47 protein-coding genes and 2 pseudogenes (2 of these 49 only partly in view) are annotated in these 57,671 nt (G+C 52.2%); 15 read left to right on the top strand and 34 right to left on the bottom strand.

The window, feature by feature from the left end:
* The 7 genes from LK536_RS37905 to LK536_RS37875 all read right to left on the bottom strand — a co-directional run.
* Nucleotides 1-1,121: the start of a SpaA isopeptide-forming pilin-related protein gene (locus tag LK536_RS37905; protein WP_227795341.1), read on the bottom strand. It extends 11,857 nt beyond the left edge of the window; 1,121 of the gene's 12,978 nt are visible here — the first part of the coding sequence; it begins with the start codon at nucleotides 1,119-1,121; its stop codon lies beyond the left edge, outside the window.
* Nucleotides 1,122-1,214: 93 nt separating this feature from the next.
* Nucleotides 1,215-2,045: a CAP domain-containing protein gene (locus LK536_RS37900; RefSeq protein WP_227795340.1), complete on the bottom strand. Its 831-nt coding sequence runs from the start codon at nucleotides 2,043-2,045 to the stop codon at nucleotides 1,215-1,217.
* 962 nt (nucleotides 2,046-3,007) lie between these two features.
* Nucleotides 3,008-4,396, bottom strand: a complete 1,389-nt coding sequence (gene gltA, locus LK536_RS37895) for an NADPH-dependent glutamate synthase (RefSeq protein WP_227795339.1) — start codon at nucleotides 4,394-4,396, stop codon at nucleotides 3,008-3,010.
* Nucleotides 4,396-5,286, bottom strand: a complete 891-nt coding sequence (locus LK536_RS37890) for a sulfide/dihydroorotate dehydrogenase-like FAD/NAD-binding protein (RefSeq protein WP_025483124.1) — start codon at nucleotides 5,284-5,286, stop codon at nucleotides 4,396-4,398. Before LK536_RS37890 ends, gltA begins: the two co-directional genes overlap by 1 nt.
* Before the next feature lie 35 nt (nucleotides 5,287-5,321).
* A complete protein-coding gene (locus LK536_RS37885) occupies nucleotides 5,322-6,236 on the bottom strand; it encodes an aldose 1-epimerase family protein (protein ID WP_227795338.1) in 915 nt (304 codons plus the stop codon).
* 139 nt (nucleotides 6,237-6,375) lie between these two features.
* Nucleotides 6,376-6,867 (bottom strand): dihydrofolate reductase, encoded by a 492-nt coding sequence (locus LK536_RS37880; RefSeq protein ID WP_008721873.1) that lies wholly within the window; start codon nucleotides 6,865-6,867, stop codon nucleotides 6,376-6,378.
* A complete protein-coding gene (locus LK536_RS37875) occupies nucleotides 6,864-7,361 on the bottom strand; it encodes a dihydrofolate reductase (RefSeq protein ID WP_008721872.1) in 498 nt (165 codons plus the stop codon). Before LK536_RS37875 ends, LK536_RS37880 begins: the two co-directional genes overlap by 4 nt.
* A gap of 196 nt (nucleotides 7,362-7,557) precedes the next feature.
* Between LK536_RS37875 and thyA the strand changes: the two genes are divergently transcribed.
* Nucleotides 7,558-8,388, top strand: a complete 831-nt coding sequence (gene thyA, locus LK536_RS37870) for a thymidylate synthase (protein ID WP_040381343.1) — start codon at nucleotides 7,558-7,560, stop codon at nucleotides 8,386-8,388.
* 165 nt (nucleotides 8,389-8,553) lie between these two features.
* Here the strand turns inward: thyA and LK536_RS37865 are convergent, their stop codons facing one another.
* From LK536_RS37865 to LK536_RS37855, 3 genes are read right to left on the bottom strand one after another with little or no spacing between them, the layout of a single operon-like run.
* Nucleotides 8,554-9,498, bottom strand: a complete 945-nt coding sequence (locus LK536_RS37865) for a ketopantoate reductase family protein (protein ID WP_008721868.1) — start codon at nucleotides 9,496-9,498, stop codon at nucleotides 8,554-8,556.
* An 18-nt stretch (nucleotides 9,499-9,516) separates the two neighbouring features.
* The gene (addA, locus tag LK536_RS37860) at nucleotides 9,517-13,461 is read right to left on the bottom strand and encodes a helicase-exonuclease AddAB subunit AddA (protein ID WP_227795337.1); all 3,945 of its coding nucleotides are present in this window, start codon (nucleotides 13,459-13,461) and stop codon (nucleotides 9,517-9,519) included.
* Nucleotides 13,442-17,140, bottom strand: coding sequence for a PD-(D/E)XK nuclease family protein (locus LK536_RS37855; protein WP_331472111.1), 3,699 nt, complete (start codon nucleotides 17,138-17,140; stop codon nucleotides 13,442-13,444). Before LK536_RS37855 ends, addA begins: the two co-directional genes overlap by 20 nt.
* Nucleotides 17,141-17,238: 98 nt before the next feature.
* Here LK536_RS37855 and LK536_RS37850 point away from each other — a divergent pair, with 98 nt between their 5' ends.
* Nucleotides 17,239-17,676: an FMN-binding protein gene (locus LK536_RS37850; protein WP_025483130.1), complete on the top strand. Its 438-nt coding sequence runs from the start codon at nucleotides 17,239-17,241 to the stop codon at nucleotides 17,674-17,676.
* 87 nt (nucleotides 17,677-17,763) lie between these two features.
* Here the strand turns inward: LK536_RS37850 and LK536_RS37845 are convergent, their stop codons facing one another.
* From LK536_RS37845 to LK536_RS37825, 5 genes are all read right to left on the bottom strand, one after another.
* Entirely contained in the window at nucleotides 17,764-18,057 is a 294-nt protein-coding gene (locus tag LK536_RS37845) for a hypothetical protein (RefSeq protein ID WP_130789471.1), read from the bottom strand.
* Between the two features lie 9 nt (nucleotides 18,058-18,066).
* Complete coding sequence (locus tag LK536_RS37840) at nucleotides 18,067-20,481, bottom strand: ribonucleoside triphosphate reductase (protein WP_130789470.1); 2,415 nt, start codon at nucleotides 20,479-20,481, stop codon at nucleotides 18,067-18,069.
* Between the two features lie 227 nt (nucleotides 20,482-20,708).
* The gene (hflX, locus tag LK536_RS37835) at nucleotides 20,709-21,992 is read right to left on the bottom strand and encodes a GTPase HflX (protein ID WP_227795335.1); all 1,284 of its coding nucleotides are present in this window, start codon (nucleotides 21,990-21,992) and stop codon (nucleotides 20,709-20,711) included.
* Between the two features lies 1 nt (nucleotide 21,993).
* Nucleotides 21,994-22,983 carry a tetratricopeptide repeat protein gene (locus LK536_RS37830; RefSeq protein WP_227795334.1) on the bottom strand — a complete coding sequence of 330 codons (990 nt, stop codon included), beginning with the start codon at nucleotides 22,981-22,983 and terminating at the stop codon, nucleotides 21,994-21,996.
* A gap of 7 nt (nucleotides 22,984-22,990) precedes the next feature.
* Entirely contained in the window at nucleotides 22,991-23,506 is a 516-nt protein-coding gene (locus LK536_RS37825; protein ID WP_008721852.1) for a dCTP deaminase/dUTPase family protein, read from the bottom strand.
* Between the two features lie 223 nt (nucleotides 23,507-23,729).
* Between LK536_RS37825 and LK536_RS37820 the strand changes: the two genes are divergently transcribed.
* Together LK536_RS37820 and LK536_RS37815 are read left to right on the top strand one after the other, a co-directional pair.
* Nucleotides 23,730-24,008, top strand: a complete 279-nt coding sequence (locus LK536_RS37820; protein ID WP_008721851.1) for a helix-turn-helix domain-containing protein — start codon at nucleotides 23,730-23,732, stop codon at nucleotides 24,006-24,008.
* A gap of 183 nt (nucleotides 24,009-24,191) precedes the next feature.
* Entirely contained in the window at nucleotides 24,192-24,518 is a 327-nt protein-coding gene (locus tag LK536_RS37815) for a helix-turn-helix domain-containing protein (RefSeq protein WP_008721845.1), read from the top strand.
* A gap of 232 nt (nucleotides 24,519-24,750) precedes the next feature.
* Here LK536_RS37815 and LK536_RS37810 read toward each other — a convergent pair whose 3' ends face one another.
* From LK536_RS37810 to rbr, 6 genes are all read right to left on the bottom strand, one after another.
* The gene (locus tag LK536_RS37810; RefSeq protein WP_008721841.1) at nucleotides 24,751-25,377 is read right to left on the bottom strand and encodes a manganese efflux pump; all 627 of its coding nucleotides are present in this window, start codon (nucleotides 25,375-25,377) and stop codon (nucleotides 24,751-24,753) included.
* Between the two features lie 102 nt (nucleotides 25,378-25,479).
* Nucleotides 25,480-26,271, bottom strand: coding sequence for an SMC-Scp complex subunit ScpB (gene scpB, locus LK536_RS37805; protein WP_025483137.1), 792 nt, complete (start codon nucleotides 26,269-26,271; stop codon nucleotides 25,480-25,482).
* A gap of 15 nt (nucleotides 26,272-26,286) precedes the next feature.
* Nucleotides 26,287-27,087, bottom strand: coding sequence for a segregation and condensation protein A (locus LK536_RS37800; protein ID WP_008721837.1), 801 nt, complete (start codon nucleotides 27,085-27,087; stop codon nucleotides 26,287-26,289).
* A 47-nt stretch (nucleotides 27,088-27,134) separates the two neighbouring features.
* On the bottom strand, nucleotides 27,135-28,034 hold the full coding sequence (locus LK536_RS37795) for a metallophosphoesterase (RefSeq protein ID WP_130789467.1): 900 nt from the start codon (nucleotides 28,032-28,034) through the stop codon (nucleotides 27,135-27,137).
* A gap of 42 nt (nucleotides 28,035-28,076) precedes the next feature.
* On the bottom strand, nucleotides 28,077-28,892 hold the full coding sequence (locus LK536_RS37790) for an HAD-IA family hydrolase (protein WP_506092105.1): 816 nt from the start codon (nucleotides 28,890-28,892) through the stop codon (nucleotides 28,077-28,079).
* 110 nt (nucleotides 28,893-29,002) lie between these two features.
* Nucleotides 29,003-29,602: a rubrerythrin gene (rbr, locus tag LK536_RS37785; protein WP_120057177.1), complete on the bottom strand. Its 600-nt coding sequence runs from the start codon at nucleotides 29,600-29,602 to the stop codon at nucleotides 29,003-29,005.
* A 156-nt stretch (nucleotides 29,603-29,758) separates the two neighbouring features.
* Between rbr and LK536_RS37780 the strand changes: the two genes are divergently transcribed.
* The 6 genes from LK536_RS37780 to LK536_RS37755 all read left to right on the top strand — a co-directional run bounded on the left by LK536_RS37780 (nucleotide 29,759) and on the right by LK536_RS37755 (nucleotide 37,260).
* Nucleotides 29,759-30,325 (top strand): helix-turn-helix domain-containing protein, encoded by a 567-nt coding sequence (locus LK536_RS37780; protein WP_227795333.1) that lies wholly within the window; start codon nucleotides 29,759-29,761, stop codon nucleotides 30,323-30,325.
* Between the two features lie 201 nt (nucleotides 30,326-30,526).
* Nucleotides 30,527-31,654 carry an ABC transporter substrate-binding protein gene (locus LK536_RS37775; RefSeq protein WP_227795332.1) on the top strand — a complete coding sequence of 376 codons (1,128 nt, stop codon included), beginning with the start codon at nucleotides 30,527-30,529 and terminating at the stop codon, nucleotides 31,652-31,654.
* Between the two features lie 219 nt (nucleotides 31,655-31,873).
* On the top strand, nucleotides 31,874-32,974 hold the full coding sequence (locus LK536_RS37770) for an ABC transporter ATP-binding protein (protein WP_008721825.1): 1,101 nt from the start codon (nucleotides 31,874-31,876) through the stop codon (nucleotides 32,972-32,974).
* Complete coding sequence (locus tag LK536_RS37765; RefSeq protein WP_008721823.1) at nucleotides 32,971-34,635, top strand: ABC transporter permease; 1,665 nt, start codon at nucleotides 32,971-32,973, stop codon at nucleotides 34,633-34,635. Before LK536_RS37770 ends, LK536_RS37765 begins: the two co-directional genes overlap by 4 nt.
* Before the next feature lie 112 nt (nucleotides 34,636-34,747).
* Nucleotides 34,748-36,469 (top strand): sensor histidine kinase, encoded by a 1,722-nt coding sequence (locus tag LK536_RS37760; RefSeq protein ID WP_025483142.1) that lies wholly within the window; start codon nucleotides 34,748-34,750, stop codon nucleotides 36,467-36,469.
* Nucleotides 36,466-37,260 carry a response regulator transcription factor gene (locus tag LK536_RS37755; RefSeq protein ID WP_330507574.1) on the top strand — a complete coding sequence of 265 codons (795 nt, stop codon included), beginning with the start codon at nucleotides 36,466-36,468 and terminating at the stop codon, nucleotides 37,258-37,260. Before LK536_RS37760 ends, LK536_RS37755 begins: the two co-directional genes overlap by 4 nt.
* 11 nt (nucleotides 37,261-37,271) lie before the next feature.
* Here the strand turns inward: LK536_RS37755 and LK536_RS37750 are convergent, their stop codons facing one another.
* From LK536_RS37750 to LK536_RS37740, 3 genes are all read right to left on the bottom strand, one after another.
* Complete coding sequence (locus LK536_RS37750; protein ID WP_227795331.1) at nucleotides 37,272-37,439, bottom strand: suppressor of fused domain protein; 168 nt, start codon at nucleotides 37,437-37,439, stop codon at nucleotides 37,272-37,274.
* A complete protein-coding gene (locus LK536_RS37745) occupies nucleotides 37,426-38,595 on the bottom strand; it encodes a GGDEF domain-containing protein (RefSeq protein WP_040381335.1) in 1,170 nt (389 codons plus the stop codon). The genes LK536_RS37750 and LK536_RS37745 overlap by 14 nt, the downstream gene beginning before the upstream one ends.
* 150 nt (nucleotides 38,596-38,745) lie before the next feature.
* Nucleotides 38,746-39,570: a MerR family transcriptional regulator gene (locus LK536_RS37740; protein WP_130789462.1), complete on the bottom strand. Its 825-nt coding sequence runs from the start codon at nucleotides 39,568-39,570 to the stop codon at nucleotides 38,746-38,748.
* Nucleotides 39,571-39,611: 41 nt separating this feature from the next.
* On the opposite strand from LK536_RS37740, the pseudogene LK536_RS37735 reads away from it, so the two are divergent.
* Nucleotides 39,612-40,835: pseudogene (locus LK536_RS37735) on the top strand (MATE family efflux transporter); the annotation flags it as partial.
* 43 nt (nucleotides 40,836-40,878) lie between these two features.
* Here the strand turns inward: LK536_RS37735 and LK536_RS37730 are convergent.
* Nucleotides 40,879-41,079, bottom strand: a pseudogene (locus LK536_RS37730) (DUF6783 domain-containing protein); the annotation flags it as partial.
* Between LK536_RS37730 and LK536_RS37725 the strand changes: the two are divergent.
* On the top strand, nucleotides 40,996-41,169 hold the full coding sequence (locus LK536_RS37725; RefSeq protein WP_329602200.1) for a DUF6783 domain-containing protein: 174 nt from the start codon (nucleotides 40,996-40,998) through the stop codon (nucleotides 41,167-41,169). The pseudogene LK536_RS37730 and the gene LK536_RS37725 overlap by 84 nt on opposite strands.
* Here LK536_RS37725 and LK536_RS37720 read toward each other — a convergent pair.
* The 6 genes from LK536_RS37720 to LK536_RS37695 all read right to left on the bottom strand — a co-directional run bounded on the left by LK536_RS37720 (nucleotide 41,153) and on the right by LK536_RS37695 (nucleotide 48,951).
* The gene (locus LK536_RS37720; protein WP_506092104.1) at nucleotides 41,153-41,971 is read right to left on the bottom strand and encodes a response regulator; all 819 of its coding nucleotides are present in this window, start codon (nucleotides 41,969-41,971) and stop codon (nucleotides 41,153-41,155) included. The genes LK536_RS37725 and LK536_RS37720 overlap by 17 nt on opposite strands.
* The gene (locus LK536_RS37715) at nucleotides 41,968-43,662 is read right to left on the bottom strand and encodes a sensor histidine kinase (protein WP_227795330.1); all 1,695 of its coding nucleotides are present in this window, start codon (nucleotides 43,660-43,662) and stop codon (nucleotides 41,968-41,970) included. The genes LK536_RS37720 and LK536_RS37715 overlap by 4 nt, the downstream gene beginning before the upstream one ends.
* Nucleotides 43,659-44,699 (bottom strand): extracellular solute-binding protein, encoded by a 1,041-nt coding sequence (locus tag LK536_RS37710; RefSeq protein WP_025483148.1) that lies wholly within the window; start codon nucleotides 44,697-44,699, stop codon nucleotides 43,659-43,661. The genes LK536_RS37715 and LK536_RS37710 overlap by 4 nt, the downstream gene beginning before the upstream one ends.
* 58 nt (nucleotides 44,700-44,757) lie before the next feature.
* A complete protein-coding gene (locus tag LK536_RS37705) occupies nucleotides 44,758-45,843 on the bottom strand; it encodes an ABC transporter ATP-binding protein (RefSeq protein ID WP_008721803.1) in 1,086 nt (361 codons plus the stop codon).
* Nucleotides 45,844-45,855: 12 nt separating this feature from the next.
* On the bottom strand, nucleotides 45,856-47,568 hold the full coding sequence (locus LK536_RS37700) for an ABC transporter permease (RefSeq protein WP_120057161.1): 1,713 nt from the start codon (nucleotides 47,566-47,568) through the stop codon (nucleotides 45,856-45,858).
* Nucleotides 47,569-47,745: 177 nt separating this feature from the next.
* The gene (locus LK536_RS37695) at nucleotides 47,746-48,951 is read right to left on the bottom strand and encodes an ABC transporter substrate-binding protein (protein WP_227795329.1); all 1,206 of its coding nucleotides are present in this window, start codon (nucleotides 48,949-48,951) and stop codon (nucleotides 47,746-47,748) included.
* Between the two features lie 439 nt (nucleotides 48,952-49,390).
* On the opposite strand from LK536_RS37695, the gene LK536_RS37690 reads away from it, so the two are divergent.
* On the top strand, nucleotides 49,391-51,118 hold the full coding sequence (locus LK536_RS37690) for an ABC transporter ATP-binding protein (protein WP_227795328.1): 1,728 nt from the start codon (nucleotides 49,391-49,393) through the stop codon (nucleotides 51,116-51,118).
* A complete protein-coding gene (locus tag LK536_RS37685; RefSeq protein ID WP_227795327.1) occupies nucleotides 51,115-52,869 on the top strand; it encodes an ABC transporter ATP-binding protein in 1,755 nt (584 codons plus the stop codon). Before LK536_RS37690 ends, LK536_RS37685 begins: the two co-directional genes overlap by 4 nt.
* Before the next feature lie 247 nt (nucleotides 52,870-53,116).
* Here LK536_RS37685 and LK536_RS37680 read toward each other — a convergent pair whose 3' ends face one another.
* From LK536_RS37680 to LK536_RS37670, 3 genes are all read right to left on the bottom strand, one after another.
* Nucleotides 53,117-54,493: a uracil-xanthine permease family protein gene (locus LK536_RS37680; protein ID WP_227795326.1), complete on the bottom strand. Its 1,377-nt coding sequence runs from the start codon at nucleotides 54,491-54,493 to the stop codon at nucleotides 53,117-53,119.
* Nucleotides 54,494-54,564: 71 nt separating this feature from the next.
* On the bottom strand, nucleotides 54,565-55,923 hold the full coding sequence (locus LK536_RS37675) for an 8-oxoguanine deaminase (RefSeq protein WP_025483156.1): 1,359 nt from the start codon (nucleotides 55,921-55,923) through the stop codon (nucleotides 54,565-54,567).
* A 367-nt stretch (nucleotides 55,924-56,290) separates the two neighbouring features.
* On the bottom strand, nucleotides 56,291-56,863 hold the full coding sequence (locus LK536_RS37670; RefSeq protein ID WP_506092103.1) for a helix-turn-helix domain-containing protein: 573 nt from the start codon (nucleotides 56,861-56,863) through the stop codon (nucleotides 56,291-56,293).
* 202 nt (nucleotides 56,864-57,065) lie between these two features.
* Between LK536_RS37670 and LK536_RS37665 the strand changes: the two genes are divergently transcribed.
* A protein-coding gene (locus LK536_RS37665) for a mandelate racemase/muconate lactonizing enzyme family protein (protein ID WP_227795324.1) crosses the window boundary here: on the top strand, nucleotides 57,066-57,671 show its 5' portion. It continues 465 nt past the right edge of the window; 606 of the gene's 1,071 nt are visible here — the first part of the coding sequence; its start codon is at nucleotides 57,066-57,068; the stop codon falls past the right edge of the window.

Genomic DNA, 57,671 nt, shown 5'->3' with positions numbered 1-57,671 from the left:
TCAGGCTCTCCCTCCATATATCCGTCTGTATTTATCTGAGAAAAATCAATATCTTCCCAGATATAGAAAGCCGTTCCTTCCAATGGTTGGTTGGTCTCAGCACAATACTTTTCAAGGTCTATGTTATAGTTGCTCTCAAATGTTTCAGAATGGCGGTATAATTCAAGTTGCAGTCCACCATTAGCGCTACCCGGTGCATCCGGTTCCACCTCAAAGGATGCACTGGATGGGCTATGGCCTAAATCCAATCTACCCATCTGTACCTGCAGTCCTGACGGCGGGTTAAAAATATAGGCGAAATATTTGTTATCTATACCTGGTACATCAGCTGAGGTTATGGTTCCTTTCGGTTCCTGTGAACCTCCATACTGGAACGTGATGCTGTTTCCGTCTTCTGACAATCGGTAAGTCCAATAGGTATCAGGAAATGTCCAGGTGGTATTTCCCAGCTGACGGCATGTACTTATATCCAAGGTCAGTTCATAATGTCCTTCTTTCAGGGACATTCCCTGCCTGGAACCATTCCATGACGGAAGGGTCCCATTGCCTGCATCATAATCATCCATACCCTGAATAATGGAATCCTTCATACTCTGGTAATATGTCATGACCCCAGGATTGCCCATGACAGCGGAAAACTTTTCCATGGCCTGTTCCTGAGCATCCCAGTCATCCTCGTATCCAGCAAGACACCCCCAATAATATACCTGCACCACACCATAACGGGATGCATCCGGGAAAGGCCCTTCCCACAATAGCCATTCATATGCCAGCACCATGGATAAATACCGTTCAAATGAGCCGATATACGGAACCGTCTGGCCTGGCTGGACCTCATACCGCGTATATGCGCAAGCGGTTCCATCCCACAACTTTTTTCCTGGTTCCAGGCAGAATGTGGCGCCGCCGTATGCCGAACCGACCTGATAAAAACTCATGGAATTATGCGTTTTTCCAAATACATTCAGTGGTTTTCCCTGAAAAACATAATATCTGGGAATGATATTGGCTACATCCATATCAGCAGCTTTGACTGATAATGAAACCATGATGGATGACAGCAGGAATACCACTGTCAGCCATAAGGATAAGGGACGCTTTAAACTCTTAATCCATTTCATTTTATACTCTTCCTCCTAAATAAAAGAACCATGGACTGTCCATTAAAAACAGCGCCATAGTTCTTTCAATCATCATTTATCATCTAGTAAATATTATTTTATATATAACTGGGACACATCATATCCATACTCCGTTATATATACGCCTACTCCTGTCTCCTTCCATTTGGGATTCAGCATGTTCTTCTTATGCTTAGGAGAATTCAACCAGCCATCCACTACTTTCTTTGCAAAATCATGGACCGTATGTGCATTCAAATAACCGCGTCCGGCTAAGTTTTCCCCTGACGAGGAATGTGTTACCGTTATCGCTGTATCATAATATCTTCCATCGGGCCTGGTATGGGAGAAGGTCCCGTTTACCTCCTCAGCCCTCATCCTTGCATTTTCCATCAATTCATCATTCATGTCCAATGCATTCCTGCCCCTGGACTCCCTTTCTTCATTTACTAATTCCACAATCCCATATGCCAGTTCATAAGGGTCTATGGCTTCCAAAGGATTGGCTTGGCTGGATAGGGCCGTCCTGGTTTCCGCTATTTGGCTTTCTAAATCATTGATTGGAACCGAATCAGATGCCCAATCAGCCCGCTCCCCATTGATTGCCATGCCCGGATAATAATCTTTGCCGTCAGGTAATACGGTTATGCATATCTCGCCATCATACAGCGCTGCTCCATCCCCATTAACCGTTATCCCCTGGTCAACCGGGTTTAATGACAGATAACCGTTTTCATCAAAACAATAATTCTCCGCAATCCCATCGTGGTTCCCATCAACCCAGGCCCATGTCAAAAATGGATAACCCCCATCATCATTCTGCCACCAGCAGCCATTGCCGTCCTTCATCCACTGCCCCGCATAGACCGGCGCTGCCATTATCATTGCTGCCATCACGGTTAATACCGCCAGACGTTTTACCATAATCCTATCCTCCCTTCATTTTCAAAAGATGAATCAACTTCATACCGCACATTATCATCTCACAACAAATACCCTTATATATCGTTTTATGAATAAACTAACCAACTGCGCATCTATGGCATCTTTTATTCATTTTCAATCCAAGAAAACGGAATGCGCCTAATAAAGAAAAAAGTAAACAGCCACAGCCGCCATTCCATACACACGATTGAAAACATCTATTGTCAAGGTTCTGTTCTCTTTGCAATTCCCTATATACCTGCCCTGTTCATTTACATACATGGAAATACTATTCAGAAAAAATATGAAATCTATAGATTTTAATACTATATCGAAAGATAGATTAGATTCATCGAATATAAGCCAGGCAACACATAATACCGTAACGCAAATTGCCATAGCCTCAAATTGTCCCTACATAGGTTGCCACTACAAAAACCTGCCACTGCATAAACCTGCCACTACATAAACCTGACGCTGCATAAACCTGGCGCTGCATAAACCTGACGCTGCATAAACCTGACGCTGCATAAACCTGCCACATCATAAACCTACCGCTGTACAAGCCTGCCGCCATACATACCATTACACAAATCTGTCACCGCACAGACCTGCCAATTCACAGACCTTCTCCTCCCTTCATCCCCCTATTCTTTTATCATAACAATGCGAATAACAGCCGAACCGGCCAGCCAAATGAAACAATCCCTTGTTCCAAAGAAACTTCCACAGAGAACTCTGTGTGAATGAATATAGAATAGCACATCTGCAATCCCCAAGTCAAGACCGACTTTAATTTTTCTCCCGCTCTAATCCACCTCTAATTCGCCTCCCATTCCCTGTCTTAATTTTCACTATTCATATCCCACCTCATACTCCCCACCACAAAAAAACCGGCACCCAGATGCCTTCACAGCACCCGGATACCGGTTTAAAACCATGTTTATCCCATGGTATATTTCCTATTTATTTCCCTGAAGGAACTCATCAATACCCCTTGCTCCTGCGCGTCCTGCCTCCATGGCAAGGATTACGGTTGCAGCGCCTGTAACGGCGTCACCGCCTGCATACACGCCTTCCTTGGTGGTCTTTCCGTTGGCTTCGTCTGCAATGATGCATTTCCAGCGGTTAGTCTCAAGACCTTCCGTGGTGGAGCTTATAAGCGGGTTGGGGGATGTTCCCAGGGACATGATGACTGCATCCACGTCAATGGTGTAGTCAGAGCCTGGTATCTCCACTGGCCTGCGGCGCCCGGATGCGTCCGGCTCACCCAGTTCCATTTTCCTTACAACCATGCCCTTTACCCATCCATTATCATCGGTGAGGATTTCCACGGGGTTGGTCAGAAGGTTGAAGATGATTCCCTCTTCCTTTGCATGGTGCACTTCCTCCACGCGGGCAGGAAGCTCTGCCTCACTTCTTCTGTATACAACATGCACTTCCGCACCAAGACGGAGGGCTGTCCTGGCAGCATCCATGGCCACGTTTCCGCCGCCCACGACCGCTACCTTCTTACCCAGGTAAATGGGGGTATCGTAGTCATCCCTGAAGGCCTTCATCAGGTTGCTTCTGGTCAGGTACTCATTGGCTGAGAATACGCCGCTGGCATTCTCGCCCGGGATTCCCATGAACTTGGGAAGTCCTGCGCCGGAGCCGATGAACACGGCCTTAAAGCCCTCTTCATCCATAAGCTCGTCAATGGTCACTGACTTTCCGATGATGACATTCGTCTCAATCTCAACGCCCAGCTTCTTCACGTTCTCAATCTCAGGACGCACGACCCCTGACTTTGGAAGACGGAATTCCGGGATACCGTATGTAAGGACGCCGCCCGGCTCATGGAGCGCCTCAAATATGGTTACTTCATAGCCCATCTTGGCAAGGTCGCCTGCGCAGGTAAGTCCTGCCGGGCCGGAACCGATGACAGCTACCTTTAAGCCGTTGGTCTTCTCAGGCTTTGCAGGCACGAATCCATTTTCCCTGGACCAGTCCGCCACAAAACGCTCCAGCTTTCCGATGGAGATTGGCTCGCCCTTGATGCCGCGGATACATTTTCCTTCACACTGGCTCTCCTGAGGGCATACGCGGCCGCAGACAGCCGGCAGTGCGCTGGACTCTGCGATGGTGTTGGCGGCGTCCTCAAACTTACCGTCCTTTACTTCTGCAATGAACTTTGGTATATTGATGGAAACCGGACATCCCTGGATGCACTTTGCATTCTTACAATTGATGCAGCGCTGTGCCTCTGCCTGGGCTTCCTCCTGGTTGTATCCAAGACATACTTCCTCAAAATTAGTTGCCCTTACCTTCGGGTCCTGTTCCCTTACCGGTATCTTCTTTAATACGTCCATTATTCCTCACCTCCGCAATTTCCGCATCCGCCGTGGTGTGTTGCGCCCTCGCGCTGCCTGAGAATAGCCCTGCCTTCTTCTGTCTTATACATCAGCTGGCGCTTCATGGCCTGGTCGAAATCCACCAGGTGTCCGTCAAACTCAGGTCCGTCCACACATGCGAACTTCACTTCCCCGCCAACGCTCACACGGCAGGCGCCGCACATACCGGTTCCGTCCACCATGATTGGGTTAAGGCTGACAATGGTAGGGATGCCCAGTTCCTTGGTGAGCCTGCACACAAATTTCATCATGATCATGGGTCCGATGGCAACACAGACATCATACTTCTTGCCTTCATTTTCAACCAGGTCCTTGATGACCTCGGTAACCATGCCCTTGCGCTCATAAGAACCATCATCTGTTGTTATGTAAAGATTGCCTGCAACTGCCTTCAGCTCATCTTCCAGGATTAACAGGTCCTTGGTCTTGGAACCCTCGATGACATCCACATCAATGCCATGTTCCTTCATCCATTTAACCTGTGGGTATACAGGAGCAGAACCAACGCCGCCAGCCACAAAAAGGTAGCGTCTCTTCTTTACTTCTTCCAGGTCTTCCTTGACGAATTCGGAAGGCTGGCCCAGAGGTCCCACGAAATCCTGGAAATAATCCCCGGCCTTGAAGCCTGCCATACGCTCGGTGGAAGCGCCCACTGTCTGGAATACAATGGTAACAAGCCCTTTCTCCCTGTCGAAATCACAGATGGTCAGCGGAATCCTCTCTCCTGCTTCATCCATCTTAACGATTACAAATTCACCTGGCTGGCAGGCTCTGGCTACACGCGGTGCTTCCACGTCCATCAGATAAATCTTGTCTGCCAGGCATTCTGCCTTAACAATCTTGTACATGGTTCTCCTCCTGATTTGTTAAAATGTTATATTCCTTAACCCACCTCAATGGTATAGCTCCTACTCCAGCTATCCCATCCAGGCAGGGAAATGATACCTTTCCTGTCCTTTAATTCACCCTTATAACCTTCTGACGCACAGAGTCCGTACCACGGCTCCAGACAGACGAACGGGTGGGTCTTCTCCATGGTCCACACACCCAGATATGGGAAATCACTGCATTCCATGGTTACATATGGTTTACCGTCCAGAAGCAGGATTACGCTGCTGACCTGGGCATCGTCAAACATATAGGTAAGGGCGGTGTCAAAGAACCCCTTTGTCAGCGGCACCCTTCCTTCCTGAAGCCCAAGCGTGCCCTGCAGCTCCCCTGACTCATAGCCTTCCGGCGTGGGCGCAAGATAATGAAGGCTGTCCTGATACTGCCCTTTCCTGCATCCCTGGCGGTTAAATTCAAAGGTGTAATCGTAAATGCTCCGTCCCTCCGGTACCTGGAACGCGGGATGTCCTCCCATCATGAACAGCATTTCCCCGGAATCCTGGTTGGTCACCTTCCACATCACTGTAATGGTGCGGCCTTCCAGCCTGTGTCCAATCTCCAGCTCGAAGTGGAATGGATATTTGGCAAATGTCTCAGGCGTGTCCTTTAACCTAAACCAGCACTCATCCATGTCGCACAGCATCGGTTCAAACTCCATGTCCCTGGCAAATCCATGCTGGGTGGGCATGGCGTATTCTTTTTCTTCATGGATGTAACCGCCCTCGTAGCATTTCCCCACAAAGGGAAAGAGGACAGGTGCATGACGGTCCCAGACAGCCGGGTCCGCGCCCCAGAGGATTTCCCTGCCGGCCTTCTTATCGTAAATCCTGGTCAGTTCCGCCCCGTGCCTTGCCACTGTAACTAAAAGGTCATCATTTTCCAATGTAAATAATGTTCCGTCCTGTTTCATATGGATTCCCCCATTCTGCTTGTGAGAATTTACTCCTGCATAAGCTTTATATTATCATTTTCTGATTCATGTTACAACTGGTTTTTCAAATATTTCTAAAAATTTTTTAGATTTTCGTCGTTATATACAATTTTTTTGGTTATTTCTTCCTTTGAAACTTCTGGAACGTGTAGCACAGGTCAAAATACGTCTGCTCATCGCTCTCCTGGACCATCTCCCACGCCTCATCTTTTTCCAGATTATTGAAAAATGTATCTGCGTCATAGGTATAGTCGATGCGGGTCACATGGACCGTGTCCGCATGGGGCAGGAACTGCTCATATATGCTCAGCCCGCCGATGATATAAATATCATCCGTGTCATATGCAGAGAGCGTTTCTAATGCCTTAGCCATGCTGCCGCATACCTGTGCCCCTTTCACCTTATAATCCTCATTCCTGGACAGCACCACGTTCACACGGCTGCCCAGAGGCTGGCCCCCCGGCAGGCCTTCCAGGGTCTTCCTGCCCATGACCACCACCTTGCCCGCTGTTTCCCGCATCAGCATCTGCTGGTCAGCAGGGATGGTCACCAGGCCCCGTCCGTCTTTCCCAATGGCCCAATGCCTGTCGGCTGCTACAATGATGTTCATAGGGCCTGCCTCCTTGAATAGACTTTAAATTCATAGGTAAGTCCATTGTATTCCTGCATCTGGCTGCAGCTTGTGACTTCCCATTCCCCGGTCCTGTCCAGGTCCACAAAGTCCGTATCCGCCTCAAACACGTGGTGAATGCAGGTGACATATGCCTTACTGCAGTATGGAAGGAATTCCCTGTAAATCATCCCTCCCCCTATAATGAATATATCCTCCCCGGGATACTGTTTCAGGGTCTCAAGTACCTGGTCCGCATCATGGCAGACCGTCACGCCTTCAGGGCTGTACTCCCGGTTCTTTGTCAGGACAATATTGACCCGGTTCTTTAAAGGTTTCCCATCCGGAAAGCTTTCCAATGTCTTTCTTCCCATGACAACCACTTTTCCTCTGGTTGTCTCCCGGAAATACTTCATATCCCCCGGAAGATGGGTCAGAAGACCGCCGTTCTTGCCGATTCCCCATTTCTCATCCACTGCTACAATCAGATTCATCTATAGCCTCCTGTCCTCGGTTAGGTTTGAAACACGCCTCAGTCCGTCCCTTAAATGTCCGGCATGTTCCAGATTCAAACAAAAAGATTATAGCACGAAATGCAATGGAAAGAAAGATTTTCTACTTTTAATCATTGTATATCAGGGGCAACCTCTGCTATAATAGGCTCATTATTTGACTTAAGGAGAGATGTGCATGAGTTATTCAGATCAGATATTTATACAGAATTGCAGGGATATTTTAGATAACGGTGTGTGGGATACGGATTACGATGTACGCCCGGTCTGGGAAGACGGCACGCCCGCCCATACCATCAAACGCTTCGGCATTGTGAACCGCTATGACTTATCAAAGGAATTCCCGGTCATTACCCTTAGACGGACCGCCTTTAAGTCAGCCGTGGACGAGCTGCTGTGGATATGGCAGAAAAAGTCCAACAACATCCATGATCTGAACAGCCACATCTGGGATTCCTGGGCAGATGAGGACGGCTCCATCGGCAAGGCTTACGGCTACCAGCTGGGCGTGAAGCACCATTATAAGGAGGGTGATTTTGACCAGGTGGACCGGATCCTCCATGACCTGAAACACAACCCCTTAAGCAGGCGCATCATGTCCAATATCTATAACCACCACGACTTACATGAGATGAACCTGTACCCATGCGCCTACAGCATGACCTTCAATGTTTCCGGCAACACCCTGAACGGCATCCTGAACCAGCGCTCCCAGGACATGCTCACCGCCAACAGCTGGAATGTATGCCAGTATGCCATACTCCTCCACATGTTTGCCCAGGTCAGCGGCCTGGTGGCAGGGGAACTGGTCCATGTGATTGCAGATGCCCATATCTATGACCGGCATATCCCGATGGTGGAGGAGTTGCTGAAAAAGGAACCTTATCCAGGCCCCACCCTGGCCATGGACACCTCAATAACGGACTTCTACCAGTTTACCACATCCAGCTTCCGCCTGGAAAATTACCAGTATCATGCATTTGAACATAAGATTCCTGTTGCAATCTGATTTTTAAGATAGTAAGGGCGCTGTGCAGCCGGCAAAGGCGGAAATCCCACCGAAGGGCACAGCGCCTTTTTATTATATAACCACCTCTGTGCTGACAGCATATCCCTTCCCCCGCCAAAGGAGGGGCACTGCACATATTTGCCGTACTCCCCATCCCGTCTTCTCTCAGAAAAGCCCTTCATTCTTCTGTTCCAGCACCTTGATTGCATGATAGAACATCTCATTATACGGGGTAGGCACCCCAAGCTCCCGGCCCATACGGACCATTGTCCCCCCAAACATCTCCACTTCCGTCCTGCGTCCGGCCTCGATATCCTGAAGGGTGGATGGTTTATTCCCCGGCGGCACCGCCTCAAGGACCCTGACCTGTTTTGCCATGTCCTCCTCGGTCAGGCTGATACCCTTTTTCCCTGCAACGGCAATCACCTCACGCATCAGGGCTTCCCGGATGAAGTTGGCATCCTCGCTGACGCACCATGCCCCATAGGAAATACCCAGCACGGCCGCGCTCTGGTTTTCACTGACATTACACATATATTTGAACCAGATGGCGCGCTCCATGTCCTCCGGGATGACGCAGCGGATGCCTGCTGATTCAAACAGTTCCCTGACAGCCCGTACCCGGGGCGTGATGACCGTATTCCTCTTTTCCCCAAATTCAATCCTGGCAGCGTCCGGTTTAAAGGAAGCCTGTCCGTCCTTCATGACCACGCTGACCTTGGCCAGGGAATACAGGATGTTATCCCAGCCATAATGGGACGCCACCATATCCTCTGCCTCCACCCCGTTAAGCGGCGCCATGATGAGGGTATCCGGTCCAATCTGATTCTTAATATCCTGTATTGCCTGGGAAAGGACCGGGAATTTTGTAATGATAATGGCCAGATCCGGATAATCCCCACCACAGTCCTGGTCCGGAGGAACGATATGGAAATGATAATTCACCCCATTGACCGTGACCCCGTCCCTTTTAAGCCTCTCCTTTCTTTCCCCTCCTGCAATGATGCGCAGCCTGTCCCCCAGAACCTTCTGCAGCTGGAAGGCAAAAAAACTTCCGATTGCCCCCAGCCCTATGATGGAAACTGTTTTAATTGGTTTATGATCAGTCATAACCGCAACCCCTTTCTATTACACTTCAATGCCCTGCTGAAGGGCCAGCGAATAAATCACCCGCTCCTTCACCTTCTTTCCTGTGAGCTGGGTCAGGGCCCGCTCATAATAATCCAGCTGGACCCGGTAACGCGCGGCCAGCATGGCCGCGCCCTGCTCCCTGTTTTCCTTTGGCACATGGTCCGTCTTATAGTCAATCAATACCAGGCCGTCCGGCTCTTCCAGATAAGCGTCAATGATTCCCTGGATCAGCACCAGTTCATCGGAATCCCCGCGCCCCATATCCCTGGCCGGTATGCCGATGATAAACTGCTGTTCTTTGTGGATGCGTCCCTCTGCCTGGGCCTGGGCCATGCGTCTGCCAAGAGGGCTTTCAAGAAACGCCCATATATCCCCGGCGCGGATGAATCCTCTTGTCTCCTGGTTCAGATATCCCTGTTCCACCAGTGTCTCAAGGGCTGCTTCTGTTTCCTCCAGGCTTTTTATATCCTGGAAGGATATGTGCTCCAGCGCAGCATGATAGGCAGTTCCCCTTAATGCGCCGCGGCTGGGTGTTCCAGGCTGGATCCGGCCGGAATCCGGGACTGCCCGGACTTCCGGTGCGGGCCTTTTTTGCGGCTGTGTGAGCGCGTCCGGCTGCTTTAATTGCTCCGGCCCAGTACCTCCGGCTGGCTGCTCCAGATGCTCCTGTCCAGCCCCTCCGGCTGGCTTCCCCGGATACTCCGGCCCAGCACCTCCAGCCAACTTCCCCAGGTACTCCAGCCCCACGCCCTCCGTCTCCACATTTCCAGTTCCAATCGTGTCCTCAGACCGCCCGATCTGGCTCTGTTTCTTAAGTTCGGATACGGATACCATGGCATACAGCCCTGTATCATCCATATGGGGATACCTGTAATTCACTGCCGCTTCCAGCCGCTCCCCAAATTCCCTGTCATAGACCTGATTCCTGTCCACTGCCAGCAGATCCTCCCTGGTCATCTGCCTAACAATCTGACGGCCCACTTCCTCGCCCACCAGCTCCCTGACCTGGATACATTGCAACTGCATGTGGTCATCCGGGATGGCTGGTTTAGCCATCAGAAGCCAGTCCAGGCAGGAGCCTGCCGATGACAGGATTGTATAAGGAATCTGGCCGTCCACTGCCAGGCTGTCCTGCCATTTGGCCAGCTTGGCCTCCAGGGAGCGGTCCGTGGCAGTCATGATAAGCTTCTCCTTGGCCCGTGTCATGGCAACATACAGCACCCGCAGTTCCTCACCCATGGTCTCCAGCTCCATACGCCGCTTCAGTGCCTGCTTCTTAAGCGTGGGCGCCTTTACCCTCAGGTCCAGGTCCAGGTAATCAGCCGCCACCCCCAGGTCCGCATCCAGCAGTATCCGGCCATAGGCGTCCTGCTTATTAAAGCGTTTCCCCATTCCGGACAGGAATACCACTGGGAACTCCAGGCCCTTGCTCTTATGGATGCTCATGATACGGACCGTGTTATCCTGCTCCCCTGCCGTAGCCGCCTCCCCGAAATCCGTATCAAACTTCTTCAGCCTTTCAATATAACGCACAAAATGAAACAGCCCCTTATAGCTGGTGGCCTCATAGGCAGCCGCCTTTTCCACCAGCATATCAAGGTTGCCCCTTCTGGTCTCCCCGGCAGGCATGGCAGATACATAATCATAATACCCGCTGTCCCTGTATACACGGTACAGCAGCTCGTGAATCGGCAGGTACCTTGCTTCCCGGCGCAGCCCATTTAAAAGGCCGGACAGATGGGAAAGCTTTTTCCGGATGGACGCCGCCGCTTCCCCCGGCACCTTATGGAATGTTCCAGCTTCAGCCTCCATCCACATGGACCAGGCCCCGTACACACCCCTGTCCTGTCCTTTTTTACTGTTTTTCTTAAAGGCAGCCACCATCCAGGCCATTTCCTCATCGCTCATGCCCACAATAGGCGAGCGCATCACGGCTGCCAGCGGAATGTCCTGCATGGGGTTGTCAATCACTGACAGCAGGCTCAATATGGTCTCCACCTCCACGGTGTTAAAGTACCCGGTCCTGGTCTGGGCGCTGGCAGGAATCCCTTCATTCATAAGCACATTGACAAAGACCTCCGACCATCCGGTCATGCTGCGCAGGAGGATTACGATATCCCCCAGCCTGGCCCTGCGGTAAGCTTCCTTTTCCTTATCCCAGACCATAAGGCCCTTATCACCGCTGACCAGCTCCCGGATGCGCCTGGCCGCCATCCTGGCTTCCAGTTCCCTTGCCGTGTAATCCAGGGCATCCTCATCCAGCTGTTTTAATGACTCAGACCCGGTATCCACTAACAGCAGCTCCGTGGGCGTACCTGCGGACAGGGCACCGCCTTCCTTTTCCCAGTCCATTCCGGTAACTGTATCCGGCCCGACGTCCTTGAATACGGCCCCAGGATATAGGGCCGTATCCCTGGTGTACGTGATCCCGCCCAGATTCTTTGTCATTATCTGGTAAAATACGTCATTGACACTGGTAAGCACCGACTCCCTGCTGCGGAAATTCTGCTGCAGCTCAATCATCTGGTACTGACCGTCCACGGATGCATAGGATTCATATTTTTCCATAAATAATTCAGGACGGGCCAGACGGAACCGGTAGATGCTCTGCTTCACATCGCCTACCATGAACACATTGGGATGTCCGTACCGTTCCCTGGAAATGCTGGTAATCAGGGCTTCCTGGACATAGTTGCTGTCCTGGTACTCGTCCACCAGGATTTCTTCATACTGGCGGCTCAGCTCATCCGCCACAGGAGACGGGCGGCGGGCAGCCCCTTCGTCCTCCCCTTCCTCCCAATCCGGATCCTTCTCTAAAAGCACTTCCAGTGCCAGGTGCTCCAGATCATTGAAATCCAGCACGTTCCGTTCCTTTTTGGCTGCCCGGTATTCATTGTCAAACCGTTCTGTCAGCTCCAGCAGCTTCTGTATCACTACCTTTGTCCCCCGGATGCTTTCCACCACCTCATCGGGACTCTGGGTACCGTAAAGCTCCCTGCATTTGCCCACGGCCTTCTTGACCCGGTCGCGGCAGGCCGTGACAAAGGATTTCTTATCCCCGTCAATCTCCTTGCTGCGGATGGAGGCCAGGCGGTCAAAGCTCATATTTAAAAGGCGCTGGTAGAGCTGTTCATACCGCCCTTCACAGGCAGCTGTCCCGATGGCCTGGATTTTTGCCCTGTCACTCATAAGCATGGGCTCGTAGGCCAGGGGACCGTTTTCCTCCCTGCACACCTCAAGGGCAGTGTCCAGCTGTCCTCCAAGTTCCTCCATCTGACGGGCCGTATCCTGAAACAGGAACCTCATCCAGGGACTTTTCTCCATCTCCTTAAGATTCTCCTCATCCAGTTCCCGCCTGCACGCCTTAAGCCAAAGGGAGGGCCATGGATGGCTCTGGGAGAACTGCCATGCCTGGAGGATTACATCCTCAATGCCCTTATCGGACTTCCCGCGGCCAAAATGCTCCACGAAACCGGCAAATGCCTCATCGCCCTCCTCATAACAGGCTTCCAGCATTTCCCCCATCACATCCCCCCTTAGGAGGGACAACTCCCCTTCATCCCCGATACGGAAGGAAGGATCTATGTCCAGGCTGTTAAAATGATTCCGGATGATATTCAGGCAGAAGCTGTCAATGGTGGTAATCATGGCCTGGGGTATGAGGGCTGCCTGAAGCCACAGATGCTCATCCTCAGGATGCTCCTTAAGCTTCTTCTCCACCGCGGCCCCAATCCTCTCCCGCATCTCAGCCGCAGCCGCATTGGTAAATGTCATTACCAGCAGCTGGTCAATATCCAAAGGATGGTCACCCCCGCTTATCATCTGGATGATACGCTCCACCAGGACCGCTGTCTTGCCGCTGCCGGCTGCCGCGGACACCAGAAGGTTGCGGTTCCTGCTGTCAATTACCTGCTGTTGTTTTTCAGTCCATTTTACTGCCATCGTTCTCCTCTTCCTCCACCGGCGATATTTGCGCCCAGATATCCTCAGGCTTAAGCCCGGCCAGCCTGCGGTAGCCATAGCCCGCCGTCTTGGTGTCAAAACCGCATACAGCGTGGTACGGACAGTAGTCACAGGCTGTCCTGGACGCCTGCTTATAAGGCTTCAGGCTGATACTTCCCTTCAGTATATCCTTTCCCGCTTCCTGAAGCTTATGATTCACAAACCTGCGCAGGTCCTCAAACCGCCTGGTACTGGCAACACTGGAGCGGCTCTCCTGGACATATCCGTCCTTGATGGCCACGGGTATCACATCTGACTCTTTCTGGATATCCCTGTCCAGATGGTTGATAATATCCAGTTCGCTGTTCACCAGCCCGTTCATCCTCAGCTGGCGCAGGATCTGCTTCTCAATCTCCTCCACGGTCATCCCCTCCTGCTTATCAGCCAGAGGGTCATTGATATGATAATAGAAAATGCCGGCCGGAACCACTTCCTTATCCGGATGGTTCCTCTCCTCCATCTCCACGGCAGCATCCATATAGACCACCAGCTGTAACTGCAGTCCATAGTACAGGGCAGCCAGGTCAAAGGAGGTGGTGCCTGATTTGTAATCAATGATTTTCACATATACGTGCTGCTCATCCTCACACAGGTCCAGCCGGTCAATCCGCCCCCGAAGCTGCAGTTCCTCATCCTCGGAAAGGCTGATGCGCATGGCCTTCAGGTTATCAATGGCTGAGAAGGAGACCTCAAATCCCGTGGGTTCAAAATCCCCCTTCTTCACCTGCTCGGCCAATGCCCATATGGTCCTGTCCGTAATCCGCTCCACCCTGCCTGCCAGATAGGCATTGCGCGCTGAACTGGCCATGATGGTGTTGCCGTATTCTTCCGTGACCCGGGCAACGCATTCCTTTACCAGCTGTTTCCGGCCTTCCTCCGTGAGGCCGCGCCAGTCTTGTCCCCTCTCCTTCATCACTGCAAAGCACCTGTCAATGGACTGGTGGAACAGGTTGCCCATATCCACTGCCTCCAGCTCATATTCCTGGCGTTCCATCAGTTCCAGGCCGTATTTGAGGAAATGGGCATAGGCGCAGGATGCAAACTGCTCCAGCCGTGTGACGCTCCCCTGAAGGGACTGCCCGTAAAGCGCCCTGGCCGCCGCCCGCCCTATCCCTCTCTCCTCATAGGAATAAAAGGCCGCATCCACCAGCTGTCTTACCTTTTCCCTGTGTTCATCGGAACAATAAAAGTAACGGTACAGTTCCATGAATGCATTTTCCTCTGCATCCCGGCCTTCCGGTGCCTTGGCATGTTCGCCTTCCTTCTCTTCCCGGAGCTTCCTTAATCCGTCTATGAGCATTTCCCTTCCGTCCCTTACCGTGCGCACAGGCCAGTCCACGGATTCTTCATCCTGCACGGCAATTCCCGGGAACAGCTTCTCCACCTCGCCAATCAGGCTGGAAGGCCTCTGGCTCTTCCCCTCCGATGACATGCCCGCATAGGTCAGCACCAGACGGCGGGAAGGTTTTGCCATCATCAGGTACAGGTAGAACTTCTGGATGCATCCATCCTCCCTGGCCGTGGGCGCCAGTTCCATGTTGAACTCCTTAAACACCGCCCTGTCCCTGTCCGTAAGAAGGCTGGCGCCGCTCTTTCTCTGGGGAACCGTACCTTCATTGACACCCACAAAGAAAAGCACCTTCACATCCTCCAGACGGCTTCTTGTGATATCCCCCACCATGACCTGGTCAATGGTGGCCGGTATGACGCCCACCTTGATTTCACCGAATCCGGCATCCAATATCTGGGGATAATTCTTCATATCCGTCTTTTCAGCGCCCAAAAGGCCCTCCAGCCGCTCAAAAAGCTCCAGTACCCTGTCATATACCTGGGAATACTCCCTGGCCAGGTTCTCATCTCCCGGATTGCCCCTCCCGCGGAAAAATTCACTGTAATCCTCCAGCTTACCCCGCAGTCCCATGCGCTCCAGATATTCCCTGAGCGCCGCGGTCACGGACCCGATGGTGGCCCCCTCCTCCTTAAACGCTTCCCTGAGGGGGCGCAGGGGTTTAAGAATCCACTGGCGGTACGCGTTCAGCTCCTTAAGATTCAGCTTCTCGCCTCCCCGGCAGGGTTTTTCCCACTGGGATTCCCAGCGCTTCCAGCCCCGGATTCCCAAGGCCCTCACATAATTCTCCAGCCGGTCCGTCATCAGCCCGGCATGTTCCCTGGAGCCGTCAAATTCCACGGCGTCCTCCGGCTGTCCGGCGTTTTCAAGAGATCTCAGGTTCCCAAAATCCAGCACGTCCCCGGCTTCTGATACATCCCCGGCTCCCGGCACATTCCCCAGCCCCGACATATCCTTGGCTCCCGGCATATTCCCCAGCCCCGGCATATCCCCGGTTCCCAGCACGTCCTCCACCCCTGGCACATCCCCATCCTCCGCCCAGTCATACACCAGCCCGGTCTTCAGATACCGGAACACGCTCTCATAAGAAAAATCCCGGATGGTTTCCAAAGCCGCCCGTATCAGCTCCACCAGCGGATTCTCCATGATACTCTTCTTATCATCCAGGAAATACGGGATTCCCGCCTCATCAAACTGATGGGCCAGCTCCCTTCCATAGGAAGCCAGGTCGCCTGTAATCACAGCAGCGTCCCGGTAGCGCAGCCCTTCCTCCTGAACCATCTGCTCAATCCGGCTGCACACATAAGCAGCCTCCCCGGCCGGACCACGGCTCTTATATATCACCACATGGTCCGCGGGCCTGTCCCAGACATTTCCATAATAACGGTACAGGTTCTGCTCCAGGAAATCCAGGTCCGGGCTTTCCAAGAACCGCCATGCAGGCCTGCGGCTGCAGATAACATCCGGTTCCTTGGCAATCCCATGGTGCCTTGCCATGTAATCCAGCCTGCACACCGTGTGCTTCCCCATGTAGAACAGGTGCTGGATGCTGCCCTCCTGATAGGCATTGGCCCTTGGGTCAATGGTCACGGAACACAGCACCTTCCTGGCATGGAGCAGGAACAGTTCCACCAGCCTGTACTGCACCGGGGTGAATCCCGTAAAACCGTCCAGAAGGATGACGCTGTCCTTGAGGACTTCCCATTTTGGCAGTTCCCTGCACAGGATATCCAGTATCTCCTCAGCCGTGATGTAATGCTCCTCTATATACTGCCTGAACCCGCTGTAAATCAGCTCCAGGTCCTCCAGCTTCTGCTTTAAAAGGGGGCTTCCGGCCTCCCTCATCACATCTCTGAGCATATCCGGCGTGATGCCGTACTGGTACAATTCCGATATCTGGGATTTCAGCTGGTTGATAAACCCGGACTGCTCCAGATGATGACCGTACAGGCCCAGCTTCGACCGCTTCATGCCGGCTACCTTGCGGATGACCATGGACTTGCCCATGTCGTCCAGCACCACGGGAAGGCTGACCCCCAGATCCTCAAACACCCGGTAAGCCAGACGCTTAAAGCTCAGGATGTCAATATTCATCACACCGTGCCGCGGGTGAAGGCGTATGATTTCCTTTTGGGTCTGCATGGTGAACTGCTCCGGCACCACCACCAGATACTGTGTGTCCGGATGTTCCATGGACTCCCTGATTGCCGTTTCGTACAGGTATCTTGTCTTTCCTGAACCGGCTCCTCCCAATATGAACTGTAATGCCACTTTTTCTCTCTCCTTCATTCTCATGGGACAATGAAAATCTCTCATATTTCCCTAGTTGCCATCATAAGCTTTAACAAACTATCTTAGAGGTCCTGACTATGAGCTCTAAAACCAAAATTGTGGTGCTGCGGATGAAGGAAATCATCTACACCGCAATCTTCGTAGGCCTTGCTATCCTTTTAGTTACTCTCTGCTTCATCATGTTCCGGCCAAAGAAGGACACCGCCGCCGTCTCCGCACAGGCAGCCGCCTATGTCCCGGGCGTATACAGCGCAGCCCTAACCCTTGGCAGCGAGAATGTGAACGTGGAGGTAACCGTGGATAAAGACCGAATCAATTCCATTGACCTGGTTCCCTTAAGTGAAGCTGTCACCACCATGTATCCCCTGATGCAGCCCACGCTGGACGATCTGGCCAGCCAGATCGTAAGCACCCAGTCCACGGAGAACCTTACATATCAAAGCGCTTCGCGTTATACCTCAACCGCGCTTTTAAATGCCATCAACACGGCGCTGGACAAAGCAAAGATTGATTAGCGGTGTCAAATGCGCTCCAGCCAAATACACCCCGACAACCAAAAAAGCCGCTGCCCCAACTTGTGGGGCAGCAGCCCTCTTTTGCTGTCAATCATGACTGCGGAACTTCCTGCTCTTAAACACATACACATGGATGAACAGGGTGGCGCCAAACACAGCCATAAGTATTGCCTCCACCGTGCCGGAAAAGCGGCCGGAACCCATGCCGAAGCTGCACGCAGCATCGGCCATGAATATCCACTTTTCAACCCCGAACACCTTATCCAGATCGTAATCTTCCTTTTTTGTGGATCCCACAAACATAAGGAAATCTTTCCCTGTGAATAAACCGATTCCCTCTGCCAGGCACAGGGCCCCCATGAACATAAACAATAAATCCATACTTTTTCCTTATGCTTTTGCGGCTTCTGCCGGTTCCTGCTCCACAAACTTCCTGATGTTGGACGCATTGGCAAACTTCTGCACGATTCCATCCCTTACAATCACCAAGGTGGGCGCCTGCATGATGCTGAACTTCTCAGCCAGCTCAGGGTGTTCCTCCGCATCTATGATCTGGTAATCCCATCCCTTTAAGAACTCCTTGGCGGACCTGCAGTTGGGGCAGGTCTTGGTGGTGAACAGGTAAAGCTGGGCCGGTGACACTGCCTTCTGCCCACTGCCTGCCTGGTTTCCCGCAGCGGCCTGCTTTGGCTGGCCGGCAACCGCAATCCTGGACACGCCGTGCTTTAACCTGGAATGGCTGATATCATAATTGGTACGGTCCTTGTACTCCTGGGACTTTCCTTCATTCCAGTTCTGGACCGGACGGTAGTAACCCGTAATCCTGCTGTATACCTCTGCCTTCTCCCCGCAGATCGGACAGGTAAAATGCTCCCCAATCAGGTACCCATGGCTCTTGCAGATGGAGTAGGTAGGCGACATGGTATAGTAAGGCAGCTTATAATTCTCAGCAATGGTACGGACCAGGTTGGCAGCCGCCTTCCAGTCAGGCAGCTTCTCTCCCAGGAACGCGTGGAACACGGTGCCGGACGTATAAAGTGTCTGCAGTTCATCCTGGATATCCAGGGCATCAAACACATCGGCCGTGTAGTTCACCGGCAGATGGGAACTGTTGGTATAGTAAGGTGTCTCGCCCTCTACGCCGGCCGTGATGATCTCCGGATAGCGCGCCTTGTCATGCTTGGCCAGACGGTAGGAGGTGGACTCAGCCGGGGTTGCCTCCAGGTTGTACAGGTCACCGTACATCTCCTGGTAATCAGACAGGCGCTCCCTCATGTGGTTCAGCACATCCCGTGTGAATTCCTGGCACTCCCTGTGGGTCATGTCCTTCCCAACCCACTTTGCGTTCAGTCCGGCCTCGTTCATGCCCAGAAGGCCGATGGTGGAAAAGTGGTTCTCAAATGTTCCCAGATAACGCTTGGTGTATGGGTACAGGCCCTGGTTCAGAAGCTTGGTGATGACTTCCCTCTTGGTCTTTAAGGAGCGGGCGCAGATATCCATCATGTGGTCCAGTTTCTCATAGAAATCAGCTTCGTCCTTGGCCAGATACGCAATCCTTGGCATGTTAATGGTAACAACACCCACTGATCCGGTGCTCTCACCGGCGCCAAAGAAACCGCCCGTCTTCTTGCGCAGTTCCCTCAGGTCCAGACGGAGGCGGCAGCACATGCTGCGCACATCGCTTGGCTGCATGTCGCTGTTGATGTAGTTGGAGAAGTACGGTGTACCGTATTTGGAGGTCATCTCGAAGAGCAGCCTGTTGTTCTCTGTGTCGGACCAGTCAAAATCATTGGTAATGGAGTAGGTGGGAATGGGATACTGGAACCCGCGTCCGTTGGCATCGCCCTCGACCATGGTCTCGATGAATGCCTTGTTGATCATATCCATTTCCATCTTACAGTCCTTGTACTTGAAATCCGTCTCCCTGCCGCCCACAATGGCATTCATCTCAGCCATGTCATCCGGCACCGTCCAGTCCAGGGTGATATTGGAAAATGGAGCCTGGGTTCCCCAGCGGCTTGGGGTGTTCACGCCGTAGATAAAGGACTCGATACACTTCTTTACCTCGGGATAGCTTAAATTATCTGCTTTAACAAAAGGAGCAAGGTAGGTGTCAAAGGATGAAAATGCCTGGGCTCCGGCCCACTCATTCTGCATGATTCCAAGGAAGTTGACCATCTGGTTGCACAGCACGGATAAATGCTTTGCAGGGGATGAGGTAATCTTACCGGTGATGCCCCCAAGGCCTTCCAGCAGAAGCTGCTTTAAGGACCATCCGGCACAATATCCGGTCAGCATGGACAGGTCGTGAAGATGGATGTCCGCATTGCGGTGGGCTTCTGCAATCTCATGGTCATAAATCTCGCTGAGCCAGTAATTGGCAGTGACCGCTCCTGAATTGCTTAAGATCAGTCCCCCTACGGAATATGTAACCGTGGAATTCTCCTTTACACGCCAGTCCTCCACCTTGACGTAGCTGTTGACCACGTCCTTGTAATCCAGGATGGTGCTGTTCATGTTCCGTATCTTTTCCCTCTGTTTTCTATATAAAATGTAAGCCTTTGCCACATCCGTATATCCGGTCTGCTCCAGGACGTGCTCCACGCTGTCCTGTATCTCCTCAACGGAAATCATGCCTTCCTTCATCTTATCCTGAAAATCTGCAGTTACCCTTAAAGACAGCAGCTCCAGAATCTCGTTATTGTAATCTTTCTTCGTTGCCTTGAATGCCTTTTTGATTGCTTCCGTAATCTTGTTCAGACTGAACTCAGCATTCTCACCATCCCTTTTTACCACCTGAATCATACCACTTGCTCCTTTCAAACCTTCACTCACTTGCACTGCGCAGCCCGCTCCCATACAGGAGCGAGCCACGAACCCATTATAGCAGACAGCAGTCAAAAACACAATATCTATGTATAACATTTTGTGTTAAACTAGATATTGTGTCTTATTACCTGTACTTATAACACTTTTGATAAATGCCCGCAAAGCCTTATTCTATCAGGGTTTTGAAAAATGCCCCTGCCGCCTCACCCTTTACCGTCCGAATAAAGACCCGCAAAAAGTTCCGCGGGCACATATGCCTTCACAGCCACACCGTCGTCCCTGTACTCCTCTTCCAGGAGCTGGCCATACCTGCGGATGGTCTGGATCCGCCCTGTCTGGGAATAAGGAAAGACCTTTTCCAGGAAAATGCGCCTGCTCCGTATGATGGTCCGGAGGATCTGTTCCAGCTCATCAATCCCCTCCCCTGTCCTTGCCGAAATCCGCACCTGGTAGTCAGAGGAAAAATCCCTGGGAACGGGATGCATCCCATCTTCTGTCCCCTCCTCATTCAGACGGTCCGTCTTATTGAACACAGTCACCGTGGTCTTGTCAACGATTTCCAGTTCACGGAGGGTTTCCTTCACCACATGCATCTGTATGTCCATCTGGGGGTTGGAACAGTCCACAACATGAAGGATGATATCGCTGTAACGCGCCTCCTCAAGGGTACTCTTAAAAGCCTCAATCAGGTGATGAGGAAGCTTGCGTATGAACCCTACCGTGTCCGTCAGGAGGATCTGCTGCCCGTCCTCCATGACAAAGCTGCGCGTGGTGGGGTCCAGGGTTGCGAACAGCTTATCCTCAGCCAGGATCCCAGCTCCGGTGAGACGGTTCAGAAGGGTTGACTTGCCGGCATTGGTATAGCCAACAATGGCCGCTGTAAGGGCAAAATCCTTCTCCCTCTGCTGCCTGGTCACCTCCCTGTGGCGCTTCACGGCCTCCAGTTCCTCCTTCAGCTGTGAAATCCGCTGATGGATCAGACGGCGGTCCGTCTCCAGCTTTTTCTCACCCGGTCCCCTGGTGCCGATGCCACCGCCCAGACGGGACAGGGAGTTGCGCATGCCCACCAGACGCACGGCCCTGTACTTTAACTGGGCCAGCTCCACCTGTATCTTTCCTTCGCGGGTACTGGCCCTGGATGCAAAGATATCCAGGATGACCATGGTCCGGTCCATGACCTTGGTGTCCAGGGAATCCTCCAGATTGCGCAGCTGGGCCGGCGACAGTTCATCGTCGCAGATGACCCCGGTTGCGTGAAGCTCCCACACAAGGTCCCTCACCTCGTCAATCTTTCCCTTCCCAAGATAAGTACCCGGATGGATCCTTTCACGGTTCTGTATGACCCGTCCCACCGTCACAGCACCAGCCGTGGCCGCCAGTTCCTCCAGTTCGTCCAGGGAAGCATCGCTTCCATCTTCCTCTCCCGTACTTACTGCAATCAATATAACCTTTTCCTGTAATTCTTCTAAATCAATCAAATCTGCCATCCTATCTTGTTTTCAAAAACGCAATTTCATGTTCCGCATCTTCATTGGAGCCAAAGACACTGACATAGTCCTCAAACAGCTCCAGGGCTTTCTTGTACTCTGATAAGTATTCGTAAGCCACGGCCCGGTTATACACCAGTTCTTTTAAAAGGGCGCGGTCTGCCTGGGCATCCTCGGCCAGGGCCGCCCAGGCCTGGGCCGGTTCAGCGCCGGAACCCAGGCTGTGTCCTGTCACGAATGTCTCATACCCCTGGTCAAACGAATCAAGAGCACCCCGGTAATCCTTTTCAGCCATCTGGCAAAGGCCCATCTGGTTATAAACCTGTCCATGCTTTATCCCTTCCTTCAACGCGTCCTGGTAAAGGCTCATGGCCTTTTCATACTCTCCCGCATCCACACAGGCGCCTCCTGCCGCAAACAGGGCCTCCAGCTTGCCTGCCTCTGCCTTGTCATCCTTAAGGGCAGCATTCCCCGCCTTATAACGGTCAATGGCATCATCCGTGCCCCCCAGATGGGCATAGCACATGCTCTGGGCATACAGATAGACAGCCGTATCCGGTTTCATCTCCAGAAGCAGGCCATAGGTATGGACAGCCGCCTCATAGTCCCTCAGCTTATACTCGGCCTCGGCCCGGTAGCCCAGCACGTCCGAATTAAACCCTTCGGACTTTTTACCTGACTTTTCCAGCGCCGCGTCAAAGGCTTCAATGGCCCCTGCATAATCCCCGGAAACCAGCTTCTCAATCCCGTCCTGGCGGAACTGCCTTTTCTTGGAGGAAGCCACGGATGAAACCACCCTGACCGTCCCCACTGCAACCAGCCCGATCAAGAGGATACACACCGCCCAGGCAGTCAATGCCTTTATGATACGCTTTCTTCTGCGTTTCCTTCTCTTTTCATTATCAACAGGCCGTCCCCCTGCCCCGCGGTAATAACCATTCCCCTGGGGCCTTTGTCCGCTGTACCCTTTGCGTGTTCCCCGATTCGCCATATGTTCCCTACCTCACATCCGTGCTTCCGAATCCGCCGTTGCGGGAACCGGTACATGCATCATCCACCGTGATTCCGAACGGAAGGAAGATTCCCTGGGCGAATCCGGTTCCCGCCTTCAGTTCAACGGTCCTTCCCTCATTGGTGTCATTGGTCACCTTGATGAACATATGTCCCTCATTATCCGAGTAATAATAATCACTGTCAATAATCCCCACCGTGTTATTCAGCTGGAGGCGGAACTTGAATCCCAGGCTGCTGCGCGGAAATATCTGCAGTACCCAGCCTTCCTCCATATTGGCGCGGATTCCCGTGGGGACCTTCACTGTCTCCCCCGGCTTTAAGGTTATCTCCACCGGGGTAAAAAAGTCATAGCCGGCCGAACCTGAGGTGGCCCGCCTTGGCAGTTGGATTCCCTCATATATTCCTGTCACCGTCTCCTGGCCTGTCCCGGGAAATGTATCAATCCAGTCAGTTTTAAACTGTTCAAAACTTACTTTTTCAAATTTTGCGATTCTCTGCATGTGTCCTCCTGTCTGAAGCCTCTGCCCCGGCCCGGAAAAATGCCGCTTCCTTTCTTCCTGCCCGGCAGTTTAAAATGTCTTTATCAGTCTATCATAAACCTGTGGATTTTTCTACTTTATTTTTTATACTTCATTATTAGATACCAAAGTTGGATTAAATCACATTACAATGAAAAACACTGCTTCATCATTAGAAATATACAGAGCTTACAGAGGGAACTTCATGAAAATTTCTTACAATCTCGAACCCAGGAAAAACCTGATTGGTGAACGTCTCTGCCAGCTTCGCAAGGACAGGAAGCTGTCACAGAGGAAATTAGCCATAAAACTCCAACAGCAGGGTTACAGCTTCACGGAACTTACCATCCTCAGAATCGAAAAGGGCCAGCGCCTTGCCACTGATATTGAGGTAATGATACTGTGCAGGTTCTTTGAGGTAGACCCAAACACCATGTTCGGTTATACGGGCAGTACAAAGGAACAGGAGGATAAAAGGAACTGATGTCCTCTCCTGTGCATGCCGTCATGGAATTCATTGGCAAAATGCTGCTTTCTAATTTTGTAATCCCACATATCCACTATATAGTGTATATCTATACATTATTTTTCAGCCTAATGTTTTCTTCGTTGCTGGGATACAATAGTACAAAAGCTTTGGAAGAAATCAGACAATGGTGGTGAAAAAATGAGTTTTGAGCTGGAACGCATCGAAGAACTATGCCAGGAACGGGGATGGAGCCACTACCGGCTGGCCATAGAGATGGATACCTCCCCCAATAATATAGGAAACCTGTTCCGGCGTACAACCGTTCCCAGTATACCGACTATCCGCCGCATCTGCGAGGTCATGGGCATTACCATTGCCCAGTTCTACAGCACGGACGGCGTACAGGTGACACTGAACGGACAGCAGGCCCGGATACTGGACCTCTATGACAAACTGGACCAGACAGACAAGGCGCGGGCCGAGTCCTACATGGAAGGTCTGTCGGCCAGGGACCAGGACCGTTAACACCGGACATGCCATACAGAAGACAGCATGCAGTATCCTTTCACTGCATGAACAAAAGGCGCCCTTTGGGACAGACGGATTATTCCGCTGCCTGCCAGAGGGCGCCTTTATGATTCCCCCCGGCAGGGCGCTCTGCCAGGGGGGTATTATTATAAGGTAGGAACACATCCTGTCCCCAGGCATCCGCACAGGCGCTGTCCGCTTCCGCCTGCACGCAGACCCAGGCTTTCGCCTATGCCAATACCTTTGTCAAAGCCAGTATCATGAGAAGGACCCCGCTGATCCAGGACAGGTCGCATTTCCACCTGGAGGCCACCTTGGCGCCCAGCCATAATCCGGCATACATCATGCACATACCCACCAGGAAAGACAGAAGCAGTGTCAATCCTGCCGGGATATCCAGAAATGCGGCCATGGTTCCGGCCACCAGGCTGTCAATGGACATTGCAAAGGCCAGGAACACGGTCTCCTTCCATCCAAGGGAAAGGGACCCATCCGCATCCGCCGCCATGGGATTGCCGTAAATGCTCACAATCACCTTAAGTCCTGACAGCGAAAAGCTTAAATCCCTGCGGGCACAGCTGTTACGGTTAATAAACGACTTGATGCTGTAATCCAGAAGCTTTACAAGCCCCAGGGTAAACAGACATACAAAACAAATGACCTTTGTCAGGCTTTCAGGTATAAAGGCATCTATAAGACTCCCCATCCCAAGGGCAGCGCCCAGGCAGCCGCTGCATATCCCATTGAGCAGCGCCACCTTCCCCCAGGCCACATGAACCTGGTTTGCACCGTAAGCAAGGCTGGCTACAAAAGTATCTGTACAGAGAGCGAATACTAAAATCAGACTTTGAAGCATAATCTCATCTTTACCTTTCCACGATTCTTTTTATCGTGGACTTTCCGGTTTCTTTTTATTTTAGTATATTCCGCTTATCCGGCTTTGGGAATCACTCCCTGTTCACTCTTCACTTGTGGCGGCGGCTTCCAGCTTCATCTGAAGCTCCTCCTCCACCTGGGCCTTAATCTCGGCCTCCTGCTCCGGCCCCACATCCGGCAGGTCCTGTACGGAACCCACGCCGAACCTGCGCAGGAATTCCTCTGTGGTGGCAAACAGGGCCGGACGTCCGGGTGCGTCCAGGCGGCCCACCTCATAGACCAGGTTGTACTCCACCAGGCGGTTTACGGCATGGTCCGACTTGACGCCCCTGATTTTTTCTATCTCCATCTTTGTGACAGGCTGTTTGTAGGCAATGATGGAAAGGGTTTCCAGCACCACCTCGGTGAGCACCTGCTTTTTTGGGGTAGCCGCCACCCGGATCAGGTTCTCATAATACGCTGCCTTTGTACACATCTGATAGCTGTCCTCCAGCTGGGTTATCTCCATACCGCTTTTGGACGAACGGTAGCGCTTTATCAGCCGCTCCACCGCCCTCCTTGCCACGTCCTGGTCCTGGCCGATGGCCACTGCCAGCTGACGCAGTTCCACGGAATTGCCCATGGTAAAGAGGACCGCCTCGATAATGGCTTCCTGCTCCTTCTCATTCTCCGTGGGCGGGAAGGACAGCTCCAGCTGTCCCGGCACCGCCTGTCCCTGACCATCCGCCGTACCCGCAGCGCTTCCCGCGGGATGGCCTGCCGCGCTTACGGCATTTTCCCCGGGCTGCTTCACCGCACCCACGGTCTTGCCGGTACGGGTCTCCACGGTACCCGCCGCTGCCTCCATTGCTTCAACTTTATCCTTCTTGCTCATCGCTTAACCATCCGTTTATCCTTCAAAATCATCCAGCCCCTCCAGATCCAGGTCCATCTCGCCGCCCTCCTGTTCCAGGGCCTCGATTTCCATGTCGCCAAAGGTTTCTTCCTGCTTCAGCTGGATTTTACCTATCTTCATCAGTTCCAGTACGGCCAGGAAGGTAACCACCACCTCCAGCTTGTCGGCCTGTCCCTCCAGAAGCTGTCTGAAGCTGAAATGCCTCCTGCTTCTGGCAAAGGTCAGAAGCTGCCCAATCTTCTGTTCCAGGCTGATGGGTTCCCTTTTAATGGTACCGAAGTTACTCCTGATAGGGTCTATCTTGTCCTCCTTGCGCTTCATTACCTGTTCAAAAATCCGCTGAAGCTTTGCAAGGGTCAGTCCGTCCAGCAGCTTGTCAAGATCCACCGGCGGCTCGTATCTGGCAACCTCCGGCGGCAGGGTGGAGCTTTTATATAAATGCTTCAGGGCGCCGTCTTCCCTGTCAGCCAGTTCATCGGCCATCAGCTTATACCGTTTATATTCCAGCAGCCTCTGTACCAATTCGGCCCTTGGGTCGATTTCCTCCCCTTCCTCGTCCACTTCCTTGGGAAGAAGCATTTTCGCCTTGATATCAAGCAGGGTGGCCGCCATCACCAGGAACTCGCTGACCACATTCAGGTCCTCCCGTTCCATGTGGCGCACATAATCCAGATACTGTGCCGTGATTTCCACAATGGGGATATCATATATATTAACTTTATTCTTCTCAATCAGATGGAGTAAAAGGTCAAGAGGCCCTTCAAAATTCTCCAGTTTGTATGATATTGTCTCCATGTGCCCACCTGTCCTGATTCTTATTACATTTCAGCCACTTTATATTATCACAGATTACCCGCCTTTTCAAACACTCTCTGCTTCTTTTTCAGGTATATCACTGCCAGCTGGGGCCGGTTGTTCAGCCTGATATTGATGGAGTGGGTTCCAAGCCCGCGGCTGACAATCATCCGCTTCCCGTTCCGCTCAAAATCCCCTGCGCACCACGGCAGGAAAAACTGGTATTGGGGGGTCATGACCCCTCCAAGACCGGGAATCCGTATGGTCCCGCCATGAAAATGCCCGGACAGGGTCAAATCCGCCCCCCAGTCAGCATAGGCATCAAAATACAGCGGCGAATGGGCCAGCAGGATCCTGAAGCCGTCCCCGTATTCCCCGGCTGCCCCAAGCTTTTTCTCCAGATACCCCCGTTCCATGTCCGGCGGCTTCTGGTACAGGGCCTTGCGGTAAAAATCCCCGTCCAGGTCCACCCCTGTTATAAGTATATCCTCCCCCAGCGGCACGGTGCTGTCCTCCAGGTAGGACACCCCCATCTTCCTGAGCGCATCCCTATATTCCTCATACAGGTTTCCATAGATATCCCGCCGCCAGGTCATACGGTTTTCATGGTTTCCATTTCCGTAAAAAACAGGATACCTGGCAGCCAGCTGCCCAAACAGCCGGAGCGGGACCTGGATGTCCCTGCTTCCTTTTTTGCTCACCATCATGTCGCCGCCGCACAGCACGGCATCCGGCTTCAGCCCGTGGATGGCCTCCACCAGCTTCTGGTTGCCGCTGCCAAATTCATTGTTATGTAAATCTGACAAAAAGACGAATGTCCTGTCCCGGGCAATCTTATCCGAGACAATGGTCGCAGCCTCCACGGAAAAATGCCTTTTTTCATATTCAGATCGGGCCAGGCAGGCACAGCCTGCCGCGCCGATTAAGCCAGCTGCTTCTCTCCACATAGAATGCTTCTTCCTCTTCCATCCTTTAAATTGTACGTACCGTTAAATTGTCCGTACCGTTCCTGTTCCGGCAGGTTCAAATGTCCCGTCCTCAAACAGGCCGATTACATCTGCCAGGCTGCTGCACCTGGCTGTCAGAAGTTTTGACAGTCCCTCATCCGGCTCGTCCTGGTCCGGCACCATTATGGGAAGGAATCCCCCTGCGTGGGCTGCCTTGATACCGTTAAAGCTGTCCTCCAGGATGATACATCTTCCCGGCTCCTCCCCCAGCACCTTTGCCGCCATAAGGAAAATGGCAGGATTCGGCTTTGCCTCCTTCACCATATCCCCATATATGTATTCGTCAAAATATCCGTCCAGCCCCGCGCTTTTCACATTGCCCTGGGTCCAGCCTTCGCTGCTGGCCGTGGCAACGGCGGTCTTCACGCCGCGCTCCTTCAGATAGATAAGCAGTTCCTTCAGTCCCGGCTTTACCGGAACCCCGTTTTCCCGGATCCACTGGTAGGAATATTGGCGCTTTTCCTCAAATATGGCATCATAATCCAACCCACCGCCAAACTTTTTCAAAAAGGCTTCCTTTACCTTATCCGGCTTGCAGCCCCGCAGGTCCCTCAAAAATTCCTTATCCAGGCAGATGCCATATCTGTGGGCCGCCTTTTCCCAGCCTTCAAGCGCCAGACGCTCCGTGTCAAACATAAGGCCATCCTGGTCAAATATGACTGCATTGATTTTAACCGCCATCTGATTTTCTCCTTCATCATCATTGATTCCGCCGGACCTATGCGCCGTGGCATATCCCTGCATACGCGCCGTGGCATATCCCTGCATACGCGCCGTGGCGCATCCTGCCGTATGCACAGCATGATATAATGTCCGCCATGTCTGCGGACATTATACCATCTGTCCCATGCTTTGTAAAACCAAAATTCCCGGTCAGGCCCGTGGCAAAGCGGTTTAAGAAGCCAGGGTCATGCCTTGAGGTACCACGGAGAAAGCTCCTGGCCTGCAAAATATCCCTGGTCGTGGCGGCAGACCGGACAGTACTGGGGCGGCTCTTCCCCCTCATAAATGTATCCGCAGTTGGTGCATACCCAGCTGTTCTTTTCCTGGCGCGCATAAAGCCTTCCCTCTCCCAGAAGGTCTGCCAGGTAGCGGAAGCGCTCCCCGTGTGTCTTCTCAATTCCTGCTATCATTCGGAAGGTGGCTGCAATCTGGGTAAATCCTTCCTTTTCAGCCACCTCCGCAAAGGATTTGTATACCACGTCATGTTCCTCATATTCATTGTGGGCAGCCGCATTTAACTGGGCCAGGGTATTCTTCTCCAGGTCCACCGGATAACCTCCGTCAATGAATATGGTTTCCTTATCCAGCGGTTTCAGATAATCATAGAAAATCTCCGCGTGTTCCTTTTCCTGGTCAGCCGTGTACCGGAATACCATTTCAACCATGGGCATCTTCTGCTCCTTGGCCAGTCCTGCCGCAAAGGTGTAGCGGTTCCTTGCCTGGCTCTCCCCTGCAAATGCCCGCATCAGGTTTTTTGCTGTCTCGCTTGACTTAAAATCCGTCATATAAAATCCTCCTTCAGCTATAACTCTTTGTTCACTCCTAACTATGCCCAAAAACCTCTCTTTTATTCCCATTTTTACCAATCATCCTTGTATTTGCATGGCCTACATGTTATAATCCAGTTATTGATAATAACCACATAAAGAGGAGGAAACCCTATGATCCGCTATGACCGCTTATGGGTCACCATGGAAGCCCGCGGCATGACCCAGTACAGGCTGATTAAACGGCTCAATTTCAGTGCCGGACAGATTGGCCGCCTGAAGAAGAACATGCACGTATCCACCCACACTCTTGATACCCTGTGCACCATCCTGGGCTGCGACATCTGCGACATCATAGAGTACATTCCGGAGGGAGGCCCCGGGGATGCCTCTGACAGCATGGCCCCTGCTTCATCCGGCGCACCTTCACCGGACGGCTCCATCTTTACGGACGGCTCCATCCCAACAGACGCCCCCATTTTAGCAGACGGCTCCATTTTAACGGACGGCTCCATCCCAACAGACGGCCCTATCCCAACAGACGCCTCTATCCCAACAGACGCCTCCATCCCGGCAGCCAGCCAGGCCAGGACCGGTGAATCCCCAGCCAAGGCGAAAAAGTCCGAATCCGCCAAGGGCGAAAAGTCCAAGAAAGCCGGGAAATCCAAAAAAGGCGATAAGAAATCCGCCAAAGAGGGTAAGGAAGGCAAGAAAAGCAAGGACAGCAAGAAAAACAAGTAGACAAGTGCATCCGGCAGATAAAAATCACTAAGCATTCAGCCATATCCGCAGACAGTCTGGAAATTATCTCTCATTTCTGGCTGTCTGTTGTTTATTTTCCACCTTTTTGTAGGATTGTCGGATTTACTTTCCATGGCCGGATGATAGAATTGACTTATAGGAACAAATGTAAATCAACACATAAGGGAGGAGCGATTCAGAATGAGAAAATTCCAGAAAGTAACCGCATGTATCATGGCAGCAGCACTGGCAGCTACCGGATGTTCCGGCGCAGGCGGGACAAAGGCACCGGAAGAACCTGCCAGGACAGAAGCAGCCGGTACCCAGGCCGGTTCCGGCACACAGGCGGATTCCGGTACCCAGGCATCCGATTCCGGCGGGGAGGAACCGGTACTTGTGGTCTACACAGCCAGAAGCGAGGCTTTAAACAATGCGGTGATTCCTGAGTTTGAGAAGGATACCGGCATCAAGGTGGAGGTCGTGGTTGCCGGAACCGGAGAACTGTTAAAGAGGGCACAGTCAGAAAAGGATAATCCACTGGGCGATATTTTCTGGGTTGCCGACCAGACCATGCTTTCCTCTTCCAAGGACCTGTTCATGGAATATGTCTCCCCGGAAGACAGCAACATGCTGGAGGCATTCCGCAACAACACAGGATATTTCACACCGGCATTTGCCGACCCCACTGTCATGATTGTCAACAAGGACTTGAAGGGAGACATGAAGATTGACGGTTTTGAGGACCTTCTGAACCCTGAATTAAAAGGCAAGATTGCATTCGGCGACCCGGTCAACTCCAGCTCCGCATTCCAGTCACTGCTGGCCATGCTCTACGGCATGGGCAAGGACGGCGACCCGCTGTCAGACCAGGCATGGGATTATGTGGACCAGTTCATTGCCAACCTGGACGGCAAGATGTGCAACAGCTCCAGCCAGGTATATAAAGGCGTTGCCGAAGGCGAGTACGTGGTGGGCCTGACCTGGGAAGACCCGGCTGCCAACTATGTAAAGGAAGGCGCTGCTGTTGAAGTGGTGTTCCCAAAGGAAGGCGCCATATTCCCCGGGGAATCCGTACAGATCCTAAAGGGCTGCAAGCATCCTGAGAACGCCAAGAAGTTCGTGGATTACATGCTCTCTGAGAAAATCCAGAACGCGGTGGGTTCCAACCTGACCGTACGGCCGCTCAGGAAAGATGCCACACTGGCTGACTATATGACTCCACAGTCTGAGATTAAACTGTTTGACAATTACGACGAGGGATGGGTTGCAGAGCACAAGGTCGAAATCACCAACCTGTTCAGCGAACACATGGAGACTTCCATGGATTAATCAGATCATCATGTGCCGGACCTGCCTGTCACCTCTATGCTGAAGGCTCCGGCACAGCCAAACAGAATAAGGACTGCCCTGCACCTGACCATCATCCTGCATTGGAACCGTGTGATTGACCGCACAGCTCCAGCCGCCTCCCCCGGCGGGCAGTACCCGTCAGATACGGCAGTCCTTTTCTGTCCCCAAAAACAGGATATTGAAGGAGGTTTTACAGGTATGAGTGTAGCAATCAGCATTGATAATGTAATCAAACGTTTTGGAAAGGATACCATCATAAACGGCCTGTCCTTAGATGTAAGGCCCGGCGAGTTCTTCACCCTTTTAGGCCCCTCCGGCTGCGGCAAGACCACGCTGCTGCGCATGATCATCGGCTTTAACACCATTGAGGGCGGCGAGATTAAGATAGACGGCAAGGTAATCAACGACATTCCCACCAACAAGAGGAACATGGGCATGGTATTCCAGAATTACGCCATATTCCCCCACATGTCGGTCCGTGACAATGTGGCCTTTGGCCTTAAGAACAGGAAAATACCCCAGGCCCAGATTGAATCCCAGGTGGACGATATCCTGAAGGTGGTGAAGATAGACCATTTAAAGAAGAGGATGCCCACCAAGCTCTCCGGCGGCCAGCAGCAGCGGGTTGCCCTGGCAAGGGCCATTGTCATCCACCCGGAAGTACTTCTCATGGATGAACCCCTCTCCAACCTGGACGCCAAACTGCGTGTGGAAATGCGCAATGCCATCAAACGGATCCAGCAGCAGGTGGGTATTACCACCCTCTATGTAACCCATGACCAGGAGGAGGCGCTGGCTGTGTCCGACCGGATTGCGGTAATGAACGGAGGCGTCATCCAGCAGATTGACACCCCCAAGAACATCTACCAGCGCCCGTCCAACCTTTTCGTATCCACCTTCATCGGGCTTTCCAACATCATGGACGGAACCATCGACCTGTCGGATGGCTGCACACGGGTCAGGATCGGTGACTACACGGTTGCCATGGATAACCTGAATGACACGGTTTTCCAGGGCCAGCCCGTAAAGGTATCGGTACGGCCTGAGGAGTTCATCATCAGCCGTGACAGCCAGGAGGGCATACCGGCCATTGTGCGCAGCAGCGTATTCCTCGGGGTCACCACCCATTATTTTGTGGAGACAGAGGACGGCAGGGAGATGGAGGTCATACAGAATTCCGATATCTGGGATATCATCCCGGACCACACCCCGGTGCGCCTGGGCGTACAGCCGGCCAAAATCAATGTATTTAACCAGGAAGGCACTGAGAGCCTTATTGTCAGGAGGGAGCACGCATGAGATATGCAGGAGAGAAAAAACTCAATATATGGATTGTCATGGCACTGGGAATCCTGGCCTTATTCATTCTCTTCGTGGTCTATCCCCTGGTCCTGGTGCTTTATAAAAGCGTACTGTCCGAGGATGGGCAGCTGAGCTTTGCTTATTTCACCAAATTCTTTGCAAGGAAATATTACTGGAGCACCCTGGTCAACAGCTTTAAGGTGACCATCGTGTCCACTGTGGTGGCTGCCTTCCTGGGCCTGGTAATGGCTTATGTGCTGCGCAGCGTACAGATTAAGGGCAGCAAGTACTTAAACATACTGATTGTCATTTCCTATCTCTCACCGCCCTTCATCGGCGCCTACGCATGGATCCAGCTGCTGGGCAGGAACGGCTTCTTCACCAAGATCCTCAACGGGCTGTTCCATGTGAAGCTGGGAGGCATCTACGGGTTTGCAGGCATTGTGCTTGTATTCTCCCTCCAGTCCTTCCCGCTGGTTTACATGTATATCTCTGGCGCGCTTAAGAACCTGGACAATTCCCTGAACGAGGCAGCGGAAAGCCTGGGCTGCACCGCATTCCAGCGGGTGATGCAGATCATCGTCCCCCTGGTAATGCCCACCATGCTTGCCAGCTCCCTGCTGGTATTCATGAGGGTGTTCTCCGACTTCGGCACCCCCATGCTCATCGGCGAGGGCTACAAGACATTCCCGGTACTGATATACAGCCAGTTCATGGGCGAGGTCAGCACGGACGACCATTTTGCAGCAGCGCTCTGCGTCATTGTCATCGCCATCACCCTGGTGCTCTTTTTCCTCCAGCGCTATCTTGGCAACCGTTTCACCTATTCCATGACAGCCCTGAAACCCATGGAAGCAGAGAAATGCACCGGCGCCAGGAACATCCTGTCCCACCTGTTTGTCTACGCAGTGGTGCTGATTGCCATCCTGCCGCAGATAACGGTCATCATCACCTCCTTCCTGGCAACGGGCGGCGGTACGGTGTACACAGGCGGCTTTTCACTGGAGAATTACAGGAACACGCTGTTTTCCAAGAATAACAACAGCGCGATTTTCAACACCTACCTGTTCGGTCTGTGCGCCATTGCCATTGTGGTGGTCCTTGGGATCCTGATTTCCTATCTTACGGTCAGGAAGAAATCCTTCCTCACAGGCATACTGGATACGGTTACCATGTTCCCATACATCATCCCCGGTTCCGTGCTTGGTATCTCCTTCCTGTATGCATTTAACAACAAGCCCATGCTGCTCAGCGGTACCGCAGTCATCATCATCATTTCCCTGTCCATACGCAGGATGCCCTACACCATCCGTTCCAGCACGGCCATCATCGGACAGATCAGCCCCAGTGTGGAGGAAGCCGCCATAAGCCTTGGATGTACGGAGACTAAATCCTTTGTCAAGGTGACGGTACCCATGATGATGTCAGGCGTGCTCTCAGGGGCCATCATGAGCTGGATTACCCTGATCAGCGAACTTAGTTCCTCCATCATCCTTTATACCAGCAAGACCCAGACACTGACCGTGGCCATCTACGCAGAGGTCATCCGCAGTAACTTCGGCAACGCGGCAGCTTATTCCACCATACTGACCCTGACCAGCATTGTTTCCCTGTTGGTGTTCTTTAAGGTGACGGGAAGCAACGATATCAGCATTTAAACCATCATATGGCTTATTATGGCTGAAGGACTGCCGGAAGTATGATATAATCTGAATGTGGACAGATATGGGTCCACATTGAAAACAATCATTCATTATGGGGAGGGGCCTCATGGCAGGAAGCAACCAATACAGGGATTATATCAAGAGGTCTTTCCTCAGGTTTGCATTTTCCATCATTGCCCTGCTCTTCGTGCTGGTGGGACTGTTCCTGTTCATCAATGTGCAGTTAATCAGCGCAGGCGGGAACAGGAAGAACAATGCCCGGCTGGGGGCGGTCCTTGATAAGCAGGTCAGGGCTTATGAGGACGGTCTTTTGCGGTTCGGGTCGGATGACAGGATTTTAGAGGCTTTAAAAGGCAGGGACAGCGGGCGGGTTACCGAGGTAAACCGTCTGCTGTATGACTTTTCCAACGCACAGTCCATACGGTGCAGCTTCGTTCTGACGGACAGCGGCGGGGAGATTGTCAGCTCCAACCTGTTTGAGGGGAACCGGGAAATTTTCCTTAACAGCGCCGTGTTCCATAGCATGTTTGAGAAAATGGCCGCGGAGCCGGATAAGATCTTCACAATGCCCAGCAGGCTCAATTATGCCCACGGACAGGCTGGCGACCTGGCGCTGGCACGGGCAGTGTCCGGGCCGGACCGGGTGTATGGATATCTTTTCTTTGACCTGTCGGATGAGCAGATTTACGCGGCTGTCCGGGATTATCCGCTGGATGACGTCATCCTCACGGACCGGTACGATAACCTTATATTTTCCATCGGAAGACAGAGTGCCGACCCCATGGAGAAGTATCCTGCGGGAAAGTACAGGATGGAGTGGCAGAAGGGGAACGTGGTCAAGGTGAACGGAAAGCATTACCACGTACAGAAGGAACTGCTGCCCGAGAGCACCCTGGTCCTCTATACCCTGGTGTCCATGGAGTTCCAGCGCACCCTTGTCTCTTACGGCATGATCTTCCTCCTCATCGTGGGCGTTCTGATGCTGATCATGATCACGCCCCTCTCGCTGCGGATTGCAGGAAAGAACCTGGAAGCCATTGACGAACTGCAGCACGCCGTGGCGGAGATGGGCCGTGGGAACATGGACTATAAGCTTCAGGGGCAGGTGTTTGATGAATTCAAGGTGCTGGGGGACGCCTTCTGCAACATGGTGACCCAGCGGGAGGAACTGATGCTGCATAACAGCGAACTGACGGAGCGCAAGCGGATCATGGAGATTAAGCAGCTGGAGGAACAGTTTAACCCGCATTTCATTTTCAATGTGCTGGAAACCCTCCGCTATGAGATAGCCATTGATACCGCCAAGGCGTCAGATATGGTGATGGCCTTCGCTAACCTGATGCGCTACAGCATTTATTACGGAAGCACCATTGTACCGTTACAGACAGATATTGAATATATCAACGATTATCTGCTGCTTCAGAAAATGCGTTATAACCGGAGGCTGAACTATCATATAGACATCCCGGAGGAGCTGATGGGCTGTAAGATCCCAAAGCTCCTGCTGCAGCCAGTGGTGGAAAATTCCCTGGTCCATGGCATGAAGAACATACATTCCATTACAATCAACATCAGCGCATGGAAGGAAAACGGCCAGCTGAACCTGTGCGTGGAGGACAACGGCAGCGGAATCAGCGAAGACAAACTAAAGGAACTGAGGAAAGGGCTGGAACAGGAGGACGTGTACAGGGAACACATTGGCCTTTATAATTCCCACCGGGTGGTCAGGCTTCTCTACGGACCTGAGTCCGGCATGACCATCGAGAGCAGCCCGGGCAATGGGACCAGGGTAATTGTTACCCTTCCGGCAGATATGGAGGAAACATGATGTATAAAGTCCTGATTGTGGAAGACGAAGATATCATACGCAAAGGCCTGATGTTCATGGTGGACTGGCAGGAGGCCGATTGCGTAGTAGCGGGCGAGGCAGTGGACGGCCAGGACGGACTTGAGAAAATCAGGGAACACCGGCCGGACATCGTGATTGTGGATATCAACATGCCGGTTAAGGACGGCCTTGCCATGCTGGAGGAAAGCATATCGGAATACGGATATGACGCCATCATTGTTTCCGGCTACAGCGAGTTCGAATATGCCAGGAAGGCCATTGGGCTTGGGGTAACGGAATACCTGCTGAAGCCGGTTAATTTTAACGAACTGTACGATGCCCTGGATAAGATTACCAGGAAGCAGAAGGCCGCGGCCAGGCTGCGGGACGATATGAAACAGATTGATATGGAAAAGAAAAAGCTGGGCATACTGGACGGAATCTCCTTGGACGAAATAAAGGAAGGGAACCGGTACGTGGAATTCATGATGGATTACATAAGACAACACTACTCCTCCCGTGTTTCCCTCACCGATGTCAGCGAACAGTGCGGCATGTCCTGCACCTATCTCAACTCCAAGTTTAAAAGCGATACCGGCTATACCTTCAATGATTTCCTTAACCGCTACCGGATGCAGAAGGCCGTGGAGCTTTTGAAGGAAAATAAATACAAGGTCTACGAAATCGCAGACCTTGTGGGATTTTCCGATTATAAGTATTTTATCAAGGTATTTAAGAAATACGTGGGCTGCTCCCCCGTAAGGTTCGTGGAGGGCGGGCCCCCCGAATAGGCGGATACTCTTTATTCTGCCCTGAAATCCTTACGGTAATTGGGCCTTTGGATATCCAGTATCATGGGCAGGCCGCTGTCACAGAACCGTTTATCCAGGGTTTCCATGCCGTATTCCAGCTTATACTCAAGTTCTTCCCTATACGCAGGCACCACCATGTGCTTGTCAAACAGTCCCATCCCCGTCCTCCCGCTTCTTCCTATCTTCATAAAACTTCTGCTTCTTCATGTACATGTTCTTATCCGCCCTGCGGCAGGTGCTGAACAGGTCGGCATCCGTTTCCGCGTCATAAATGGCTGCTCCCCAGGCAAATGTAAGTCCCGGCATGAAAACCATTTTTTCAAACTCCGACTCCAGCCTGCTGACAAAGCTCCCTATCTTCTCCTCACTGGCTCCCGGCATCACCACCACGAATTCATCCCCGCCAATGCGGTACATGATTCCATCTTCCGGCCCCATGTTCAGATATGCCTGGGATATGCAGGTGATGTATCTGTCCCCTGTCTCATGCCCCATGGTATCATTAATATGCTTCAGGCTGTTCAGGTCAATGAGGATGAAACCCGTGTCCTTTTCCTTCTTAGCCGCAATCCGGTTCTTCACATCCAGCTGGTAAGCATTCCGGTTCTTGAGCCGGGTCAGGTAGTCCATGTTGGACATATCCTTATAAAAAGGATTGGATATGCGCCGGAACAGGTACCTGGACACCAGGCTGGCCATCAGGCTGAACAACAGGATGAATACAGGCAGCACCCTCCGCAGGTTCTGGTATACCTGGTACTGGTGGTCTGCCCGGAATTCAATCCCGACCACGCCGATTATCTCCTTCCCCTCATAAATCGGAAGGTATGTGATGAAGATTTTCCCCCAGTCCGTCTTCTTTATCTTATCCGGCAGTACACGTTCGCCATTCAAGGCCCGCTGCATGTCCGGATAGATTTCCCGCTCAATCAGATCGCCCGGATACCTGAAATCCGCATCCTTTGGTTCCAGGCAGTCCACCACATAGACGAATTCCCCATTGCCGTTCATCTTGGCCGTGTACAGGTACATGACGCCTGTAATCTCCTTTACCCGCCGGAAACAGTCATGCATCCTCTGGTAACTCTCCTTCTGCACATCCCCCGGAACGGACACGTGCTTAAATGTATCCGTGTCCATCCTCTCTCCGATATAGGAATAGATGTGTTCCACCTGGTCGTTCAGGCTGCGGAGCATATCGCTATATGTAATCCTGTACTGAACCATAAAAATAGAATAGGAAAGAATGGCCACAATGACCGCTGTAAATAACGATACCTGAACATCCACTCTCCGCCACAGCTCTGACTTCATAATAAAACCATTCTCCTTTGGAATACCCTTCCCCAAGGATTTACACAAATCCCCTTCTTTTTCCAGTATTCATACTGCCATTATAACCGCTGTACCCCTGTTTGTCTATGATGGCCCGCATCTTTTCCTTCCTCTTTTCCTCCCTTCTCCTTACCTCCCCCCGCATACGGGCACCATCACCCGGACCACATAGTCCTCATATCCCTTAACCGTCAGTTCATCCAACAGCAGGTCCTCATACCACATTTCCCCTGTAACCCACCCGTTTTCTTCGGCAAACCGTGTAATCCGTTTATATGGAACCTCCATATCCCAGGCATACCCCCGGTAATACATCTCCACATATTCACCGGCAGGGCGTTTCATGACCTTGGGGGACGCGGCCTTTTTCTCAAGCTTTGTATAGACCTTTACATACTTGTCAAATATTCCCTTTTCCAGGTCTTCCTTAAGGCAGATGGAGCCAACCGCCCCCATGGCGCCGTGGTACTTTTCCTGTTCCCTTACATGCTTTGCAATCTCCACGGCTGTCCTGCGCTCGTCTGTTGCCGTGATGTCGGATACCAGAAGGAACTCATCCCTGCGATCCACCAGCATGGGGACATTGAGGGGAGCCTTCCTGACCGCGGTTATGTTGTCCTTTTCATTGCGTATGAACCGCTTCATCTGTTTCAGGTGTTCAATCTCCCTGTCTATCTGCTTCTCCTTTTCATCCATCATTTCCATGAACCGTTCCGGCGAACGGTTCTCAATGTATTCCTTGATTTCCTCCAGGGGCATGCCCAGCTTCTGCAGCGCCTTGATGACCTCGAACACATCCATCTGCCAGACAAAATAATACCTGTATCCGTTCTCCTCCTTCAGCGCAGGCGAAAAAAGCCCTATCTGGTCATAGTGGAACAGGGTATGTTTCTTAACTCCCAGTATCCGTGCAAATTCTCCGGTTGTAAAATACAGTTCCGTGCGGTTTTCCATTTTTTCAATCTCCTCTTGACTATCGGGTAACCCTATACTATATGATAATACCTGCGGCTGAAATTTACAATAGAAGCAGGAGTATTTTTATGAGTCATTCATTATCAAAAAAATTTACCTTCGGGTCTTTACTGATGTTTGCCATGCCAACCACCATCATGATGGTTGTCATGTCCCTGTACACCATTGTGGACGGAGTCTTTGTTTCCAGGTTTGTAAGCACCAATGCCCTGTCCTCCATCAATATCGTATATCCCATCATCAATATCGTGCTGGGTTTAAGCGTCATGCTCTCCACGGGAAGCAGCGCCATTGTCGCCAAAAAAATGGGTGAAGGCCGTCCTGACAGCGCCAGGGGGACCTTCACCATGATCATTCTGTTAAATATCGGGGCCGGGCTGGTCATAGCCATCCTGGGCAACCTGTTTGCCACGCCCCTGTCCCTGCTTTTAGGCTCCAGCGAAGTCCTCTTAAAGGACTGCGTCACCTATCTGCGCTGGCAGCTGGCATTTGCCCCGGCCCTGATGCTCCAAATCCAGTTCCAGATGTATTTTGTCACCGAGGGACGGCCGGGCATCGGCCTGTTCCTGACCCTGCTGGCCGGGGTCACCAACGCCGTGCTTGACTATGTGCTTATCGTGCCCATGGGGCTTGGGATTGCAGGCGCCGCCATTGCAACGGTGACCGGGTACATGATTCCGGCTGTAATCGGCCTGGTTTATTTTTCATATGCAAGGAGCTCCCTGTGGCTGGTACGGCCCGGCATGGAAAAGGGGGAGCTTAAGGACACCTGCATCAACGGTTCCTCAGAAATGGTGACCAACCTTTCCTCCGGCATCATCACCTTCCTGTTCAACCTGGCCATGATGCACTTTGCAGGGGAGGACGGGGTTGCGGCCATCACCATCATACAGTACTCCCAGTTCCTGCTGAACGCACTGTTCATGGGCTTTTCCCAGGGTGTCTCGCCGGTCATCAGCTTTAACTACGGAAGCGGGAACCAGCAACAGCTTGGGCAGGTATTTAAGACCTCCCTCATCTTTACCCTCGTGACCTCGGCGGCCACCTTCCTGCTGGCCCAGTTCGGCGGAAGCATCGTGGTGGGCATATTCGCCGAACCAGGAAGCCCGGTCTACGGCCTGGCCCGCCATGGCTTTACCATATTTGCCTTCAGCTTCCTGTTCTCAGGCTTTACCATATTTGCATCCGCCCTGTTTACCGCGCTTTCAGACGGACGGATATCCGCCGTCATCTCCTTTGTGCGCACCTTCGGCCTTATCATCACAAGCCTTATGGTCCTGCCCTTCCTTATCGGGGTGGACGGCGTGTGGCTGGCAATTCCGATTGCAGAACTGGGCGGCCTGCTGCTAAGTATTCATTACATGAAGAAATACCGCGGCACCTATCACTATGCTTAGGGTGTGTTTGAAAATTGCTTTCCGTCAGCTGTGCGTCCCACTTTGTGGGAGATTTGGTCCCGATGAGGGAGGCGTAGCGGGCTACGTTGACCGAATTGGGACCAAATATGCCGCGAAGTGGGACGTGCAGATGGCGGGAATGAATTTTCAAACACACCCCAGGGCTACATTCCCTTTATGAACTTGGTAGGCGACTTAAGCGTGTATTTCTTAAACACGGAACAGAAATGCTTATAATCCGTGAACCCGGTGGCCTCGGATATCTCGCTGATCCGGTACTGTCTTGTGTTCAGCATGGCAACTGCCTGCTGAACCCTGTATTTATTCAGGAAATCCAGGAATGTCTGCTCCGTCACCTCCTTGAACTTCCTGCTGAGATAGCTGGCGCTGACACCCAGTTCCTCCGAGATTCCCTCGATGCTGATTTTCTCGGCAAAATGCTCCTTAATCTTCCCAATGGCCCTGGACACATACTGGTTTTCCGAAAGGTCCAGCTGCATGTAATACTCCAGGTTCATGCTCCCGCCCTCCAGCTCCGCCTGCTCCAGGGCGTATTCCACCTGCCTGGTGCTGGCAATCTCCTCCTCCAGCCTTTTCATGATGCCTGCCAGGGCCTCCTCGTCCACAGGCTTCAGGATATATTCACATACCCTGGCCTCAATGGCCCTCCTGGCATATTCAAAGTCCGCATAGCTGGTCAGGAGGATGCTTTTGAATTTCACCTGTTCCGACGCCTTCTTAATCATTTCAATCCCGTCCATAAACGGCATGCAGATATCCGTGATCACCACATCCGGGCGGCATTCCAGTATCTTCTCATATCCATCCTTACCGTCAGAGGCCTCCGCCACCACCACGCAGCCCATGGAAAGCCAGTCCGTGGTATACACAAGGCCCTTGCGTATCATATCCTCATCTTCTGCAATCAAGACGCGCAGCATCCATTTTCCTCCCTTTTCAGGCGCCCGGCCCGGTTTATTCATAACGGTTCCCGGTCAGCAGGCAGGGTCACCACCAGGGTGGTCCCATGCCCCTCCGTACTTCTGATTTCCACCCCGTAGGGCCGTCCATACAGGATTGCAATCCTCCGGTGTATGTTGTAAAGCCCTGAATGCCTGCTGGTATTCTCCTTCTGCTCCAGCATGGCGTTCAGCTCGCTTAAATTCTCCTGGGGAATCCCCACCCCGTCGTCACGGCATATCATCATCAGGTTTCCCTGGTGGATATATGCCTTCAGCTCCACCCTCAGGTTTAGCTGGTTGCCGAACCCGTATTTAACCGCATTCTCAATCATGGGCTGGAGGACCAGCTTTGGTATCCTGCAGTCCATGGCTTCGGGTTCCACCTCTATCTGGTATTCCAGCCTGGAACCGAACCTGCGCTTTAGGATGGTCAGGTAATTCTCCAGGTGTTCCAGATCCTCCTTCAGCGTCACCTGGTCCTTGCTCCCGTCCAGGCTGTAACGCAGGAGGTTGGACAGGGAGAATACCATGCGCTCTGCCGTGGCCGGCTCCAGCTTGCACATGTACCGAATGTTTTCCAGTGTATTATAAAGGAAATGGGGGTTGAACTGGGATTCCAGCTGTTTGTTCTGGGACATGGCAACCAGTTCGGTCATCTTCCGGTTATTCTCCATCTGGGTCTTCAGGCTGGCAATTGTCTCATTATACGCATCCGCGATAATCCGGAACTCATTATCGCTGTCAATCTGGATGGAGGTTTCCAGGTTGCCTGTCCTGGCGTTCTCCATCACATCCAGTATCCGGTAAAAGTCCTCTGTCTTTTTCTCCGTCACCTTCCTGGACCGCAGCAGCATCCACAGGGTCATGAGGATCAGCGCCGTAATTACCAGCATGCTGCTTAAGGACAGGGAAATGACAATGTTCTGGATGTCTGAGATGGAATAGACCTGGAACAGACGCCGGTAGGCCTGCTGCCTTGACACCAGGTACATCTGCCTGTCATGGGACAGAAACCGCCCCGCCCGTGTGAGGACGCCCAGGACCTGGTTGCTTTTGTTAATGAAATTATAGTTGCTGCCCGCGTATACCCAGCCATAGGAATCCGTGATGATGGTCTGTGTCTCCAGACGGTCCAGCACCTGCTGCATCTGGCTGCTGGGAATGGAACACACCACATACCCCACGGTCTGTCCCTCCCGCTCCACGCTGCGTCCAAGGACAACCGCGCCCTGCTGTCCCTTCCACCCGTCTGCCAGCTTCACGGCTGTCTGACCGGGCCGGTTGTCCATGTGCCAGAATATGCCCCAGGAGGTCCCCTCCTTCACATCCAGATATTCAGGCCGTCCCGGCTGGCTGGACAGCAGGATGTTCCTGTCCCTGTCCAGCATATAAAGGTTTCCTTTTATCTCCAGGCCGTTGGTCATCCCGTAAAACCCTTCAAATATCCTGGCCTTCCCCCGTGTATCCAGGGTGCCTGTAAACAGATCCGGCTGCCCGGCCAGGCGGACCAGGCCCTCCTCGTACTGCCCCAGGACCCGTTCCAGTTCCCCTGCCACATAGCTGTTGTCGGACACGGTAATGCTCCTTCTCCCATGGATAAGGGCTACCATGAACACCATCCCGCAGAGCAATGTGAATATCACGGCCGGGACAATGGCATAGGATATGAACATGTGCTGAAGTTCGTCCCTGAAATACTTCTCTTTTTTCATCCGGTCTCCCCTCCGCCTGCCACGGACCGGTAGATTCCGGCAAACCGCTCCAGCCACTGCTGTTTGTTACGGTTCACCACATCCAGGTCATCATAGATAATGTGCAGCCCGTCCTTATCCGGCAGATACTCCGGCTCGTCCACATCCTTTCGCACCGAACGTCGGTCCAGACGGTCCGCAATCATTGTCTGGGCGTCCTTTCCAGTGACAAAATCCACAAATTCCTCCGCTTCCGCCAGGCGCCTGCTTCCCTTCACGATACAGACCACATCCGGTGTGGAGATGACGCCCTCCTTCATGTACACCAGCCGGACCGGCTCCCCGTCCGCCACATAATGGGCTGCCCCTTCCTCAAAGGTAAGCCCCACCACGAACCGTCCTTCAGCCACTCCCTGATACACATCCGCGGAGCCGCCAAGAAGGCAGCCGTCCAGGTTCCTTACAAACTGTTCCACGTAATCCCAGCCATCCTCGGGATTCCCCTTTCCCATGGCGTAAAGCATATTAATCAGATGCTCATAGGCAGAGGATGAGGTGGACGGGTTGCACATGGCAATCTTCCCTTTCAGCTCCGGCTTTAACAGGTCCTCATACCCCTCCACCACCGTGTCCCCAATCAGGTTGGTATTCACCATGAGGACGCTGGGCACGTCCGTGAACCGGCTTAAATTGCCCTCCCGGTTCTTAAACTCATCCCTGACCATATCCTCATTCCCATTCACATAAGGCTCAAACAGCTCCTGCCTGGGCATGGTGGTGGAAAGGGAGCCGCCCCAGAATATGTCGCAGGCCGGTTCCCTGTGCTCCTCCACCATGGAAAGCAGTTCCCCGGTCCCCCCGGTCTGCACAAAGGTCTTCACCCCTGTCCTGCCCTCAAACTCAGACACGATGGGGTTTATAAACTCCAACGGATGAGGGCAGTAGATAACCAGCGCCTCATCCGTCTCACCGGCAGCCCCGGTCCCCCCGCCCGCGCATCCTGCGAGACAAAGGGCAATACCGATGGCTGCCACATATAGGTTCCAATTCTTTTTCATTAGTTTCCAGTGCCTCCCGGCCTTCATAAGCGGATGAATGTCCATACACTTAATTGTATCAACCAGCCGAAAGAATGTAAACCCCCTTGGGGTCGAAATCCAGATACGCCTTCTCGCCCACCTCGTAAATCCTGCGGTTCACCGGATTATAATCCGTTATCTGAATCATCATGTTCCCCACCATGACCTCATAGTACTGGTAGGAACCCATGAAGGTGGAAAGGCTTACCGTTGCCTCCAAAAGCCCCTGTTCCGCCAGGGTGGCCCCCTCCGGCCGGATGACCAGGGTGGCGTCCTCGCCGGGAGCCGCATGGGCAAAATTATTGACCTCCAGCTCCTGTCCCACCACATCAATCACAGCCTTTTCCCCGTTTACGGACTTCACCTTTGCATCCAGGAAGTTGGCCTCGCCGATAAAGTCAGCCACGAACCGGGAGGATGGGTGGTAATAAATCTCCCTGGGCGTGCCGATCTGCTCCACCCTGCCCTGGCTCATGATGATGATCTTATCGGAAATGCTCATGGCCTCGGACTGGTCGTGGGTCACGTAGATGGCCGTAATGCCCACCTTCTGCTGGATTTTGCGGATTTCCGTCCGCATGGTCACCCGCAGCTTGGCGTCCAGGTTGCTCAAAGGTTCATCAAACAGAAGCACGCTGGGTTCAATCACCAAAGCCCTTGCCAGCGCCACACGCTGCTGCTGTCCGCCGGACAGCTGGTTGGTCATACGTGACTCCATGCCATCCATCTCCACCAGCTTAAGTATGTTCATGACCCTCTCATGGATTTCTTCCTTGGGAAGCTTGCGTATCTTAAGGCCATAGGCCACGTTGTCAAATACATTGATATGCGGCAGGAGGGCGTAGCTCTGGAATACCATGGCCGTATCCCTTTTGTTCGGTGTCAGCGCATTGATATTCTCATCCCCCAGATAGATATCCCCCTCATCCGGGCTTTCAAACCCCGCAATCATGCGCAGCGTAGTGGTCTTGCCGCAGCCGGACGGTCCCAGCAGGGTCACGAAGGAACCCGGCTCAATATCCAGCGTGGTATCCTGTACCGCGTAAAACTCCTTCCCCGTCTTGGGGTCTGTATATATCTTGGAAATGTGGTCCAGACGGACGCCCTTTTTCTGTTTTTCCATGTTATTATCCTCCTATTCCTCAGCCTTAATCTTCCTGCTGACACCAAAGAACTTCATCATCGTATCCATAAGCAGCACAGCGCCGTATGTAATGATAATCAGTACGGTTGCATACGCACAGGCCACGCCGTAATTCCCTTTTTCCGCCTGCTCGTTAATCTGGCAGGTAATTAACAGGAAGTCCGGCGTCACCAGCAGGATGATGGCGGAAATAGCCGTGATGCTCCGCACGAATGCCGTTACAAGGCCGCTGAAGAAAGAATCCTTTATCAGCGGAAGGGTCACTGTCATGAATACCTTGGCCGAGTTGGCCCCCATGTCATATGCGGATTCCTCAATGGACTTGTCAATCTGGCGCAGGGCGGAGATACCGCTCCTGGTGCCGGTGGGAAGGCTTCGCACAATGAACACGATGATCAGGATAAGCCCGCTTCCGTAAAGGCTGCTCATGACCCCGGTGCCGAACAGTCCCCTTGCATAGCCGCGGATGTATCCGATACCTAAAACAGTACCCGGCACCGCCATGGCCAGCATGGAAACAAACTCAATGAATCCCTTGGCCTTGAACTTCTTCTTCACCACAAGGTAGGAAATCACCATGGATAAAAACGCGGTCAGGGGCGCTGCAATGGCCGACAGCACAAAGGAATCCTTAAATGCCTTCAGGCCGCTGGTCTTGAACATGTACTGGAACCACTTAAGGCTCAGGCTGTAATCCCTGCCCCAGAGGGTGAACATTGCGCCGAAGGGGACCATGATATACATTAACAGCACGAAGGCGGCCACCAGCCCGCAGAATATGGTAAGGGGCACGGTCACACTCCTGTCCTCAATCAGCATCCTCATGCGGGAAGCCTTGCCCGTAAGGGTGGCGGCTGTCTTCTTCTCCAGGTAATACTTCTGTATCAGGAACAGCACAACGGTCAGGGACAGAAGCACCACGGCCATGGCAGCTGCTCCCGTGGAGTCATAGGCGCCCGTGACCTGCAGGTAGATGGTGGTTGCCAGGGTATCATAGGAACCGCCGATCAGCATGGGGTTTGCAAAGTCCGCCACGGACTCGATGAAGGTAACCAGGAACGCATTGCCCAGACCGGGAAGGAGAAGCGGGAAGGTCACACTGGTAAATACCTTCCATCTGCTGGCCCCCATATCCCTGGTGGCCTCCTCAAGGGATGGGTCTATGTTCTTTAAAAGCCCCTTTAGCATCAGATAGCACACCGGAAAAAAGGTCAGTGTCTGTACAATGGCGATTCCCTTTAGCCCATATACATTGGAATCATAGATGCCCAAAAGCGACCTGGTAATGATTCCGCTGCGCCCGAACAGCATGATCATGGAAAGGGACAGCACGAAAGGCGGGGACACCACCGGAAGCATGGATACCAGCGCAAACAGCTTTTCCAGGATTTTTGTCTTAAGCTTTACATACACCTCCACATAAGCAAACAAAAGACCGATGGCCGTGGAGGTAAACCCGGTAATCAGCCCCAGCACCACCGTATTTTTAAATGCCTTCTGGAACCGTTCCAGACTCAGGACCCGCTTAAACACATCCAGTGTGACACCGCCCTCCTCGGTACGGAAGCTGTCCACCAGAAGCATCAGAAGAGGATACAGGATGAACAGCGCCAGGAAGATGAGCAGCACCACGATCATGCCCACCAGGATGGGGTCTGAGAAAAATTTCTTGCGCTCTAGCTGCGCGCTTTGTTTTCTGGCCACGTAAAGGCCCCCCTTTCTATCCGGGCCACCTTAAGGCGCCCCATTTCTATCCGGGAACGCCCGGGCGCCCCCATCTGCACAGGCATCAAAGGAGAAAATGCTGCGTAATGTACGTTCTGGCGCATTACGCAGCACTATCCTGTCAACCTATTCTATCATTTTTCTGAAATCCTTACCTTATTCTGTCAGGAAACGGCTGCTGTCCGCACTGTCTGCAGAGCTTCCCAGGGCCTCAAAGAAATCTTCCACGTACTTGGAGCTGTTTTCCTTTGCATCCTCAAAATCATAATCAATGGTATTATTCATATCCAGGCCGAACTTGGTTGCTTCTTCAGGCTGGGTTGCGTTGCTCAGCACCAGGAACTGGTAGGAGCCGTTCTCTTTTGCATGGTCCACACAGTCAGGAGACAGTGCGTACTCAATCCACAGCTTGGCAGCGTTTGGATGGGTGCAGCCATTGAAGATCGCGGTAGCGCCAACCTCGAAGGAGGTTCCGTCTTCCGGTACGATTAACTGGATATTGTCATATCCCTGAAGGATCTGGTAAATGCCGTCATGAAGGAAGCCGATACCGATGACACACTCGCCTGGGCCTACCATCTTGGATGGGCCGGAACCGGACTTGGTGTACTGGGAAATGTTCTTGTCCAGCTTCTTGAAATATTCCATTGCCTCGTCATGGCCCTTCATCTGAACCATGGTGTTGATGAGCAGCTTAGCTGTTCCTGCCGTATTGGGGTTGGACAGCATGATTAAGCCCTTGTACTCTTCCTTTGTAAGGTCATCCCATGTCTTGGGGGCTTCCAGTCCTAAACGGTCCAGCTCCTCCGTGTTCACCATGAAGCCCAGGATGCCTTTGTAGATTCCATACCAGCAGTCGGTAGGATCTTTGTAATTGTCATTAATCAGGTTCTTGGCGTTGATTGCGTCATACTGCATCAGCAGTCCGTCTGCAACCGCCTCATTATAAGGATCCGTGGTTCCGCCAAACCAAACATCGGCAGAAGGTTTACCCGCCTCCTCAGAAATCTTGGTATAAACTTCTGAAGTGGAAAGTCTCTGATACTTTGTCTTGATTCCGTACAGCTTCTCAAAGTTCTGGCATGCAGCCGACAGGTATTCCTCCTCACAGGAACCATATACAGTCAGTTCGCCCTCGGCCTTGGCCGCTTCAATCAGGGCGTCCATGCCGCCTCCGGCCGCCTCTGCCGCCGTGGTATCCGCTGCCGCCTCCTTGCTCTCCTCCCCCGCTGCCTCAGTTGCAGCCGTGGTGGCCGTGGTGGCCGGAGCCGCCGTGGTGGGATCTGCCGCCTTTCCTCCGCCGCATGCGGTAAGGCTCAGCGCCATGGTACATGCTAACAATAGTGCCAGTTTTTTCTTCATAATAAAACCCCTCCTATCTTTTCTGGTGTTTCCATCATAGCAGAAAACATGGTGGGGGAAAACCGTGATTTAAGTAATTTTGTCGTGATTTCTGAACTTGTGGTTGATTTTTTTATCAATTATATACAATTACAAGCAAAAATAAAATGCCCACCCTGTCTCGACCACAGGATGGGCGGTGTCCGTAAGGACATCTAAACCTTAACTTTGGGAGCATCCACTATTGGAGTGGGTGCTTTCTTTTACACTTCTATTATAATCAATCGTCATCATGATTTCAAGTAATTCTTAGAAATTCTCTCTTAAAAAAGAAGGAATGCCATAAACAATACCTTAAAGAATACCTCTTGACTATCGGGTTACCCTATAGGATACAATAATACGGTTATCCAGGGTAATGATACCTTCATACCACCCAAATCCAAAGGAGAGTGTTCAGATGCATCTGATTCTACATTATTTAAAACGCTATAAAATTTACGTATTCTTCAACCTCCTGGCCATCCTGGGATTTGCCACGGCCGAGCTTGGCATCCCCACCATCGTATCCCGTATGATAGACAACGGCATCATATTAAATGACCGCGCTTACATCTACAAAATGGGCGCCGCCATCCTGGCCGTGGCCGTTGCAGGGGGCATTGGAAACGTGCTGCTGGCCTATTGCAGTTCCCTGGTCAGCTCCCGGGTAACCAGGGATATCCGCAATGATATCTTTAGCAAGGCCCAGGAGTTTTCCCACACCGAGTACAACAAGTTCGGCATATCCAGCATGATAACAAGGACCACCAATGACGCATTCATCCTGATGCAGTTCATCAACATCATCCTGCGCACGGCCCTGCTGACCCCTGTCATGATCATCATCAGCATGTTCATGGTCATCCGCACCAGTATGACCCTTTCCATGGTCATCGGCGGCTGTGTGCCCATCATCTGCCTTGGTGTATATCTGATTGCCAGGACCAGCAACCCAATCAGCACCAGGCAGCAGAAGGGACTGGATAAGTTAAACAGGATTACCAGGGAGAACCTGACCGGGGTCAGGGTCATCCGCGCATTCTGTAAGGACGAATACGAGACAGGACGGTTTGGCCAGGCCAATGAGGACTACGCAGCCAATGCAAAAAAGCTGTTCAAACTCATGTCCGTGACCCAGCCATCCTTTTTCCTGCTCTTAAACCTGGCTGTTTCCATTGTCTTTGTCCTGTCCAGCAGGCTGATTGACATGGGAAGCCTTCAGGTGGGCAACCTGGTGGCTTTCCAGGAATACATGTTCCACGCCATGTTCTCCATGATGATGTTTTCCCTGGTATTCGTCATGTATCCCAGGGCTGAAATAAGCGCCAGAAGGATCAAGGAACTGTTAGATGAGGAACCCCTTATCCAAAATCCCAGGAATCCGGTAACCGATGGAGATGGCAGCGGCACCCTGGTATTTGACCACGTGTCCTTCCAGTATCCGGACGGTGAGGCGCCGGTCCTCCGGGACATTACCTTTGAGGCCGGACGTGGGGATACCATTGCCTTCATCGGAAGCACGGGAAGCGGAAAAAGCACCCTGATCAACCTGATTCCCAGGTTTTACGACATCAGCTCCGGCAGCATCCGCATCGACAATGTGGATGTGCGCAGATACGACCTGAAGGCGCTGCGGGAAAAAATCGGCTTCATTCCCCAGAAGGCTCTGCTGTTCACAGGCAGTATCAATGAAAATATCCGCTACGGGAAACACGATGCAGGAAAGTCCGAGGTGGAGCACTCTGCCAAGGTGGCCCAGGCTTATGATTTCATCACGGAAAAGCCAAAACAGTTTGAGGAAATGATTGAAGAAGGCGGGGGCAACGTATCCGGCGGCCAGCGCCAGAGGCTCAGCATTGCCAGGGCCGTCGTGCGCAAGCCTGACATCTATATATTTGACGATTCATTTTCCGCCCTGGACTTTAAAACAGACGCCAACCTGAGAAAACAGCTGAAGTATGAAACAAAAGACGCCATTACCCTGATTGTGGCCCAAAGGGTCACATCCATCATGGATGCAACCAGGATCATCGTGCTGAACGAGGGCGCGGTGGTTGGGATGGGCACCCACAGGGAGCTGCTTAAAACCTGCAGTATTTACCATGAAATCGCCTTAAGCCAGCTGTCAGAGGAGGAATTAGCATGAAAATGAACACCACAGGAATGAGACGCCTAATCCCATACCTGAAAAAATACCGCTTTAAGATTACCGGGGCCATCCTGCTGATAATAGCCGCCTCATGTCTCATAGCCTTAAGCCCTACTTTGGAAGGCATGATAACCACCCAGCTGTTTCAGGATGTGACAGCCGGACACGGGGTGAATTTCACGGTCATATACAGGATTGTGGCAGTTTTGCTGCTTGTCTATGTCACGGGAGCCATCTGCAACTGCTCCTATCAGTTCCTTTTAACCGATGCCATCCAGAGCGCCATGGTGGATTTGAGGAACGATGTGGAGAGCAAGATCAGGCGGCTGCCCATCGCCTACTTTGACCAGCATCCCCTGGGGGATACCATGAGCCGGGTCAGCAACGACATGGAAACCATATCCAATGCCCTGCAGCAAAGCTTTGCCCAGATACTGAACGCCATCTTAGGGCTGACCCTAGCTGTTGCCATGATGTTCTCCATCCAGTGGAAGATGGCCCTGGCCTCCATGCTGATCATCGTTGGCTCCGTGGTCATTTCCAAGATGATTGTAAAAAAATCCCAGCCCCTGTTCGAAAAACAGCAGAACTCCCTGGGCAGCCTGAGCGGCGTGGTTCAGGAAAGCTTTACCGGATTTAATGAAATCAAGCTCTTCGGCAAACAGGAGGACGCCCTGGCTGACTTCATGGCTGCCAACAGCGAACTCTGCCAGAACGGATTCAAGGCCCAGTTCATCAGCGGCCTTATGTCTCCCCTGGTATCCTTCATCACCTATGTGGGCATTGGCTGCATCGCCATCATGGGCGCGCTGTACGCCTTGTCCGGGGTCATTGCCGTTGGACAGCTGCAGGCTTTCATCCGTTATATCTGGCAGGTCAACCAGCCATTGTCCCAGATGACACAGCTGTCATCCGCCCTCCAGTCCTCTGCTGCCGCCGTGCACAGGGTATTTGAATTCTTAAACGAGGAGGAAGAACCGGAGGACGAACACTGTCAGGCAGCGCCGGAGCATGTGGAAGGAAACGTGACATTTGAAAATGTACACTTCTCCTACACACCGGAGAAGCCGCTGCTTCAGGGGCTGAATGCCCAGGTAAAAAGCGGGCAGATGGTTGCCATCGTAGGACCTACCGGAGTGGGGAAAACCACCCTGATTAACCTGCTGATGCGGTTCTATGATGTAACCGGGGGCGCCATCCTCATAGACGGCATTGACATCCGCCACATGAAACGCAAGGACCTCCGCTCCAAATTCGGCATGGTGCTTCAGGATACCTGGCTGTTCAAGGGAACCATCCGGGACAATATTGCCTACGGCAAGGATGATGCCACGGACGCCGATGTGATCCGGGCCGCAAAAATTGCCAATGTCCATCACTTCATCAAGACACTGCCAGAAGGCTATGACATGATATTGAATGAAGAGTCCAGCAACATTTCCCAGGGTGAGAAACAGCTTTTAACCATTGCACGGGCCGTGCTGTGCGACCCGCCCATCCTTATCCTGGACGAGGCAACCAGCTCGGTTGACACCCGTTTGGAGCACATGCTTCAGGACGCCATGCAGAACATCATGAAAGGACGCACCTCCTTTGTGATTGCCCACCGCCTGTCCACCATCCGCAATGCGGATTTAATCCTTGTGATGCGGGACGGCAATATCGTGGAACAGGGAACCCATGAGGAACTGCTTGGGAAGCAGGGGTATTATGAGCAGCTTTATCATGCGCAGTTTGCAGAGGTGTGATTGGAGGGGACGGTGCGAAAGCGGATGGCAGATAATCCCCAAAAGCTGCTTAACATGATTCCTGATATCGTATATAGGTACTTCTGTCAGAACAGTTAACAAAAATGCAGGAAGAAACGACACCTCTTCCTGCATTTTCCGTATTATTTTAAATACATTGATCCCTACCGCATTATGATGACATATCCTTACCGCATTATCATAGTACATCCATCCTGTATTATGCTAACACATCCATGCCCCATCACTATGACACATTCATCTGCACCGCATTCTCCTGTACCTCTTCCTCCTGTGTTTCCTCCTCAGGAAGGATCAGGTTCAGCGTCACGGCAGTGATGGTAGCTATCACAACCGCTGATTCCCCGAATATGGTCTTTGCCCAGTCAGGGAACAGGGCCAGACAGCCGTTGGCCTGGATTACGCCGATTCCCAGCGCTACTGCAATGCCGACCACGGATGTATTCCTGGCTGTCAGCTTTTCCTTTGTGATCAGCTTGATTCCTGTCATGGTTATCATGGCAAACACGGACACCGTGGCGCCTCCCAGCACGCAGGACGGAATGGTGGTGAGAAGGGACGCAAACTTGGGTATGAAGCCCGCTGCCAGGATAATGACGGCGGCCAGTCCCAGGACGCACCGGTTCACCACCCTGGTCATGATTACGATTCCCACGTTCTGGCTGAAGGTTGCTGTTGGCAGGCCTCCCATGAAGGCGCCTATGATGCTGGCAATCCCATTGCCGATGATACCGCCGCACATCTCACGCCTGGTAGGCTCCCTGTCAAGGCCGCCTCCTGCCGTGGAAGTAAAGTCTCCGATTGCCTCCACCGAACTGACCACATACATGATTAACATGGAAATGATGGAAGTTAGTTCAAACTTCATGCCAAAGTGCATGGGCATAGTAAACTGGAACCAGCCTGCTGCGCCCACATTTTCAAAGGATACCATTCCCATGGCCAGGGCTGCAATATATCCGAATATCATTCCCATAAGGATGGAAGCCAGTTTACAGATCCCTTTGGTAAAATAATTAAAGAACAATACAATGGCCAGGGTGACAATGGCCACCATCCAGTTTCTGGGACTTCCGAAATCCTCAGCGCCCGTGCCGCCTGCCATGTAGCTGACAGCGGTTGGATACAGGGATAATCCAATGGTAAATACCACCGTGCCTGTCACCAAGGGCGGGAACAGCTTTGTAAGCTTTTTATAAAACAGTCCAACTGCCACGGCCCCCAGGCCCCCTGCCAGCTGCGCGCCGAATATGGTGGGCAGGTCAAACCGGCTTCCAAGGGAGATTAACAGCGGTATGTAGGCAAAGCTGGCGCCCATGATCACAGGCAGCCCGGAACCGCAGAACCGGCCCAGCGGGAACAGCTGTAAAAGTGTGGCTATGCCTGAAATCAGAAGTGCTGACTGAATCAGTATGATCTGTTCAGATGCCCCCAGGCCGGTCACACCGGCAAGGATGATGGCCGGGGTCACACATCCCACAATCATGGCAACCACATGCTGGACTGCCAGGGGAAGCGCCTCCAGGAAACGGGGCATTCCATTTAATTCAGTTACCTTTGCAAATGATTTCGTCTTAATCGTCTTATCCATATCTATCGTCATACCTCTCTATTCTCATATGATGACAGAGCGGCTGCATTCCCGGCCGCTCTGTTTTGGCGGTTGGGAAATCCTTACCGATTGATATATTCCCTTACAACTGCATTGGCTTTCTCCACAATCCTGTCCTCATCCACACAGGCCAGCCGTCCATCCCTGACCACGATCTGGCCGTCCACCACCGTGTAATCCACGCTGCCCTTAAGGCCAACGGTTGAGAGCACGGACGCCGGGTCAAACTGGGCGCCCACCATCTCGATGCGCTCCATATCCACCAGGAAAAAGTCAGCGGCCATTCCCACTGCAATCTGTCCCAGTTCATCCCGTCCAAGAATCCTGGCGCTTCCCCTGGTAGCCATCTTAAGGATCTCATAGCCAGAAGGCGCCTTCTGGCTCCAGGTTAAGCGGTGCAGCAGATAAGCCACGCGCATCTCTTCCAGCAGGTTGGAACCGTCATTGCTGGCGGAACCGTCCACGGCCAGTCCCGTGGGAACCCCCAGTTCCAGCATCCTTGGAATGGATGCAACGCCGGATGACAGCTTCATGTTGGAAACCGGGCAATGGGCAACCCCGGTTCCCGTGCCGGCAAGTAGCTTTAACTCCTCGTCATTAAAATGGATTCCATGGGCATACCATACATCCGGCCCAATCCAGCCAAGGCTCTCCATATAAGCCAATGGCCGCATCCCGAAATGGGACAGTGTAAACTGCTCCTCATCCTTTGTCTCCGCCAGATGGGTGTGGAGCCGTACCTTAAGCTTCCTTGCCAGTACAGCGGACTCCCTAAGAAGTTCGCCAGTCACACTGAAGGGTGAACAGGGGGCAAGGGCCACCTGGTGCATGGAATACCGGCTGCTGTCATGGTACTTTTTCACTGCTTCTTCCGAATCCTTTAATATCTCATCCACGGTCTGGACCACGGTGTCCGGAGGCAGCCCGCCGTCCTTCACGCTCAGGTCCATGCTTCCCCTGGTGGCGTGAAAACGCATGCCAAGGGCGTCAGCCGCCCCAAACTGGGCGTCCAGAAGAGACATTCCCGTGTCCTTCGGGAACACATAGTGATGGTCCAGACAGGTAGTGCACCCGGTCTTTAACAGTTCACCCATTCCTGTAAGCGAACTGTAATAAACCACGTCCTCATCCACGTGTTTCCAAATCTCATATAAAGTTTTCAGCCATGGAAATAATTCCATGTTCTGTACCTGCGGTAAATTGCGGCTGAAGGTCTGATATAAATGATGGTGTGTATTGATAAGACCTGGATACATCACCATATTAGATGCGTCAATCACATCCTCTGCTGTTTCTTCCACCGGGCCGATTGCCTCAATCACTCCGTCCCGGATGAACACATCCACTCCGTCAAGCAGTCTGTCATTTGCGTCACATGTCACAAGATGCTTAACGTTTTTTACTAACAGGGTTCCTCTCATACTTACCTCCTGATGTAAATTCCTAAACAATCTTTGCTTCATAGACTATATGACTGGTATACTGCCGGCGGCACGGGTGTCCACGATGCACCCTCATACTCATGACGGTATATATGATACCGCCGGCGCAGCCCGGCGTTCATACGCCTGGCAGGCACCGTACTATGTCAAACAACGTAGTACTCGTATGCCGCGTGGTCCCAGCTATGTTTTAAACAGCTATATAGATATGATTTTTCAAAGAACAATAGATACTTTAACAATATAACAACGATTGGCCTGAAAATCAATGTTAATATTATCACATATTGATGCAAATTTTTTGTACAATACTAACAATTTTTGTTCTGCGGATTATCGATTTCCCCTATCCTGGAAAATGCAGGGTTCCCCACACAGGAGGCGTGATGGTGGAAAGCACCTCCACATAATCCGCGGTGTCATTGATGCACGTATGGGGTAAATCTTCCTCAATGATGGTTGTATCGCCTTCATTGAGCACAATGGTCACATCCCCTGCCACAACGGTCAGGGTTCCTTTCAGCACAAGGAGGGTTTCCTCGCTGTGATGGACAATGGGGATTTCCGTGTCCCTGGAACATGGCTCAAGGATGGCCTTTATCATCAGCGTTTTAGGCGAAAAATTCGGTGAAGGAAGCGGCGTCAGGAATTCATATTCCACGCTGCTTTTTTTAATGCGCGCAGACAGCCTTTCCTCCCTGCGTATGGTCAGGTTATGTGTATTCCTATGGTCATCCATCAGTACATAGACAGGGACATCAAACTCCCTGGCGATTTTGCGCAGGGATGACAGGGACGGCTCCGCCTCCTCCCGTTCCACCTGGGAAATGTATCCGATGGACAGTCCTGTGCGCTCTGACAGCTCCTTAATGGTAAGTTTCTTACTTTTACGGTATTCTCTGATATTCGTACCCAGCATATCCGGCTCCTTTTTTCTCATTACCCCCTATTTTAACGGTTTCCCCGCACTTGTGCAAGAATATTCATGGCAATTTTTGATATTTTATGTATGATTTGGCGTATTTCAACCGGAAACAGTTGACCCATATTTCAACCTATAGTAAAATTATAGGAAAATATTTCAGTTTTTTATGATATAACCATAATTCAGGAGGATAAAGATGAAGATTACAGGTATGAAAATCGAAAAAGTGCAGATTCCGTTAAAGGAACCTGTGAAGGTAGCATTTGCAACGGTCAGCTATCTGGAAAGCGTGCTGGTCCAGGTAACCGTGGACCAGGGCCTGGTGGGATACGGAGAGGCCTCCCCGTTTGCCCCGGTCACCGGTGAGACCGTGGACGGCGTCATTGCCGTGCTGGAACTGTTCAGGCAAGGACTGATGGGAATGAACCCCATGGATATCGAAGCCGTACACGCAATGATGGATGGCCTGATTGTTGGAAATGGCGCTGCAAAATGCGCCGTGGACCTGGCCATGTACGATCTGATGGGAAAGGCCCTGGGACAGCCGGTATACAAACTCCTGGGCGGTTACAGCAATGTAATACAGAACGACATCACCATCGGCATCAGCACGCCGGAATCCATGGCGGCCGAGGCCCGCAGGCTGGTAACGGAGGATGGCTGGCATATACTTAAAATCAAGGCCGGCATTGACTATAAAGAGGATATCCGCACCATGAAGCTGATCCGGAAGGCAGTTGGCATGGATGTCCGCCTGCGGGTGGATGCCAATCAGGGCTACAGCGTATCCGATGCGGTCTGC

Source organism: Clostridium pacaense, assembly GCF_020709765.2.
GTDB lineage: Bacteria > Bacillota > Clostridia > Lachnospirales > Lachnospiraceae > Enterocloster > Enterocloster hominis.
Note: the sequence above shows the minus strand (reverse complement) of the source record. Positions and strands in the feature narration are given on the sequence as shown.

What these genes read in the sequence shown, in the direction of transcription:
- LK536_RS37710 (WP_025483148.1), bottom strand. Translation starts at nt 44,699, where the DNA reads ATGAAAAAGAATTGGAACCTATATGTGGCAGCCATCGGTATTGCCCTT.
- rbr (WP_120057177.1), bottom strand. Translation starts at nt 29,602, where the DNA reads ATGACGGATTTTAAGTCAAGCGAGACAGCAAAAAACCTGATGCGGGCA.
- LK536_RS37695 (WP_227795329.1), bottom strand. Translation starts at nt 48,951, where the DNA reads ATGAAGAAAAAACTGGCACTATTGTTAGCATGTACCATGGCGCTGAGC.
- gltA (WP_227795339.1), bottom strand. Translation starts at nt 4,396, where the DNA reads ATGGACGTATTAAAGAAGATACCGGTAAGGGAACAGGACCCGAAGGTA.
- LK536_RS37705 (WP_008721803.1), bottom strand. Translation starts at nt 45,843, where the DNA reads ATGGAAAAACAGAAAAAGGGCGTCCGTCTGGACCACATTTCCAAGATA.
- addA (WP_227795337.1), bottom strand. Translation starts at nt 13,461, where the DNA reads ATGGCAGTAAAATGGACTGAAAAACAACAGCAGGTAATTGACAGCAGG.
- LK536_RS37780 (WP_227795333.1), top strand. Translation starts at nt 29,759, where the DNA reads ATGATCCGCTATGACCGCTTATGGGTCACCATGGAAGCCCGCGGCATG.
- thyA (WP_040381343.1), top strand. Translation starts at nt 7,558, where the DNA reads ATGAGTTATTCAGATCAGATATTTATACAGAATTGCAGGGATATTTTA.
- LK536_RS37770 (WP_008721825.1), top strand. Translation starts at nt 31,874, where the DNA reads ATGAGTGTAGCAATCAGCATTGATAATGTAATCAAACGTTTTGGAAAG.
- LK536_RS37670 (WP_506092103.1), bottom strand. Translation starts at nt 56,863, where the DNA reads ATGCTGGGTACGAATATCAGAGAATACCGTAAAAGTAAGAAACTTACC.
- LK536_RS37745 (WP_040381335.1), bottom strand. Translation starts at nt 38,595, where the DNA reads ATGAAGTCAGAGCTGTGGCGGAGAGTGGATGTTCAGGTATCGTTATTT.
- LK536_RS37680 (WP_227795326.1), bottom strand. Translation starts at nt 54,493, where the DNA reads ATGACGATAGATATGGATAAGACGATTAAGACGAAATCATTTGCAAAG.
- LK536_RS37675 (WP_025483156.1), bottom strand. Translation starts at nt 55,923, where the DNA reads ATGAGAGGAACCCTGTTAGTAAAAAACGTTAAGCATCTTGTGACATGT.
- LK536_RS37850 (WP_025483130.1), top strand. Translation starts at nt 17,239, where the DNA reads ATGAGCTCTAAAACCAAAATTGTGGTGCTGCGGATGAAGGAAATCATC.
- LK536_RS37810 (WP_008721841.1), bottom strand. Translation starts at nt 25,377, where the DNA reads ATGCTTCAAAGTCTGATTTTAGTATTCGCTCTCTGTACAGATACTTTT.
- LK536_RS37825 (WP_008721852.1), bottom strand. Translation starts at nt 23,506, where the DNA reads ATGCAGAGAATCGCAAAATTTGAAAAAGTAAGTTTTGAACAGTTTAAA.
- LK536_RS37750 (WP_227795331.1), bottom strand. Translation starts at nt 37,439, where the DNA reads ATGGGACTGTTTGACAAGCACATGGTGGTGCCTGCGTATAGGGAAGAA.
- LK536_RS37820 (WP_008721851.1), top strand. Translation starts at nt 23,730, where the DNA reads ATGAAAATTTCTTACAATCTCGAACCCAGGAAAAACCTGATTGGTGAA.
- LK536_RS37830 (WP_227795334.1), bottom strand. Translation starts at nt 22,983, where the DNA reads ATGGCGAATCGGGGAACACGCAAAGGGTACAGCGGACAAAGGCCCCAG.
- LK536_RS37815 (WP_008721845.1), top strand. Translation starts at nt 24,192, where the DNA reads ATGAGTTTTGAGCTGGAACGCATCGAAGAACTATGCCAGGAACGGGGA.
- LK536_RS37690 (WP_227795328.1), top strand. Translation starts at nt 49,391, where the DNA reads ATGCATCTGATTCTACATTATTTAAAACGCTATAAAATTTACGTATTC.
- LK536_RS37885 (WP_227795338.1), bottom strand. Translation starts at nt 6,236, where the DNA reads ATGAAACAGGACGGAACATTATTTACATTGGAAAATGATGACCTTTTA.
- LK536_RS37685 (WP_227795327.1), top strand. Translation starts at nt 51,115, where the DNA reads ATGAAAATGAACACCACAGGAATGAGACGCCTAATCCCATACCTGAAA.
- LK536_RS37840 (WP_130789470.1), bottom strand. Translation starts at nt 20,481, where the DNA reads ATGATTCAGGTGGTAAAAAGGGATGGTGAGAATGCTGAGTTCAGTCTG.
- LK536_RS37760 (WP_025483142.1), top strand. Translation starts at nt 34,748, where the DNA reads ATGGCAGGAAGCAACCAATACAGGGATTATATCAAGAGGTCTTTCCTC.
- LK536_RS37775 (WP_227795332.1), top strand. Translation starts at nt 30,527, where the DNA reads ATGAGAAAATTCCAGAAAGTAACCGCATGTATCATGGCAGCAGCACTG.
- LK536_RS37880 (WP_008721873.1), bottom strand. Translation starts at nt 6,867, where the DNA reads ATGAACATCATTGTAGCAGCCGACAGGCATTGGGCCATTGGGAAAGAC.
- LK536_RS37755 (WP_330507574.1), top strand. Translation starts at nt 36,466, where the DNA reads ATGATGTATAAAGTCCTGATTGTGGAAGACGAAGATATCATACGCAAA.
- LK536_RS37865 (WP_008721868.1), bottom strand. Translation starts at nt 9,498, where the DNA reads ATGACTGATCATAAACCAATTAAAACAGTTTCCATCATAGGGCTGGGG.
- LK536_RS37740 (WP_130789462.1), bottom strand. Translation starts at nt 39,570, where the DNA reads ATGGAAAACCGCACGGAACTGTATTTTACAACCGGAGAATTTGCACGG.
- LK536_RS37715 (WP_227795330.1), bottom strand. Translation starts at nt 43,662, where the DNA reads ATGAAAAAAGAGAAGTATTTCAGGGACGAACTTCAGCACATGTTCATA.
- LK536_RS37900 (WP_227795340.1), bottom strand. Translation starts at nt 2,045, where the DNA reads ATGGTAAAACGTCTGGCGGTATTAACCGTGATGGCAGCAATGATAATG.
- LK536_RS37890 (WP_025483124.1), bottom strand. Translation starts at nt 5,286, where the DNA reads ATGTACAAGATTGTTAAGGCAGAATGCCTGGCAGACAAGATTTATCTG.
- hflX (WP_227795335.1), bottom strand. Translation starts at nt 21,992, where the DNA reads ATGGCAGATTTGATTGATTTAGAAGAATTACAGGAAAAGGTTATATTG.
- LK536_RS37765 (WP_008721823.1), top strand. Translation starts at nt 32,971, where the DNA reads ATGAGATATGCAGGAGAGAAAAAACTCAATATATGGATTGTCATGGCA.
- LK536_RS37720 (WP_506092104.1), bottom strand. Translation starts at nt 41,971, where the DNA reads ATGAATAAACCGGGCCGGGCGCCTGAAAAGGGAGGAAAATGGATGCTG.
- LK536_RS37800 (WP_008721837.1), bottom strand. Translation starts at nt 27,087, where the DNA reads ATGGAGACAATATCATACAAACTGGAGAATTTTGAAGGGCCTCTTGAC.
- LK536_RS37795 (WP_130789467.1), bottom strand. Translation starts at nt 28,034, where the DNA reads ATGTGGAGAGAAGCAGCTGGCTTAATCGGCGCGGCAGGCTGTGCCTGC.
- scpB (WP_025483137.1), bottom strand. Translation starts at nt 26,271, where the DNA reads ATGAGCAAGAAGGATAAAGTTGAAGCAATGGAGGCAGCGGCGGGTACC.
- LK536_RS37875 (WP_008721872.1), bottom strand. Translation starts at nt 7,361, where the DNA reads ATGAATCTGATTGTAGCAGTGGATGAGAAATGGGGAATCGGCAAGAAC.
- LK536_RS37845 (WP_130789471.1), bottom strand. Translation starts at nt 18,057, where the DNA reads ATGGATTTATTGTTTATGTTCATGGGGGCCCTGTGCCTGGCAGAGGGA.